General features: G+C 55.5%; 39 protein-coding genes, 2 tRNA genes and 1 pseudogene. 14 read left to right on the forward strand and 28 right to left on the reverse strand.

What is annotated here, in order from left to right; all coding sequences use genetic code 11:
• Window positions 1–70: 70 nt before the first annotated feature.
• The 7 genes from PHT20_RS10915 to PHT20_RS10945 form a co-directional block, all read right to left on the reverse strand.
• A complete protein-coding gene (locus PHT20_RS10915; protein ID WP_300082138.1) occupies window positions 71–784 on the reverse strand; it encodes a response regulator in 714 nt (237 codons plus the stop codon).
• A gap of 37 nt (window positions 785–821) precedes the next feature.
• Window positions 822–2,723 carry a type IV pili methyl-accepting chemotaxis transducer N-terminal domain-containing protein gene (locus PHT20_RS10920; RefSeq protein ID WP_301020534.1) on the reverse strand — a complete coding sequence of 634 codons (1,902 nt, stop codon included), beginning with the start codon at window positions 2,721–2,723 and terminating at the stop codon, window positions 822–824.
• Between the two features lie 35 nt (window positions 2,724–2,758).
• Window positions 2,759–3,946 carry a beta-ketothiolase BktB gene (gene bktB, locus PHT20_RS10925; protein WP_300082144.1) on the reverse strand — a complete coding sequence of 396 codons (1,188 nt, stop codon included), beginning with the start codon at window positions 3,944–3,946 and terminating at the stop codon, window positions 2,759–2,761.
• A 105-nt stretch (window positions 3,947–4,051) separates the two neighbouring features.
• Window positions 4,052–4,822, reverse strand: a complete 771-nt coding sequence (locus tag PHT20_RS10930; protein WP_301020535.1) for an SDR family NAD(P)-dependent oxidoreductase — start codon at window positions 4,820–4,822, stop codon at window positions 4,052–4,054.
• Window positions 4,823–4,843: 21 nt separating this feature from the next.
• On the reverse strand, window positions 4,844–5,485 hold the full coding sequence (locus PHT20_RS10935) for an RluA family pseudouridine synthase (protein WP_301020536.1): 642 nt from the start codon (window positions 5,483–5,485) through the stop codon (window positions 4,844–4,846).
• Window positions 5,482–7,623, reverse strand: a complete 2,142-nt coding sequence (locus PHT20_RS10940) for a PAS domain-containing sensor histidine kinase (RefSeq protein WP_301020537.1) — start codon at window positions 7,621–7,623, stop codon at window positions 5,482–5,484. The genes PHT20_RS10935 and PHT20_RS10940 overlap by 4 nt, the downstream gene beginning before the upstream one ends.
• Before the next feature lie 216 nt (window positions 7,624–7,839).
• Window positions 7,840–9,741, reverse strand: coding sequence for a c-type cytochrome (locus PHT20_RS10945; RefSeq protein ID WP_301020538.1), 1,902 nt, complete (start codon window positions 9,739–9,741; stop codon window positions 7,840–7,842).
• A 147-nt stretch (window positions 9,742–9,888) separates the two neighbouring features.
• Between PHT20_RS10945 and PHT20_RS10950 the strand changes: the two genes are divergently transcribed.
• The 3 genes from PHT20_RS10950 to PHT20_RS10960 all read left to right on the forward strand — a co-directional run bounded on the left by PHT20_RS10950 (window position 9,889) and on the right by PHT20_RS10960 (window position 14,667).
• Entirely contained in the window at window positions 9,889–11,763 is a 1,875-nt protein-coding gene (locus PHT20_RS10950) for a TonB-dependent receptor (protein WP_300087957.1), read from the forward strand.
• Between the two features lie 64 nt (window positions 11,764–11,827).
• Complete coding sequence (locus PHT20_RS10955) at window positions 11,828–12,715, forward strand: ABC transporter substrate binding protein (RefSeq protein ID WP_300087959.1); 888 nt, start codon at window positions 11,828–11,830, stop codon at window positions 12,713–12,715.
• Entirely contained in the window at window positions 12,712–14,667 is a 1,956-nt protein-coding gene (locus PHT20_RS10960; protein ID WP_300087961.1) for an ATP-binding protein, read from the forward strand. Before PHT20_RS10955 ends, PHT20_RS10960 begins: the two co-directional genes overlap by 4 nt.
• On the opposite strand, the gene PHT20_RS10965 is transcribed toward PHT20_RS10960, so the two are convergent.
• Window positions 14,640–15,284, reverse strand: coding sequence for a response regulator transcription factor (locus PHT20_RS10965; RefSeq protein WP_300087963.1), 645 nt, complete (start codon window positions 15,282–15,284; stop codon window positions 14,640–14,642). The two genes, PHT20_RS10960 and PHT20_RS10965, sit on opposite strands and share 28 nt — an antisense overlap.
• A 67-nt stretch (window positions 15,285–15,351) precedes the next feature.
• Here PHT20_RS10965 and dnaE point away from each other — a divergent pair, with 67 nt between their 5' ends.
• Window positions 15,352–18,915 (forward strand): DNA polymerase III subunit alpha, encoded by a 3,564-nt coding sequence (gene dnaE, locus PHT20_RS10970; protein WP_301020539.1) that lies wholly within the window; start codon window positions 15,352–15,354, stop codon window positions 18,913–18,915.
• 61 nt (window positions 18,916–18,976) lie between these two features.
• Here the strand turns inward: dnaE and tolA are convergent, their stop codons facing one another.
• The 11 genes from tolA to PHT20_RS11025 form a co-directional block, all read right to left on the reverse strand.
• Entirely contained in the window at window positions 18,977–19,843 is an 867-nt protein-coding gene (gene tolA / locus PHT20_RS10975; RefSeq protein ID WP_300087987.1) for a cell envelope integrity protein TolA, read from the reverse strand.
• Between the two features lie 9 nt (window positions 19,844–19,852).
• The gene (locus tag PHT20_RS10980) at window positions 19,853–20,272 is read right to left on the reverse strand and encodes a biopolymer transporter ExbD (RefSeq protein ID WP_301020540.1); all 420 of its coding nucleotides are present in this window, start codon (window positions 20,270–20,272) and stop codon (window positions 19,853–19,855) included.
• A 17-nt stretch (window positions 20,273–20,289) separates the two neighbouring features.
• Window positions 20,290–20,982, reverse strand: coding sequence for a protein TolQ (gene tolQ, locus PHT20_RS10985; protein ID WP_300087991.1), 693 nt, complete (start codon window positions 20,980–20,982; stop codon window positions 20,290–20,292).
• A 28-nt stretch (window positions 20,983–21,010) separates the two neighbouring features.
• Complete coding sequence (ybgC, locus tag PHT20_RS10990; RefSeq protein WP_301020541.1) at window positions 21,011–21,439, reverse strand: tol-pal system-associated acyl-CoA thioesterase; 429 nt, start codon at window positions 21,437–21,439, stop codon at window positions 21,011–21,013.
• A complete protein-coding gene (locus tag PHT20_RS10995) occupies window positions 21,436–22,620 on the reverse strand; it encodes a pyridoxal phosphate-dependent aminotransferase (protein WP_300087994.1) in 1,185 nt (394 codons plus the stop codon). The genes ybgC and PHT20_RS10995 overlap by 4 nt, the downstream gene beginning before the upstream one ends.
• 6 nt (window positions 22,621–22,626) lie before the next feature.
• Window positions 22,627–23,157, reverse strand: coding sequence for a transcription antitermination factor NusB (gene nusB, locus PHT20_RS11000; RefSeq protein WP_300087996.1), 531 nt, complete (start codon window positions 23,155–23,157; stop codon window positions 22,627–22,629).
• Window positions 23,157–23,630: a 6,7-dimethyl-8-ribityllumazine synthase gene (gene ribH, locus PHT20_RS11005; RefSeq protein ID WP_300087998.1), complete on the reverse strand. Its 474-nt coding sequence runs from the start codon at window positions 23,628–23,630 to the stop codon at window positions 23,157–23,159. Before ribH ends, nusB begins: the two co-directional genes overlap by 1 nt.
• A 32-nt stretch (window positions 23,631–23,662) precedes the next feature.
• The gene (gene ribBA, locus PHT20_RS11010; protein ID WP_301020542.1) at window positions 23,663–24,778 is read right to left on the reverse strand and encodes a bifunctional 3,4-dihydroxy-2-butanone-4-phosphate synthase/GTP cyclohydrolase II; all 1,116 of its coding nucleotides are present in this window, start codon (window positions 24,776–24,778) and stop codon (window positions 23,663–23,665) included.
• A gap of 17 nt (window positions 24,779–24,795) precedes the next feature.
• Window positions 24,796–25,431, reverse strand: coding sequence for a riboflavin synthase (locus tag PHT20_RS11015; protein WP_300087924.1), 636 nt, complete (start codon window positions 25,429–25,431; stop codon window positions 24,796–24,798).
• Window positions 25,432–25,448: 17 nt separating this feature from the next.
• Entirely contained in the window at window positions 25,449–25,820 is a 372-nt protein-coding gene (locus PHT20_RS11020; protein ID WP_300087922.1) for a VanZ family protein, read from the reverse strand.
• A gap of 108 nt (window positions 25,821–25,928) precedes the next feature.
• A tRNA-Asn gene (locus PHT20_RS11025) sits at window positions 25,929–26,004 on the reverse strand.
• Between the two features lie 134 nt (window positions 26,005–26,138).
• Between PHT20_RS11025 and PHT20_RS11030 the strand changes: the two genes are divergently transcribed.
• Window positions 26,139–26,213, forward strand: a tRNA-Val gene (locus tag PHT20_RS11030).
• 126 nt (window positions 26,214–26,339) lie between these two features.
• On the opposite strand, the gene PHT20_RS11035 is transcribed toward PHT20_RS11030, so the two are convergent.
• A complete protein-coding gene (locus tag PHT20_RS11035) occupies window positions 26,340–27,440 on the reverse strand; it encodes a quinone-dependent dihydroorotate dehydrogenase (protein ID WP_300087920.1) in 1,101 nt (366 codons plus the stop codon).
• Window positions 27,441–27,505: 65 nt separating this feature from the next.
• Between PHT20_RS11035 and rpiA the strand changes: the two genes are divergently transcribed.
• Entirely contained in the window at window positions 27,506–28,186 is a 681-nt protein-coding gene (gene rpiA / locus PHT20_RS11040; protein ID WP_301020543.1) for a ribose-5-phosphate isomerase RpiA, read from the forward strand.
• A 90-nt stretch (window positions 28,187–28,276) separates the two neighbouring features.
• Window positions 28,277–29,647, forward strand: a complete 1,371-nt coding sequence (locus PHT20_RS11045) for a TrpB-like pyridoxal phosphate-dependent enzyme (RefSeq protein WP_301020544.1) — start codon at window positions 28,277–28,279, stop codon at window positions 29,645–29,647.
• A gap of 19 nt (window positions 29,648–29,666) precedes the next feature.
• On the opposite strand, the gene PHT20_RS11050 is transcribed toward PHT20_RS11045, so the two are convergent.
• Window positions 29,667–31,451, reverse strand: coding sequence for an FAD-dependent oxidoreductase (locus tag PHT20_RS11050; RefSeq protein WP_301020545.1), 1,785 nt, complete (start codon window positions 31,449–31,451; stop codon window positions 29,667–29,669).
• A complete protein-coding gene (locus PHT20_RS11055) occupies window positions 31,448–31,720 on the reverse strand; it encodes an oxidative damage protection protein (RefSeq protein WP_300088230.1) in 273 nt (90 codons plus the stop codon). Before PHT20_RS11055 ends, PHT20_RS11050 begins: the two co-directional genes overlap by 4 nt.
• An 83-nt stretch (window positions 31,721–31,803) precedes the next feature.
• Here PHT20_RS11055 and PHT20_RS11060 point away from each other — a divergent pair, with 83 nt between their 5' ends.
• Both PHT20_RS11060 and PHT20_RS11065 read left to right on the forward strand, forming a co-directional pair.
• Window positions 31,804–32,034, forward strand: a complete 231-nt coding sequence (locus tag PHT20_RS11060; protein WP_223903793.1) for a hypothetical protein — start codon at window positions 31,804–31,806, stop codon at window positions 32,032–32,034.
• Window positions 32,035–32,038: 4 nt separating this feature from the next.
• Window positions 32,039–32,554, forward strand: coding sequence for a disulfide bond formation protein B (locus PHT20_RS11065; protein ID WP_301020546.1), 516 nt, complete (start codon window positions 32,039–32,041; stop codon window positions 32,552–32,554).
• Window positions 32,555–32,618: 64 nt separating this feature from the next.
• Here the strand turns inward: PHT20_RS11065 and PHT20_RS11070 are convergent, their stop codons facing one another.
• From PHT20_RS11070 to PHT20_RS11080, 3 genes are all read right to left on the reverse strand, one after another.
• Window positions 32,619–33,323, reverse strand: coding sequence for a mobilization protein (locus tag PHT20_RS11070; protein WP_301020547.1), 705 nt, complete (start codon window positions 33,321–33,323; stop codon window positions 32,619–32,621).
• Between the two features lie 94 nt (window positions 33,324–33,417).
• On the reverse strand, window positions 33,418–34,767 hold the full coding sequence (argA, locus tag PHT20_RS11075) for an amino-acid N-acetyltransferase (RefSeq protein ID WP_301020548.1): 1,350 nt from the start codon (window positions 34,765–34,767) through the stop codon (window positions 33,418–33,420).
• A gap of 19 nt (window positions 34,768–34,786) precedes the next feature.
• Window positions 34,787–34,984: a hypothetical protein gene (locus PHT20_RS11080; protein WP_301020549.1), complete on the reverse strand. Its 198-nt coding sequence runs from the start codon at window positions 34,982–34,984 to the stop codon at window positions 34,787–34,789.
• Between the two features lie 261 nt (window positions 34,985–35,245).
• Between PHT20_RS11080 and PHT20_RS11085 the strand changes: the two genes are divergently transcribed.
• The 5 genes from PHT20_RS11085 to PHT20_RS11105 are packed head-to-tail and all read left to right on the forward strand — an operon-like array spanning window position 35,246 to window position 38,751.
• Window positions 35,246–36,172 carry an amidohydrolase family protein gene (locus tag PHT20_RS11085; protein WP_301020550.1) on the forward strand — a complete coding sequence of 309 codons (927 nt, stop codon included), beginning with the start codon at window positions 35,246–35,248 and terminating at the stop codon, window positions 36,170–36,172.
• Window positions 36,173–36,175: 3 nt separating this feature from the next.
• Window positions 36,176–36,616 carry a protocatechuate 4,5-dioxygenase subunit alpha gene (gene ligA, locus PHT20_RS11090; RefSeq protein ID WP_301020551.1) on the forward strand — a complete coding sequence of 147 codons (441 nt, stop codon included), beginning with the start codon at window positions 36,176–36,178 and terminating at the stop codon, window positions 36,614–36,616.
• A gap of 2 nt (window positions 36,617–36,618) precedes the next feature.
• Entirely contained in the window at window positions 36,619–37,476 is an 858-nt protein-coding gene (locus PHT20_RS11095; RefSeq protein ID WP_301020552.1) for a class III extradiol dioxygenase subunit beta, read from the forward strand.
• Between the two features lies 1 nt (window position 37,477).
• Window positions 37,478–38,434: a Gfo/Idh/MocA family oxidoreductase gene (locus tag PHT20_RS11100; protein WP_301020553.1), complete on the forward strand. Its 957-nt coding sequence runs from the start codon at window positions 37,478–37,480 to the stop codon at window positions 38,432–38,434.
• A 44-nt stretch (window positions 38,435–38,478) separates the two neighbouring features.
• A complete protein-coding gene (locus PHT20_RS11105) occupies window positions 38,479–38,751 on the forward strand; it encodes a hypothetical protein (protein WP_301020554.1) in 273 nt (90 codons plus the stop codon).
• A 34-nt stretch (window positions 38,752–38,785) separates the two neighbouring features.
• On the opposite strand, the gene PHT20_RS11110 is transcribed toward PHT20_RS11105, so the two are convergent.
• The 3 genes and pseudogenes from PHT20_RS11110 to PHT20_RS11120 all read right to left on the reverse strand — a co-directional run.
• Window positions 38,786–39,259: a MarR family transcriptional regulator gene (locus PHT20_RS11110; protein WP_301020555.1), complete on the reverse strand. Its 474-nt coding sequence runs from the start codon at window positions 39,257–39,259 to the stop codon at window positions 38,786–38,788.
• 43 nt (window positions 39,260–39,302) lie between these two features.
• Window positions 39,303–41,051, reverse strand: a complete 1,749-nt coding sequence (locus PHT20_RS11115) for an acyl-CoA dehydrogenase family protein (RefSeq protein ID WP_301020556.1) — start codon at window positions 41,049–41,051, stop codon at window positions 39,303–39,305.
• 197 nt (window positions 41,052–41,248) lie between these two features.
• Window positions 41,249–41,809, reverse strand: a pseudogene (locus PHT20_RS11120) (ABC transporter ATP-binding protein); the annotation flags it as partial.
• Window positions 41,810–41,930 lie beyond the last annotated feature (121 nt).

Here is a 41,930-nt window from a genome sequence, read left to right on the forward strand (position 1 = left end):
TGGCCAGCAGCACCGACATGTCAAACATGCAGCGAATGCCAATGATCCCCGGTATCCCCTTTTTTGAAAACTAAAGCAGTCCTTGCTCTGAGGCAATCACGGCGGCGTGAACCCGTGAACTGACCCCAAGTTTGCGCAAAATGTGTTGCACATGAATTTTGACGGTGGTTTCCACAATGCCATGTTCGCGCGCAATTTCCTTGTTGCTGGCACCGCGGGTGATGCCGCGCAGGATGTCGAGTTCGCGTGGGGACAAACTGGCGACGGCTTGCTCTGCTGGCGTGACGGGTTTGGTTGATGACGGGACTGGCTCAGCGTTCTTGCTGGGAGCTGGCTTCAATGCAGCGCTTCGGTAGGTCGCCAACAGCTTCCCCATCATTTCTGGTGCAATGATGCTGTCGCCTTGAAAGGCGCGATGGACTGCGGCGGTCAGGTCGTCGCCCTCCATGGTTTTGAGTAGATAGCCACTGGCGCCGCCATGCAAGGCTGCGGCCAAGTCGTGTTCGTCTTCACTCACGGTTAGCATCAAGATGCAAGCTTGGGGCGCAGCCTCTATCAATGCGGGCAGTGCATCGACACCGTTGACACCTGGCAAGTGGTTGTCCAGCAAAATGACATCTGGCTGCAGTTCCTGGGCTTTTCGCAGCGCCTGGCCCGCATCTGCCACATCGCCGACCACAACCAAACCTTCGTCGCGCGTCAGCAGTGCCATCAAGCCGCGGCGAAACAGGGTGTGGTCGTCTACTACCAAAATGCGAACGGGTTTGTTTTCTGGTGAAGTCATGAGCGTGGGGTAAGGGAGGAACGGGGCATGCCGCGTGTCAATCAACGATGCGCGCCGCGTTGCTTGTGCTGGGGTGTGAGGGTGTAGGTAGCGTGAGTATCACAGAGCTGCCACGTGACGGGGTTGAGAAAACCTCAAGGGTGGCATCAATGCGCTGGGCACGCTCTGTCATGATGCGCATCCCGACATGAGTTTCGTCGAATTGGTCGGTTTCTGGACGAAAACCAATGCCATCGTCGCGCACTGCGAATCGCCATGTCGGTTGTTGCTCAACATCCAGCCAGGCTTGCGACGCACGGGCGTGTTTGCGCACGTTGGACAAAGCCTCCTGGAGGATGTGCAGTACCTGAATTTGCACGTCGGGCGCCAGTGGCAAGCCTTGTCCCTGAATGGACAAGGTCGTTTTGACGCCACTTTGGTGTTCAAACTTTTGCAATGTAGTGGCCAGCGCTGGCTCAATGTCTTCGGTGTTGGTGCGGGTTCTGAAGTGCAGCAGCAGTTCGCGCACGTCGCCGTAGCTCTCTTTGACACCCAGGTCAATTTCTTCCAGGATTTTGGCAACTTCAGGCTCATCGCAGGTTTTGATGGCATCCCGCATCAGCTGCACCTGAATTTTCAAAAAAGCCAGCGACTGGGCTATGGAGTCATGCAATTCACGCGCCAGCAAGTGGCGCTCTTGCGACACGGCAGCCTCTTTTTCAAGCGAGTTCAGTCGCAGGTTTTCCATGCCACTGGCCAGGTGGCTGCTCAAGGCCTCCAGCAAAGACCGCTCAGCTGGGCCAGGGTTGACGCGGGCATGAAAAAACAGGTCAACTTCACCCATCAGCACGTCGTGCAAACGTACCGGGATGGTCACCACGGTTTCAAACCCTGCCCGGGCGCAGTGCGCCAGGGGCGCGGGCGTAGCACTTTGGATCGGGATGACGTTCAGTGTGCTGCCCACGGCTGAGCCGCAATGGCAATCACCGGCATAAAGGCATTGTTCGGCATCCACTAGTGCGGCAGGCAAACCATGCGCGGCCAACATCAGGTGGCGCTGGCCGCCCTGGCTTGACCAGCGCAATGCGACACCGTCCGCATGAGAAATCTTGGCGATGTTTTTGGTGAAGTCTTGCGCCAGGGCGTCCAGCGAGGTGGCTTTGGCCACCAGGTTGGTTACTGCGTAAAGACTTTCAAGTCGCTCTGATTTTTCTTGCAATAAATTGGTTTTTTCGGCGACTTTGCCTTCGAGGTTTTTGTACATGGACTGCAAGTGCTCGGCCATGCCGTTAAAACCATCTGCCAGGGTGCCGAATTCATCACTAGAAACGCGTTCGACCCGTGCATTGAAGTCGCCGCGCTGAATTTTTTCGATGGCTTGTTTGAGCTGCCCAACAGGTTCCAGAACGAACAAGTAGCCGGTGTACAACAGTACAGTTGCACCCACCACAACCGATGCCAGCATGCTCATTTGCAGTAAGTGGAGCAGTGCAGTCCAATGCGCAATGTGCACCTCTATGCTGTTCACAAAGGCGTCAATGTGCGACGCGAACGCCACAGTGTCAGCACGCAGCGACTCAAAAACCGTGGGCTTGGCTGCAATCCACTGGGCTCGGTAACGCGCCCAGTCGGACTCAACCACTGCAAATCGTGCTGTGGTGTCATCATCCCAAGGAACAAACAGGGGGCGATCCGGGTCGCCGTTTTTCAGGGTGACCAAGCTGCGCTCGAATTCAGCGCTCTGGTCTGGCAACTGGCTGGTTTCACCCGTGCCCACCGACAATGACATGCGGTAAGACTGCATGCGCATGCGGCCCGCCTCATTGACGGCTGCCGCGCCGCCGTCAAGCTGCCACGACACCCACAAAGTGGCCACCGTGGCAATAAATATCAGAAGTAAAAATGGCGCCCCGACCATCAGGAGTTTGGCGCCCAAACTCCAGTGTCGGGTGCTTGTCATGGCTGTGGGGCTACTGCGGGTAATTGGTAACGCGCTTAAGCCACGCGTTCAAAAATAGCGGCAATCCCTTGACCGCCACCAATGCACATGGTCACCAGGGCGTAGCGCCCGCCAATGCGTTCCAGCTCATACAGTGCTTTGACTGTGATCAATGCTCCGGTGGCACCAATCGGGTGGCCGAGCGAAATGCCTGAGCCATTGGGGTTGACCTTGGCTGGGTCAAAACCGAGGTCGCGGCTGACGGCGCAGGCTTGTGCGGCAAAGGCTTCGTTGGCTTCTATCACGTCGAGGTCGTTGACAGTCAATCCAGCTTTTTTCAAGGCCAGTTGACTGGCGGGAACCGGGCCGATGCCCATGTACATGGGGTCAACACCGGCGTGGGCGTAGGCCACCAGGCGTGCCAAGGGTTTCAGGCCGCGGGCTTTGGCGGTGGCGGCTTCCATCAGCACCACGGCAGCGGCCGCATCGTTGATGCCAGAGGCGTTGCCGGCGGTGACTGTGCCGTTTTCTTTTTGGAACGCTGGTTTGAGCTTGGCCAGGTCAGCCAGGGTGCAGTTGGGGCGGAAATGCTCATCGGTGTCAAACACCACGTCGCCTTTGCGGCTTTTGAGTGTGACCGGCATGATTTGGCTCTTGAAGTAACCGGCTTCAATGGCGCGTTGGGCACGGTTGTGGCTTTCTACCGCCAATGCGTCTTGGTCGGCGCGGGTGATGCCCCATTTGGCGGCAATGGCCTCAGCGGTCACGCCCATGTGGACGGTGTGAAAGGGGTCATTCAGGGCACCCACCACCATGTCAACCATTTTGGTGTCACCCATGCGGGCACCCCAGCGCATGTTCAGGCTGGCGTAGGGGGCGCGGCTCATGGCCTCGGCACCGCCGCCGATGGCAATGTCGCAGTCGCCCAGCAAAATGCTTTGGCTGGCGCACACAATGGCTTGCAGGCCGGAGCCGCACAGACGGTTGACATTGAAAGCGGGCACACCTTGCGCACAGCCGCCGTTGATGGCCGCCACGCGCGACAAATACATGTCTTTGGGCTCGGTGTTGACCACATGGCCAAACACCACATGGCCTACTTCGTCGCCCTTGACTTGGGCACGGGTTAACACTTCTCGCACGATTTGGCCAGCCAATTCGGTCGGGGCAATGTCTTTCAGACTGCCGCCGTAGGTACCAATGGCCGAGCGGGCACCGCTCACAATCACAACTTCACGGGTCATCTCAAGTCTCCTTTAAGGGTTGTTAATAAATAATTACGGTTTCATCTTACCGTGCAATGCTGACACTTGTCGTACGCCATTTGAAGCTACTTCAGCGCACAGGGTTTAGCCCGCGTCTCGCACATCAGCCACCACTTGCTGGCCAAAATCTGGCCGTTGCAGCCAGGCCAGCACGCGCTGGGCGGCCTGGGCAGGCGTGGCAAGCGCACCGGTTTGCTTGAGGTGGGCAAAGTTGGCTTGGTCTGGAAAGTCGGCAGCGGGGGCGGTGCGCAGTTGCGTTTGCATGTCGGTGTCAATCACACCAGGTGCCAGTGAGCACACTTTGGCACCATGGGGGTGGCGCGCCTCATCCAGCGCCAGGCAGCGGGAAAAATGATCCATTCCCGCTTTGGCGGCACAGTAAGCGGCTTGTGATGCCATGGCACGCCGACCCAAACCTGAAGAAATGTTGAGCACTTTTCTGCTCAAACCCGGGTTATTGCCGGTGGCGCTCAAAAATGCCGCGGTCAACAGCATGGGTGCTTCAAGCCCCACCCGCAGCGCTTGGGTCATGTCATCAGCGGGGCACTGTGCCAGTGGTGACAGGGTTGGAATGACCCCGGCGTTGTTGATCAAGGTGGCGCTTTGCAAGGTGTGCAGGGGTTGCGCTTTGAGCCAATTTGTCAGCCGTTGCGCGGCGGCAGCGGCTTGGCCTAAATCCAAAACCCATTGTTCAAGTGCGCAGGCTGCGGCAAGGGCTTGCTTGGCTAAAGTTGGCGGGGTGTGGCGTGAAATGCACAGCAGTTGATGGGTGGGTGCAAGCAATTGCTCGGCCATGGCCAAGCCCATGCCGCGCGAGGCGCCCGTCAATATGTACAAGTGGGCTGGAGGGTTCAAGGTGGCTCCTTGGGTGGGGCTTTAAAAAGGCACAGGGCTTTCAAACCGAAGTGTTTGCCCGTGCAGGGGGTGGACAAATTCAAGGCTGTGGGCGTGTAGCAGCAGCCGCTCAGAGGCAAAGGCGACTACCTCAGGTGCGTAGAGGCGGTCTCCCACAATGGCATGCCCAATGGCCAGCAAGTGCACCCGCAGTTGGTGTGAACGACCCGTGATGGGCTCCAGCAGCAATCGGGTTTGTTGGCGGGTGGTGTCTGTGTGGAGCACTTGCCAGCGCGTTTGGCTGGGTTTGCCGGTTTCAAGGTTGATGACGCGCCTGGGGCGGTTAGGCCAGTCTAGGGCTATCGGCAAATCAATGCATTGCCAATGGCCAGTGTGGGCGCTTAGGCACCCGTTGACCACGGCCACATAGCGTTTGTGGATGGTGCGTGCGGCAAACGCTTGGTTCAAAACCTGCTGCACGGTCGGTGTTCTGGCCATCAACATCAAGCCCGAGGTGGCCATGTCGAGCCGGTGTACCACCAAGGCTTCAGGGTAAAGCTGCTGCACTTGGCGGCTTAAGCAGTCTTGTTTGTCTGGCCCTTTGCCAGGTACGCTCAAGAGCCCAGCTGGCTTGTGCACCACCAGCAGGGCGCTGTCTGCGTAAATGATTTCAGGCGGCGTCAATGGCCTGCTTCCATGAGGAGTTTTTGCACTGTGGCGCACAGTTCATCCACATCATTGGGTTTATGGATGAGTGCGCGTGCGCCCGCAGCAAGTGCTGCTTGCTCGATGTCTGGGGTGACATACCCAGAGGCCAGCGCCACCGGCAACTGTGGACGAACCCGTTGCACATCGCGCAATAAATCTATCCCGCTGTAGCCGGGCATGTTGTAGTCGGTGACCAGCAAATCACAAATCAACTCAGGGTCACGCAATTGCGCCAGCCCTTGCAAGGGGTCGGTGAACGTCAATACCCGATAGCCTTGGCGGGTCAGCAGGCGCTTGAGCAAAAAAACCAGCGCCTCGTCGTCATCGACCACCATCACGGTTTGGCCTGCGCCTTTGAATGCTGTGTTTTCAGTCGGTGTGGCTGTAGGTGGCTCGGCTTGAACGTCGGTGACAGGAAAAAACAGCTCAAAAGTACTGCCTTGCCCTGGCAAACTTTGAACTTTGACATTGCCCATGTGTGCCCGCATGATGCCGTGCACCACCGACAAGCCCAAACCTGTGCCTTGTCCGACAGGTTTGGTGGTGAAAAAGGGTTCAAAAATACGCTCCAGGGTGTCGGGCAACATACCACAGCCGGTGTCGCAGACTGAGAGTTTGACGTGTTGACCACGCAGGCCACTGCGGCGCTCAGGCATGTCTTCTGCGCCGCGAGCGCTGCAGGAGAGTTCCACCCGCAATTCACCCTGCTGGCTCCCAATGGCATGCACGGCGTTGTTGCACAAGTTCAGCAAGGCTTGCTCAATTTGTGTGGCGTCGGCCAACACCAGTGGGGTGTGGGGGGTAACGTGGGTTTTGAGGTGCACATTGGGGGGCAGGGTGACTTTGACCAGTCGCAAGGTTTCGTGGGTTACGTCAGCGAGTTGAATCGGGCTGCGCTTGGGTGGGTCGTTGCGGCTGAAGGTCAAAATTTGCTTGACCAAATCGCGTGCGCGTTTGCCGGCTTTGTCAATTTCATCCAAGCAAGTGGCTGCCGCGCTAAGCGCTGAGGTGTCCATTTTTGCCAGAGTGACATTACCCAAAATGGCGCTGATGATGTTGTTGAAGTCGTGCGCAATGCCCCCTGCCATGGTGCCAATGGCCTGCATTTTTTGCGACTCGCGCAATTGCGATTCAAGCGCTGCACGGTGCGCTTCCATTTTTTTACGTGCGGTGAGGTCGTGCGCAAACAATGTGATCACATCACCCTCTGGGTGATGCTCAAAAGACAGACTCACTTCGAGCGCGATTTTTTGCCCCAGGCTGGTGAGCCCCGTCATCTCTCCCAGCTGGGCGTGGCTGGTGATGTCGCTGTAACTTAAGGCTTGTGCTGCTGCTGGTAAAAAGTCTGTCAACGGACGCCCCAGGGCTTGGTCTGCTGCGCACTGAAACATGCTGGCTGCTGCTGGGTTGAACACCATGATGTGGTGATTTTTGTCCACACACACTATCGCATCGAGTGATGAGTTGATGATGCCAGCCAAGCGGCTTTTGCTCTCAACCAGCTGGTTGTTGCGCTCTTGCAAGGCTTGGGCACTGGTTTGCAGGGCCTGGCGCTGTGCTAGCAAAGGGCCTTGGTCAATGATGGCGCAAATGAATCGTTCGCCTTCATCTGCGCTGTGTTCGATTCGAGCCACATGAATGTCACCCGTGAAAAAGCCATTGGAGCTGCCACTGAACTCAACTTCATCTATTTCGTAGGCGCCCTGCTCTTTGGCCAGGAAAAAACACAGCCGAACCCGATCAAGCCCTGTACCCTTGACCAAGGGAAACAAAAAAGTCAGGGGTGGATCAGTCTCAAGTGGGCGAAACAAATCCAGCGCCCGACCATTGGTTTCCAAGATCAAGCCAGACTCTTCCACCACCATCAATGCCAATGGCACATGCGAAAAAAGCGTTACAAACCGCTCAGAGGCACCTTCAGCCTGCGCTTGGCTAAAGCGCAGGGCTTTGTTTTGAATCTCCAGTTCGGCTTGGTATTGCCGCAGGTGATCGACCAGTTTGGCGTTGGAAAATTTGTCTGGCAAGCCTGGGGGCGTGCGTTGCGGTCCACCCAACCGTTTGGGTGGGTTGTAAAACGCTTTTTTGGAAATGGGGTGGTTAAAGCGCTTACTCAACGCGCTGCGTTTTTTAATTTGCCACGCACGGGCACCACTGTTACCACAGTGGGGCGCACAGCGTCAGCAGACACGGGTTTAGGGGGGGATGTGTCTTTTTTAGGTTTTTTAACCATTTTGTTGTTTTGTTGACCTTTTGCCATACAAGCTCCTGTGAATGAGTAAAGATTTCATTATCTGCCTGACAAAGCGAACTTTGATGGGGCTCACATATTTTCAGTGCGCGCGTTGATCCCGTAAGCGGCTGACTTCTTGTGCAGTGACGGCATCCGCCTGATTGCCCCACGCACTGCGGACATGGCTCAAAACTTGGGCAATCTCGTGGTCGGTCAGGGTCAGTACAAAGGGTGGCATGCCAAAGGGTTGGGGATGACCGGAAGTTACGGGGGAAAAACCACCATGCAGCACGGTTTGGATCAGGTTGGTGTGGTCTGCCATCAGTACCGCACGGTTGGCCATCAAGGCTGGGTAATCGCCCGGCTGACCTTGACCTTGGTTGCCATGGCAGGTGGCGCAGTGCATTTTGTAAATGGCAAGGCCTTCAGTGGAGGGGGGAAGGCTAACCGGCTGCTTGGGTGAAGGCGCTGTGGACACTGCCGCTGCTTGCGCAGGTTGGCTTAAGGTCTGTAAATAAACCAGCATGGCGTGCAGGTCTGCGTCATTCCAGTGTTGTGTGCTGCCTTGCACTACCAGTGCCATGGGGCCGCTGACGGTGGCTTGGGTTGATTGACCAGTTTTGAACAAGGTCAGCAGCTGAGAGGTTTGAGCTGAGTCTGTGCCCGCCTCGTTGGTATGTAGCAAAGAGGAGGCATACCAGTTTTGCACCGCCACCATGCCACCACTCAACGACTTGCTGTTTTGGCTGGCACCCAATGCATTGCGTGGTGTGTGGCAGCTGGCGCAATGCCCCAAACTGTGCACCAGGTAAGCACCACGGTTCCAGGCGGCCGATTGGGTGGGCTCGGGCTTGAAAGTTTCAGGTTGAAAAAACAAGGTGCGCCATGCCCACAGCGCAGCTTGAGTACCCAAAGGCCAGCGCATTTCATGCGGGCGATTGGCAACTGCTTGGGCTGGCACGGTTTGAAAGTACGCAAACAGGGCATCAGCGTCGGCACGCGTGACGCGCGTGAACTCGGTGTAGGGGAAGGCGGGGCTCAATAAACGCCCGTCTTTTGATTTGCCGTGGTGCATGGCCTGCCAAAAGTCCTCGGCTTGCCAGGTGCCAAGTCCATAGGTAGGATCAGACGTCAAGTTGCTGCTGAAAGCCGTGCCAAAGGGTGTCTCAATGGCGCGCCCACCTGCATAAGGTTGGCCACCAGGGGCGGTATGGCAAGTTTGACAATTGCCAATTTGGGTCAGGTATTCGCCTTGTCTGGCTAAGCCTGTCAATGCCTTGGGTGCGGGGAGGGGGGCTGCGGAGGTGAAACTGCCGCAGTCCATTCTGATGATTCCGCTCGCCAGGGCAGGTAGAGCGGTCAAAGGTTCGCTGTTATTGGGCAAGGGTTGAGCCGCCAACCAGGCGGTGACTGCATTGATGTCTTGCGGGTTCAAGCGGCTGGCAATCAAGCTCATGCAGTCGGGCGCTTGGGCGTGCCGCTGGCCAGTGCGCCAGCCGCCAAGTTGTGCGTTCAGATAGTCACGGGGTAAGCCCAGCAAGCCAGGCACAAAAGGTGCCGCGCCAGTCAACGAGTTGCCGTGACATTGTTGACATGGGGGGATGTTTCGGCTGGCATCGCCTTGCGTTACCAGGGCATGGCCACGCGCCAGTTCGTTGCCGCTGGCCAGCGGCGCAATGGGTGCAACATAGGGCAGGTGCAGGTTTGAAAAATAGCTGGCCAAGTCCATCAAATACGCATCGGTGAGAGGTTCGAGCAAGGTGGCCATGGGGCTGTAGTGGCGTTTGCCATCTCGAATGTTGCGTAATTGGTTGTACAGGTAACCGACAGGCTTGCCGGCCAGGCGCGGGTAATAGCCATCTGGCCCGGCACGCCCCTGTGCACCGTGGCAATGGGTGCAAGCCTTGGTGCGCTTAGCCCAACGGTCGTCCAAAGCGGCATCAGCCGCCGCAGAAAAGTTGTGTCCGAGCACAATCCACAACAGCAAAATACGAATCAACATGGGGCAGACTTTGTGAAGAAAATGATCAGACTACTTTACTTCTCTTTGCTCTGTGTCATTGACAAACGGCATTTGTCAAAACGCCCATGTGGTTGGGTTAGCCAACAGGCAAAATAGACCATCATTTAATGATTAAAGGTGTTTCAGATGCGTTGTTGGGTTCTGTGTTTGTCTGGACTTTTGTGTCACACCCTGGCTGGGGCGCAGTCGGCGCAGGCTTTGTCTGAAAGCGACTACTTCCAAGATATGCCGATTGTGCTGTCTGTGTCACGTTTGCCACAGCGCTTGGATGAAACACCTGGCGCGGTCACCGTGCTGGATCGAGACTTTATTTTGCAAACGGGTGCGCGCGATGTGACGGATGTGCTGCGCTGGGTGCCAGGCTTTCAGGTCAGCAGTACTTTTGAGACAGTGGCTCCATTGGCCAGTTACCACGGGGGGTTTGATGGGTATTCCAACCGGATGCAGATTCTGGTGGATGGCCGTTCGGTTTACTCGCCCTTTTTCATTGGCAGTGGGGGTGCCGGGTTGCAAACTGTGGCGCTGCAAGACATTGACCGCATTGAGGTGCTGCGCGGCTCTAACTCCGCCAGCTATGGTGCACGCGCCCTGTTGGGTGTGGTCAACATTGTCACCCGGCACTCGCAAGACACCTTGGGGCCGAAGTTCAACCTGACCCAGGGGGAGAACGGTGTCAAAGACACCCAAGCAAGCTTTGGCTGGACATTTGCCACTGGCACAGTTCGTTTAGGACTTGACCAGCGTGCGGATGACGGTCTACTGGGTGCCAACGGGAAAAATCAGATTGATCGGTTTAATCTGCGGGCAGATTTCTCAACCGATGCGCACACTGAATGGCAGTTCAGGCTGGGACAAACTTCGCTGGCTTCAGGCAAGGGGCAGCTGGGTTCGATTGAAGAGCGTCCCACGCAATTGGATACGCAATATGTGCAGCTGGATTGGCGCAGAAATTTGAATGTTGACAGTGACCTCGCGGTCAGTATTTCTCATACACAAGAGGCTTATGTAGACAATATCATTGGCTACAAGCTCAACTACGATGGTATTTCAGTGAACAACAACCTGGCTGTAACGCACACGATAAGGCTCAGTGCCAATCATCGGGTGGTATGGGGTGGAGAGTTTCGTAGCGAAGCCATTGAGTCTGCGTCTTTTTACAGCCAAGCTAACCCGCTTGTCACGGAGTATTCACGCCTGTTTGGCAATCTGGAATGGCGTTTGGGGCCAAACTGGCTGCTTAACGCGGGTGCACTGGCCGAACACAGCAGCGTGACGGGTGACTCTGTGGCGCCACGTGTCATGCTCAACTGGCACGCAGCACCTGGCCATACCTTTCGTTTTGGGGTGTCCAATGCCTATCGCCCCCCGAGCACGTTTGAAAAATCTGCCAATTTGTATGTGCTTGGCATGCCCTACATTCAATCCAGTGGTCAGGTGGTACCAGAGAGCTTGAATGCCACTGAGCTGGGTTATTTGATGGATGTGCCAAAACTTGGCTTGAGCGGCGACTTGCGGGTGTTTCGTGAGCAATTGGGTGGTTTTATTCGCCAGCTCAATGGTGGCCCTGTGCGTGACTACGTCAACGATGAAAACTTTGCCATTGAAGGCTGGGAATATCAGCTGAAATGGCACCCCTGGGCTGGCACGCAGTTGATGTGGAGCCAAACGTACACTGACATTGGTTCTGTAAGTGTCGGGGGGACGCCCTATGCGGCTCCCAAACTGGCAAGCACTTTGGTTTTGCGGCAAAGGTTTGCCAGTGGTCTTGATGTGAGTTTGATGCATTTGGACAGCGGAACCGCAAAACTGCATGGCTCAGGTAACGGCAACTTGATGGCCATGACGCGCACTGACCTGCGCTTTGGCTGGCCACTGCGATGGGGCAAACATGCAGGTGAATTGGCGTTGACTCTTCAAAATTTGGGTCTGCCCTACGCAGATTACGACCCCGGATTTTTTTTCCGTAAGCGTGCGTTGCTGACATTGCGGCTGGATCATTGAGTTGAGCTTTCTGCGCATTTCCAGGCGCTATGCGCTCAGCTTAGTGCTTGGTCAGCTGAGTACCTTGACGCTGTCTGGCACCCTGCTGGTCAAGAAGCTGGTGATTGTCAGCAGTGACAGCACCGCGGCGTTCAAGGAAACAGAGCAAAAGTTGATTTCCGAACTGAAGGCGGGAGGGGTGTCGGCGCAAGACATTGGAATGTCCTCAGTAGCGTCGTTTTCACCAATATCTGTGGCCGTGGAAAGTACAACTTTGTACATCACGCTTGGTGTCAAAGCGACAGAGGCCTTGGCTAAAACCAATGCCAATGTTTTGTCTGTGCTGATTCCCCGCAGCAGCTTTGAGCGCATCTTGAGTCGCACTGAGCGAAAACCTTCAAGAAGCTTTTCTGCTATTTATTTAGATCAAAGTTTGAGTCGGCAATTGGCTTTGATTCGATTGGCCTTGCCCCAGGCCAAGCGCATTGGCGTCCTTTGGGGGGCTGACTCATGGGCAAAAGCACCAGCGTTGCGCACTGCGGCTGCAGCGCAAGGGTTTATGCTAGCCGAGGCGGGCTTGTCTGACCCGCAGAACATGTTTGCTGAATTGCAACAAGTACTGAACGATTGCGATGTTTTCTTGGCGGTGGCAGACCCCAATGTGTTTAACAGCAACACCATTCAAAATTTGCTTTTAACCACCTTTCGTGCCCGGGTACCGGTGGTGGCGTTTTCACCTGCTTATGTGCAAGCCGGGGCTTTGTTGGCTTTGCATGCGTCGCCACAACACATTGGCGCCCAAGCCGCGGCTGTTGCGTTGCAAGCTTTGTCGGGCAAAGGCATGCCAGAGCACCCCTTGGAATCGAACGATTTTGAGGTCAGTATCAATGCGCATGTGGCACGTTCATTAAACCTTAGTTTGGATGCAAAAGCTTTGCGCGCAGAGGTGCGGCGTTGGGAGGGCTTGCCATGAAGCCGCTTGACATTCGCCAACGCATGTTGGTGGCCGCCTTGTTGCCGGTGATGCTGGTCAGTGTGTTGCTGAGTGTGGTGTTTTTGGTGGCGAGGTTTGATGACATGCAAGAGTCTTACCTTCAGCGCACTCGGTCAATCACCCGACAGTTGGCACTGGCCAGTGAGTATGGGTTGTTTTCAGCCAACCAAACCCAGCTTCAATCGGTGATGCAAGGCGCCATGCGTGAGCAAGATGTGCGTTGGGCAGCTGTGTTGGACAAGGATGGCCGCATTTTGGCCAGTGCTGGAGATCAAGCTGACATTTCTTTCACGTCCGTGAGTGCCGTTGAAACCGAAAAATACGATGCCCAGCGGCAGCTTGATGTGTTGGCGCAACCCGTGTTCGCCAGTGGCCTCAAGCTTGATGATTTGTACAACGACGCAGCCCTGCCGCCCGATGGCTTACCGGTGCAACTGGGGCAAGTGGTGGTGAAGTTCTCGCGCCAAACGGTCAGTGAGCGCAAACAGCACATGCTGCTGTTGGGTGGTTTGATCAGTTTTGCTGGTCTGGTGTTTGGCTTGTTGTTGGCAGCGCGCTTGAGTCAGGGTGTCATTCGCCCCATTTTGCGTGTCACACAGCTGATTGAGCGCATTGGACGTGGAGATTTCTCTGCTGCCTCTGACTTGAATCAAGTGGCTGTCTCGGCCTCAGACCCGTTGCGAGATTTGCAAGAAAACTTGCGTCAAATGGCCGAGCGGTTGAGTTTTGCCCGTGAAGACCTGGAGCACCAAGTGGCTGTCGCTACGCATGCATTGCGTGAGAAAAAAGAGGAGGCAGAGCTTGCCACGCAAGCCAAATCTCGGTTTTTGGCTGCAGCCAGTCACGATCTGCGTCAGCCAACGCATGCCTTGGGTATGTTTGTATCGCGCCTGGCTCAATTGCCGCATGACACCCAAACGCGTGAATTGATTGGCAGTCTAGATGCGTCGGTGCGAGCCATGCAAAACCTGCTGGATGGTTTGTTGGATATTTCGCGCTTGGAAGCCCAGGCGGTGCAGGTCAAACTGGCACCCTTGCCTTTGGCTGGTTTGTTAAACCAACTGCAACATGATTTGCAGCAGTCGGCCATTCAAAAGAGCTTGCGTTTGCGTATTCGCACCAGTCCGGTCTGGGTGTTGAGTGACGCCGTACTGCTCTACCGCATTTTGTTGAATTTGGTGAGTAATGCACTGCGTTACACCGATCAGGGCGGGGTGTTGGTGGCTTGCCGATGGCTGCCAGGCGGCGAAACGGTGCAGCTTCAAGTGTGGGACAGCGGCGTAGGGATTGCGCCAGAGCATCAAACAGAGGTGTTCAAAGAATTTTTTCAAGTGGCCAACTCCGCACGTGAACGCCACAAAGGCTTGGGCCTGGGGTTGAGCATTGTCAAGCGCACGGCGGATTTGTTAGGCGTGCCAGTGACTTTGACTTCCCGGTTGGGCATGGGCACGCGTTTTACTTTGACGCTGCCGGTGGTCAACCCCAACATGCTGGCTGAGACTATTGAGCCGGCAGAGCTTGCCGTGCCCAATGTGCCAGAGTCTGGTGAAATTTTGGTGATTGAAGACGACGTGCTGGTCCGTGCCGCCTTGTCTGGTTTGCTTTCAGGCTGGGGTTTTACGGTGCATCAAGCGCAAAGCCTGAAAGACGCACAGATGCTGCTTCAAGAGCATCTCAAACCGGCTCTCATTTTGAGTGATTACCGCTTGTTGGATGGCGAAAACGGCATCGAGGTGGTGCAAGCCCTGCGCGCCCAACTGGGCAACCAAGTGCCTGCTTGTTTGATGAGTGGCGACACAGATGCCGGGCTGATGTTGGCGGCCAAGGCGGCAGGACTGACATTGCTGCACAAACCAGTGCGTCCGGCCAAGTTGCGTTCCCTCTTGCGGCGACTGTTGAGCCATCAACCCATTGAAGAAGACTTGCGATAACCCCACCGGGTGGCCTCTGTGGCAGCCTGGGTGCGTGTTTTGGCGTTGAAGGCACGCATGATGGTGGTGACATGGGTTTTGACGGTTTCCTCACCCACAAACAGTTTGTTCGCTATTTCGCGGTTGGTAAAGCCATCGAGCAACAGTTGCAACACTTCCAACTGTCTGGGGCTGAAGACGGGTGTTTGCCTGGGTTTGGGGGCGCCAGATAGCCCCATGTCATCATGAAACGCCGAAAAACAACTGGGCTCATAAATCTCGCCGTTCAAGACTTGTCGCAGTGCGCAAAGCAACTCCTCGCTGCGACCAGACTTGGTCACGAAGCCAGACGCACCCATTGCCAAGGCTTGTTGCATGATGCTGGGATTGGCCGAACCAGAGAGGATGACGATGGGGAGTTCAGGGTGTTTTTTACCCAGCACAGCCAAGGCTGCCAACCCGGTCATATCTGGCAGTTGGTAATCAAGCAGCACCAAATCCAAATCTGGATGGGTGTTGACCATGGCAAAAGCCGATGCGCAATTGGCAGCTTGCAGCACCTCCGTGGGCTCATCTGGGGTGAGTCCCTTGAGCACTTGGCACAAGCCTTCTCGTACCAGTGCGTGATCGTCTACCATCAGGATTTTCAAAATATCAGCCCTAAGGTCTTCTTACAATTCATCCTCAACATATTACTAGAAGCCCATGTTTGTTCACTTACGCCTGCACACTGAATTTTCCGTCATCGACGGCACCACCCGAATCGATGAAGTGGTGAAAGCTGCGGCGGCAGATGGACAGGTGGCTTTGGCCATCACTGACCTTAGCAACATGTTTGGCGCGGTCAAGTTTTACAAAGAAGGTCGCAAGCGCGGGGTCAAGCCTTTGTTGGGCACGGAGGTTTGGCTGGAAGGCTTGGGCAAGGATGCCGATCAACTCTCCCGCGTGCTGTTGTTAGTGCAAAACCGTCAGGGGTACCTCAATTTGGCAGAGCTGTTGGCGCGTGCCTGGACGCAAAACGCCAACAAAACGCAGGCCAGTGTGACTTTGGCCTGGCTTAAAGAGCTGCAAACGGGCTTGATATGCCTCTCGGGCGCGCAGGCTGGCCCGGTGGGGCAAGCCTTGTTGCAAGGCGATGAGCCGCGCGCCATGGATGCAGCTTTGCAATTGGCAGGTGTGTTCACCCACCGTTTTTACCTTGAGCTGCAGCGTGCGGGGCGCATGGAAGATGAGGCACAGGTGGCAGGCGCTGTGCAATTGGCGCAGCGCCTGCAATTGCCGGTGGTGGCCACGCACCCGATTCAGTTCCAAGCGCCAGACGACTTTGAAGCGCATGAGGCCAGGGTCTGCATTGCCGAAGGCGAAATGTTGGCCAACCCGCGCCGGGTGCGCCGTTTTACCCGCGACCAGCACTTCAAAACCAGTGCCGAGATGCAGGCCCTGTTTGCCGATGTGCCCTCGGCCTTGGCTAACAGTGTGGAGATTGCCAAGCGCTGCAACTTGAGCCAGGTGTTGAACAAGCCGCAGTTGCCAAACTTTCCCATTCCGCCCGTGGAGGGGGTGGTGATGCAGGCCAACGATTACTTCAGGTATGCCTCGCACGAGGGTCTGAAAGAGCGCATGGCACACCTCTACCCCGACCCAGTGCAGCGTGAAGCCGAGATGCCGCGCTATCTGGAGCGGCTTGAGTTTGAGCTGGTGACGATTTTGGGCATGGGTTTTCCAGGCTACTTTTTGATTGTGGGCGACTTCATCAACTGGGCCAAAAACAACGGTTGCCCGGTGGGGCCTGGGCGCGGCTCTGGTGCAGGCAGCCTGGTGGCTTACGCCTTGAAAATCACTGACCTGGATCCGCTGCGCTACAACCTGCTGTTTGAGCGGTTTTTGAACCCCGAGCGGGTTTCCATGCCTGACTTTGACATTGACTTTTGCCAAGGCAACCGCGACCGTGTGATTGACTACGTGAAAGAAAAATACGGCAAAGACGCGGTCAGCCAGATCGCCACCTTTGGCACCATGGCTGCGCGCGCCGCCATTCGTGATGTGGGTCGGGTGCTGGACATGAGCTACACCTTTTGCGACGGCATCAGCAAGCTCATTCCTAACAAGCCGGGTGTGGCCGTGACGTTGCAATTGCCCCCACCAGGGCATAAAAAAGACGACAAACTGGTTTATGCCACCGAGGCCGAGCCTATTTTGGCGGAGCGTGAAGCCAAAGAAGAAGATGTGCATACGCTGCTGGAGCTGGCACGCAAGTTGGAGGGCATGACGCGCAACATTGGCATGCATGCTGGTGGGGTGCTGATTGCGCCCGGCAAGTTGACCGACTTTTGCCCTTTGTACCAGCAGCCGGGCAGTACATCGGCAGTCAGTCAGTATGACAAAAGCGATGTGGAAGCTGTCGGCTTGGTCAAGTTCGACTTTTTGGGTTTGGCCACATTGACCATTTTGGAGATTGCCCGCGAATTCATCATCAAGCGCCACCCTGGCCAAGCGCAGTTTGCGTTTGAGAACTTGCCGTTGGACGACATGGCGGTGTACAAGTTGTTTCAAGAAGGCAAGACCGAGGCTGTGTTTCAGTTTGAATCGCGCGGCATGCAAGGCATGTTGCGTGATGCCAAGCCGACCCGACTGGAAGACTTGATTGCCCTGAACGCCTTGTACCGCCCCGGCCCTATGGACTTGATTCCGAGCTTTGTGGCGCGCAAACATGGCCGCGAGGTGGTGGAGTACCCGCACCCGCTGGTGGCCGACATGCTCAGTGAAACCTACGGCATCATGGTTTACCAAGAGCAGGTGATGCAAACCGCGCAAATTTTGGGCGGCTACAGCTTGGGCGGTGCCGACATGCTGCGCCGTGCCATGGGTAAAAAAGACGCCGACGAGATGGCGCGGCATCGGCAGATTTTTCGCGACGGTGCAGCCAAAAATGACATTCCACAAGACAAAGCCGACGAAATCTTTGACTTGATGGAGAAATTTGCCGGCTATGGGTTTAACAAATCCCATGCCGCCGCTTATTCTCTGCTGGCTTACCACACCGCTTGGCTCAAGGTGCATTACTGCGCCGAGTTTTTTTGCGCCAACATGACGGTGGAAATGGACGACACCGACAAGCTCAAGGTCTTGATGGAAGACGCCCTGAAGATGGGCTTGACCTTTGAGCCGCCAGATGTCAACCGCGGCGTGGGGCGGTTTGAGCCGGTCTCTGACAAGGTGATTCGCTATGGGTTGAGCGCTGTTAAAGGCAGTGGTCAGCAGGCCATTGAAGCCATTGTGGCGGCGCGTGAGGGCAGGGGCGTGGGGCCGCAGGGCGATGTGCAAGGCCCGTTTAAAAGTTTGTTTGATTTTTGTGCCCGGGTTGATCGCGCGCGCATCAACAAGCGCACGGTCGAGGCGCTGATCAAAGCCGGTGCCTTTGATGCCATTGAGCTCAACCGTGCCAGCTTGTTGGCCAGCGTGGACTTGGCGTTTGAGTTTGGCGCGGCGGTGGTGGCCAATGCCAACCAATGCAGCTTGTTTGATATGGGGGGCGATGATGTCCATGGCTCCAGCAGCCAGGCGCCTGACTTGGTACAAGCCACCCCTTGGGGGGTGAAAGAGCGGTTGACGTTCGAAAAAACGGCGGTCGGCTTTTATTTGTCTGGTCATCTATTTGACGAGGTGCGCACCGAGGTGCGCCGTTTTGCCAAGCGAGCCATTTCAGATCTGATCGACACCCGCGAACCGCAGTTGCTGGCGGGCATCGTGACCGATATGCGCGTCATCAACGGCCAGCGCGGCAAGCTGGCGCTGTTCAAGCTGGATGATGCCTCGGGCGTGATTGAGGCGCGTGCCGACGAGGCGCTGATCAACGCCCACAAAGACCTGCTCAAAGACGACGAATTGGTGATTGTGATGGGCAAGCAGCAGCCAGACCGCTTTTCGGGTGGCATGCAGCTGACCGTGACGCAGCTCTGGAGCCTGGCGCAAGCCCGCTGTCGTTTTGGCAAATACCTGCGGGTCAGCGGCGAAACCGGCGCTCAGGGCTTAAAACTCGACCTGGCGCGGCTGTTGCGCGACTTTCCCGCTCAAAAAGAGAGCACAGAGCAGGGGGATGTGATGCGTGGTTTGGGTGTGCGCATGCAGTTGACCTGTGTCAGCGCAGAGGGCACAGCCCGTGCCGAGGTTCAGCTGGGTGAGCGTGCCAAGTTCTTCCCCAGTGATGCCGCACTGGCCAGTTGGTGGGCACAAGTCAGGCCTGGGCAGGCCGAAATTGTTTACGAATAATATATAAGAAATTGGCCTCTAGCGCTTATAAATAAAGCGCTAATAGCTATTTAAATAATAGCTAATCTTTGGGGCGAAAGCTGATGATCAGCTCGGGGGGGACGCGGCCATCGGTGTCTCGGGGCAGCACTTCTGTTTTGTCAATGGCTTTGAGTACGGCATCGTCCCAAGCCTTGTCGCCACTGGATTTGAGCAATTTGCGCGAGATGATGCTGCCCTCTGGGGCGGTGCGCACCTCTACCTCGGCACTGGGGTTACCAGCAATGTCTTCAGTGAATACGATGTTGGGCTTGATGCGTGCCCTGATGCGGCCCGCATAGCTGGCAGAAGGTCCCGCAGATTTGAGGGCAGTGCCCGTGGCGGCTGGGCCGCCGCTGGCGCCTGCCAAGCCTGCCATGCGTTGCAGATTTTTTTGCCGCTGTGCTTCAAGCTGCTTGGCCTGCAACTGCTCTTGTTTTTTGTCTTTCTCACGTTGCGCCTTGTCCAACTGCGCTTGTTTGAGCTGTTCAGCTTTGAGTTTGTCTTTTTCAGCTTGGCGTTTTTCTTGTAGCAACTTGACTGCTTTGCGCTTTTCTTGTTCTGCAAGTTGTTCTTTGAGCTTGCGCTTGCGCAACTTTTCTTGTTCGAGCGCAATGTCAACTTTGGGGGTTTCTACCTCAGGTGGCGGTGCCGGTCGGGGCGCTTGTTGAGGGATATCTTGCACGGGTTCTGGTGGCGGGGGCGGTTGCAGCGCGGGTGCTGCGGCCACAGGCACACTGGCCCAGAGTTCAGCTTCTGCGCTGAGGTTTTGAGCGTCTCGCCTCCAGTGCACGCCCCAAGTCAAGGCGGCCATGAGCAAACCATGTGCCAACAACGCCAAAACCAGCGCACGCAGCAACCCTGGGGTGGGTGGCGGGGCAAATTGAAGGCGGTCGGTGGTGGCTTGCATGGGCAAAAATCAGGGGGTCATTTGAACCGACAAACCCACCCGCGCCACACCCGCGCGCTGCAGGGTGTCCATGACCTTGACCACGGCTTCGTATTTGACCGATTTGTCGGCGCTGATCACCACTGCTGTGTTAGGCACCTCGGTTTGGACTTGCTTGACCTGCTGAGCAAGGGCTTTGAGAACAACGCTGTTGGTTTGGTCTTTGATTTTCAGTTGCAAGGCTTCGTCTTTGCCAATGATGATTTGCACCACTTGATCCGGCTGTTTGCTTGCTTTGCCCACGCTGGGCAGGTCAATCACACTGGGGGTGATGAGCGGTGCGGTGACCATGAAGATGATCAGCAGCACCAGCATCACGTCAATGAAAGGCACCATGTTGATCTCATTGATGGTGCGTCTGCCGCGTCCGCGGTGGGCGATGGCTGCCATGGTTGACTCCTGAGGGCTCAGTGACCAGAAGGTGTTTGCGCACCCACATTGCGCTGCAAAATGTTAGAAAACTCTTCAATGAAGGTTTCCAGGCGAATGGCTGTTCGGTCAATGTCACGGGCAAAACGGTTGTAGGCCACCACCGCTGGGATGGCTGCAAACAGGCCAATGGCGGTGGCCACCAAGGCCTCTGCAATGCCGGGCGCCACGCTGGCCAACGTGACCTGGGTCAAGGCTGCCAATCCGGTGAACGCATGCATGATGCCCCACACCGTGCCGAACAACCCGACATAGGGTGAGACCGAGCCCACGGAGGCCAAAAAGCTCAAATGGGTTTCCACCACATCCATCTCGCGCTGGAAACTGGCGCGCATGGCACGGCGAGCGCCATCCATCAGTGTGCTGGCGTCGGTGATGCGCCGTTCACGCAGTTTTTGGTATTCGCGCATGCCACTGGCAAAAATGCGCTCCATGGGGCCGGCCGTGCGGGCGTTTTGGGTGGCTGCAGCAAACAAGTCGTTCAAGTTGCTGCCTGACCAAAATTCGCGCTCGAAATTGTCGTTGAGCTGCTTGACCTTGCCCAATGAAAACAGTTTACGAAAAATAGCCGCCCAACTGGCAATTGAGACGGTGATGAGCAGCAGCATGACCGCTTGCACCACCACACTGGCGTGCAACACAAGTTGGATGATCGAGAGGTCTTGGTTCATGGTGGTTTGTCAAAAAGTCTAAAGGGGGTCAGGTCAATGCGTCAAGAATTTGTGCGGGAATTCGCTCAGGCTTCAATGATTCAGCATTGACCCAACCCGCCCGAATGGTGGCCTCGCACAGCAACACACGCTGGGCAGGAGATTGTAAAAACGCCTGCTGAAAGATGGTCATGGAGGCGCGCCCGGCATGGGTCAAAGTGGTGGTGATGCAGAGTTCATCATCAAGTTTGGCGCTTTTCAGGTAGTGCACATCCGCATGTCCCACCACAAACATGCCGCCAGTGCGCTCGCGCAGCGCCTGCTGGTGAATGTCTTTGGTACGCAACCATTCGGTGCGCGAGCGTTCAAAAAACTTCAGGTAATTGGCGTAAAACACAATGCCGCCAGCGTCGGTGTCTTCCCAGTACACCCGCACTGGCCAGTTGAAGGTTTCGACGATGGGCGCCAACTGACTCATGCCAGCAAAGCCTTCAGCCGGTCAATGGCCGTATGCAGTTGTGGCATGGCGTTGGCCGTAGAAAAGCGAATGAAGTGTTGGGTGTCTGCCTGGCCAAAATCGCGCCCAGGAGTGACCGCCACATGGGCGCGGTGCATCAGCTCAAAAGCCAAATCCCAACTGCCGCTGAGACCCAGTTTTTGGCAGGCGGCAGTGCAGTCAGCCCAGGCATAGAACGCGCCGTCTGGCATCACGGGCACAGTCAAGCCCAACGCATTGAGTGCGGGAATGAAATCGTCGCGCCGGGCTTTGAATTCAGCTCGGCGGCGTTCGTACTCGGCCAGGCTCTCGGCCTCAAAACAGGCCAGCGCAGCGTATTGAGAAATTGTGCTGGGGCAGATGAACAGGTTTTGTGCCAAACGCTCGATCACGGGCACGAGTTTTTCAGGCACCACCAGCCAGCCAAGTCGCCACCCCGTCATGTTGAAGTATTTGGAAAAACTGTTGATGCTGATGATCTGGTCATCAAGCGTCAATGCGGTTTGACCAAATTGGGCGTCATGGCTGAGACCAAGGTAAATTTCATCCACCATTGAAATGCCATCTTGCGCTTGTACTACCTCATGTATAAGCTTCATTTCTGATAGCAAAATAGAGGTGCCAGTGGGGTTGGATGGCGAGGCCAACAACACACCTTTGGTGTGCTGCGTCCAAGCGGCTTTGACTTTGTCGGCACTGAGTTGAAAGCGCTCAGCCGCGGTGGTGGGAATCAAAACGGCCCGACCTTCTGCAGCAGACACAAAGTGCCGGTTGCATGGGTAGCTGGGATCAGGCATGAGGATTTCATCGCCAGCCTCGATCAGTGCCAGGCAAGCCAGTTGCAATGCGGCCGAGGCGCCTGCGGTCACCACAATTCGGCTGGCGGGCACATCTGCCGCAAAGTGGCAGGCATACCAGGCGCTGATGCGTTCGCGCAGTTCGGGCAAACCAGTGGCTGGGGTGTAGTGGGTCAGCCCGTCACGGATGGCTTTGACAGCAGCCTCTTGCACCAGCTCTGGTGCCGTGAAATCGGGCTCGCCAATGTTCAAAAACACCATGGGGCGGTCGGTGTGAGCGATTTGAGAGGCGATGTTGCTGGCGGCTTTGGCCATTTCCATCACGTAAAAGGGGTCAATGCGCTGGGCGCGCTGGGTAACACGCATCAAGGGTCAACGGGTGGCGTGTTGATCAGCCGCAACTTCAACTTCGCGCAGTTGGCGTGCCAATGCGTTGAGCACGCCGTTGACGTATTTGTGGCCATCGGTTCCGCCAAATTCCTTGGCCAACTCCACAGATTCATTGAGTACCACACGCCACGGAATGTCCAGGCAGTGTTTGAGTTCATACGCACCAATCCACATGGCAGCATGCTCTACCGGTGAAATTTCGGCCATGGGTCGATCCAGCAACGGCAAGATCAAGGCATCCAAAGCTTGCGCCTGCTCAGCGCACCCATGCAGCAGGGCATCAAAATGGGCTGAATCTGCTTTGGTAAACCCTTGCAAATCGCGGGTAAAGGCATCAATGAGTTCAGTTTCATTTTTGCCCACCAGCACTTGGTACAGGGCTTGCAGCGCAAATTCACGGGAACGCGAGCGGTCAGATTTGCTGGCTGCCTTGCGTACACCGGTACTGGTCAAGCCTTTGCGTGGCTGCCGTGGCGGGCGTTTGGAAGGGGTGGGGTGGCTTGAGACGCTCATTAAATACTCTCTAGTAGGTTGGCCATTTCAACAGCCACACGTGCTGCATCACGGCCCTTGTCAGTTTGTCGCTCGATGGCTTGCGCAAGGGTTTCAGTTGTCAAAATGGCATTCGCGATGGGCAATTGGTAGTCAAGCGCAACCCGGCTGACACCTGCCCCCGACTCATTGGCAACCAATTCAAAGTGGTAGGTTTCACCCCGGATGATGCAGCCCAAAGCAATCAAGGCGTCGTATTCAAGCTTTTCGGCCATGGCCATGAGTGCGACTGGAATTTCAAGCGCACCGGGCACTTGTACCAGCGTGATGTGTTTTTCAGGCACACCCAGTGCCAAGAGTTCTGCGGTGCACGCGTCAGCCAAGGCGTTGGTGATGCTGGAATTGAAGCGCGCTTGGACAATCCCAATGGTGAGTTTTTTCCCATCTAGGCGTGTGTCGTGGGTATTCAAATGACCCTGGTCTGCGTTCAACATATGCGTTATCCCAAAAATGAAGAGTTGATGAGTCAGGCAGGCACGTAGCCCACAATTTCAAGGCCATAGCCATGCATGCTGGGCATCCGGCGTGGGTTGCCCAAAAGTCTCATTTTGTGTACACCACATTCGCGCAGTATTTGGGCACCAATGCCATAGGTGCGTAAGTCCATGCGGCCACGCTCGGGGCCGTGGCTGGCTTTGGCAGTGCCATCAAACTGGGCTAAGAGTTGTTTGCCGGTTTCGCCGCAATTTAAAAAGACCACAACACCTCTGCCTTCTTCTGCGACCTTCTGCAGGCTGGCATCCAGGCTCCATGAGTGCATGGTGCGACCGATTTCAAGCGCGTCAAGCACCGACAAGGGTTCGTGCACGCGCGCCAAAACTGCATCGTCCGGCGACCATGTGCCTTTGACCAGTGCCAAATGCACGCCGTGCGCTGTTTTGTCTTTGAAAGCGTGTGCGGAAAATTCCCCAAATGCTGTTTTGAGCGGACGGGTGCCGAGCGAGACCACCAATGATTCGGTGCGACTGCGGTGGGCAATCAGGTCGGCAATCGTGCCAATTTTCAAACCATGCTCGGCTGCAAAGAGTTGCAAATCGGGCAAACGCGCCATGGTGCCGTCGTCTTTCATGATTTCGCAAATCATGGCTGCTGGTGTACAACCCGCCAAGCCAGCAAGATCACAACCAGCTTCGGTGTGACCCGCTCGCATCAGCACACCACCGTCTACCGCCTGCAGTGGAAACACATGGCCAGGTTGCACCAAATCAAGCGGTTTGGCATTTTGGGACACAGTGACTTGGATGGTTCGGGCACGATCAGCGGCTGAAATGCCGGTGGTGACACCTTCTGCCGCTTCAATGGAAACCGTAAAAGCAGTTCCTTTTTTGTCACCATTGCGTACGGTCATGGGTGGCAACTGCAGGTGTTCACAGCGCTCGCGCGTGAGTGTGAGGCAGATCAAACCACGGCCAAAACGCGCCATAAAGTTCACCGCTTCAGCGCTGACATGATCCGCTGCCATGATCAAGTCACCTTCGTTTTCACGGTCTTCTTCGTCAACCAAAATGACCATGCGCCCAGCACGCATGTCTGCCACGATGTCTTCAATGGGTGAAATAGCTGCAGGTGATAGTTTTGTCATGAAAAGAGCAGTAAAAATTAAGGTGTTGGCGTAAGTGAAGAGGTCGACAGCATGCGCTCTACATACCGTGCAATCAAATCAATCTCGAGATTGACCAGGCTGCTCTCGTGCAGCACATGCAACGCGGTGTTTTGAACGGTATGGGGTATTAAATTGATGCTGATGTCGCAGCCATCAGCCATGTCGACAACTTGATTGACCGTCAAGCTCACGCCGTTGACGGTGATAGAGCCCTTGCAAGCCAAATATTTTGCCAAGCTCAGAGGCGCCAAGATGCGCAATTCCCAGCTTTCGCCGGTTGCCTGAAAACGACTCACTTTACCCACTCCATCGACGTGACCTGAGACCATGTGCCCGCCTAAAAAGTCATTGGCGCGTAGAGCTTTTTCCAGATTAATGATCCCGAGGCTTGCCAAGCCCGCTGTCTTGCTGAGTGATTCGACGGAGATGTCTACCGTGAATTGTTGATTGGCCACATCAAGCGAGGTGACCGTCATGCAAGCGCCATTCAACGCAATGCTGTCGCCCAGCGCCGTGTCATCAAGGTATGAAGGTGGGCAAGTGATGGTGAGTCGTTTGCCATGTGTTGACGATTCACCTAAAGGAGAAACGGTTGTGATTCGGCCGATGCCGGTGATGATTCCTGTGAACATGTCATTATTTTCGCAGTTTAAGTTTGAGCGCTTTGTGTGAATGACAACTTCATTTTGACGATCAAAAAGTACCAACTTGCATAGGCTACAGCTAACCCCAAGCAGTCTGCCAGCCAATCTTGCCAGTCTCCAAACCGCCACCCAGTAAGCCACTGAGCCAATTCGATGAAGCAGCCAAACAGCACCAATCCTGAAAGAACTGATTGAGTTCGGCCTGGATAGGCCAACAGACCCACAAAGCCGAGAGCGATAAACCCCAGGGAGTGTTGAGCTTTGTCCCAAAAATGGAGTTGGGATGGAATTTGATTCGCTGGCATGAGCGACAAGCAAAGGGTCAGCACCCATAGAAACCAAAATGATCGCTTCCAAAAAATAAGGTGCATCTTCATGGGCAATCTGATGTGTGCTTTTAAAAGAGGTTGGGGATTTGAGTGAATGCCCTTAAAAACAAAAAGCCCTGAAGATTTCTCGTCAGGGCTTTTTGTTTTTAGGTAATTTGGCTCCTCAACCTGGGCTCGAACCAGGGACCTACGGATTAACAGTCCGGCGCTCTACCAACTGAGCTATTGAGGAACAGAACCAAAATTATAGACACATTTTTTTTGATTTATCAACACCTAGCTAAATTAAAGTTAAAAAAACTTCAGGGTTGTCAGAGGGTTTGGTGATTAACAGATGGCATAATATGCGTTTTCCAAATACGGAAAGGGCGGTTAGCTCAGGGGTAGAGCACAGCATTCACACTGCTGGGGTCGCAAGTTCGAAACTTGCACCGCCCACCAAATTTTTAAAGGACTTCGCTTTTGCCAAGTCCTTTTTTTATTTCTGGTTCGTATCAGTGAAACCAGACATGCGACCAAGGGCGCATGTGATTTAAATTTTTGAACCCCGCACTAAATCTTCAAATCTCAGGTGTGTGAAGCGTTTTTTATCATTAACGCTGCTTCTGATACCAAGTCGGGGCCTTGGTAGATCAAGCCGGTGTAAATTTGAACCACATCAGCACCTGCACGAATTTTGCTCATGGCATCTGCTGCACTCATGATGCCACCCACACCAATGATCGGAAACGCTTTACCTAAGCTGGCACGAAGTTGCGCAATGACGCGGTTGCTCATGGCTAATACGGGTGCGCCCGAAAGGCCGCCAGCTTCATCTGCATGTGGCATGCCTTTGACAGCGTCGCGGCTGAGAGTGGTGTTGGTGGCAATCACGCCCCATGCATTGTTGACTTCTCCTTGATCGTTCAAACCATAACGGCGCAATGTTTTTGCAATCACTGTGATTTGAGTTTCATCCAGGTCAGGTGCAATTTTTAAAAAAATGGGTGTCAGTTTGTTGTGTTCTTTAGCCAAAAGTTCACGCTGTGCCGAAATTGCACCCAGCAATGCATCTAACGCATCATCGTTTTGCAGCGTACGTAGATTTTTGGTGTTGGGGCTGGAGATATTGACCGTGACGTAATCTGCATGAGGGTAAACGGCATTCAGGCATGTCAAATAATCATCTGTAGCACGCTCAATAGGTGTGGAGGCGTTTTTGCCGATGTTGAGTCCCAGCAGCATGGGGGGGGCAAGTTCTGGGTGATCGCGTCGATATTGATACAGCTTGGAATTTCTGACATTGTTCAAAAAGGCATCTACCCCATCGTTGTTGAAGCCGAGCCGGTTGATCAAGCCTTGCGCTTGAGGCAAGCGAAACATGCGCGGCTTGGGGTTACCGCTTTGTGGCAAAGGTGTCACCGTACCCACTTCCACAAAGCCAAAACCCATGGCTGCAAACCCGTCGATGCAGCGTGCATTTTTGTCCAGTCCAGCCGCCAAGCCCACTCGGTTCGGAAACTTGAGCCCGGCCAGCTCAATGGGATCACTGACAAAACTGTTGCGATAGACCCGACTCAACACCGAGTGTTGAGAGCGAGCCAGAGTGTTCAAGGTCAATTCGTGAGCGACTTCAGGGTCTAACCCAAATAAAACCGCACGCGTTAAAGCATAGGGAACAAACGACATTAGATAATTCTTCAGTTATTAGATATTTTTGATTTTCACCGATTCACTCCTGAAAGGCCGTCGTCATGAGCACAATTTCCCAAGATGAACTTAAAACATTGGTCGGCATTGCCGCTTTAAAGTATGTCGTACTAGGAGAAATTGTGGGCGTTGGCACCGGGTCGACGGTGAATAAATTCATTGATGCGTTGGCCAGTATCAAGCATCAAATCAAAGGTGCTGTATCCAGCTCGAATGCCAGCACCGAAAGACTCTTGGCATTGGGCATTCAAGTCTTCGACTCCAATGAAGTTCAAGAACTTTCTGTTTACATTGATGGTGCTGATGAAATTGACCATCAAGGCTACATGATCAAAGGTGGTGGTGCTGCACTCACGCGCGAGAAAATCATTGCGGCACAGTCCAAGCAGTTTGTATGCATTGCAGACGAATCCAAACTGGTTGCCACGCTTGGGCGTTTTCCCTTGCCTGTTGAAGTGATTCCCATGGCCGAGCAGCGCATCATCCGCCAGTTTCAAGCCATGGGCGCGCAGGCTCAGATTCGCATGTGCGATGGCCATGCCTTGATCACCGACAACGGTCAGCACATTGTGGATGTGACCCACTTGCATATCACTTCACCCGTGCAGTTTGAAACTCAAGTGAGTCAGTGGCCGGGCGTGGTCACGGTGGGTGTGTTTGCTTTGCAAAAAGCAAATGTTTGCTTGTTAGGGACACCTGATGGGGTTAAAACGCTCACGTTTTAAGGGTAAACCCACCTAATTCGGCTCTGCCCGGCGTAGCCTGGAGCGGCATACTTGAAACACTGTTCATTGCCTACTTTTGAAAGGTCAATCATGAGTCAACAAACCAAATTTTTGCTTGAAGAAAGCCAGATGCCCAAGTTTTGGTACAACTTGCAAGCTGATTTACCCAAACCTTTGCCGGTGGTGCTCCATCCTGGCACCATGCAACCGGTGGGTCCCGCTGATTTGGCGCCTTTATTTCCCATGGAACTCATTCTGCAAGAGGTCAGTACCGAACGTGAGATTGAAATCCCGGAGCCCGTGCGCGAGGTGTATCAGCTTTGGCGTCCAGCACCGTTGTACCGTGCCCACCGGCTTGAAAAGGCGCTGGGTACGCCCGCCAAAATTTATTACAAATACGAAGGTGTGAGCCCAGCGGGTAGCCACAAACCCAATACCGCTGTGCCACAAGCGTTTTTTAACAAACAAGCGGGTACCAAGCGATTGGTCACTGAAACAGGTGCCGGTCAATGGGGCACATCATTGTCTTTTGCTGGTTCGTTGTACGACATGCAAGTTGAGGTGTTTCAGGTGCGGGTGTCTTACGACCAAAAACCTTATCGACGTGCGGTCATGGAAACCTATGGCGCACGCTGTGTGGCCTCACCCTCAAACGAAACCGTATACGGGCGCTCGGTGTTGGCCAAAAATCCAGATCACCCGGGCAGTTTGGGTATTGCCATTTCTGAAGCTGTTGAGCTGGCGGTGCAGCGCGACGACACCAAATATGCGTTGGGTTCAGTGCTCAACCATGTGTTGATGCATCAAACTATCATTGGTCTGGAAGCCATGAAGCAGATGGAGATGGCCAACGCCTGGCCAGATGTAGTGGTGGGTTGCACCGGTGGCGGTTCCAACTTTGCAGGCATAGCTTTTCCGTTCATTGGGCATGGTCTGCGGGGCGGTGCCAAACCCCGCATGGTGGCGGTTGAGCCTGCGGCTTGTCCGTCGCTCACACGCGGAAAATATGCCTATGACTTTGGTGACACAGGGCACATGACGCCGCTGACCAAGATGCACACCTTGGGCAGCCAATTCACACCACCCGGGTTCCATGCGGGCGGCCTGCGCTACCACGGCATGGCGCCGATGGTGTCGCATTGCAAAGAATTGGGTTTGATTGAAGCGGTGGCTTACAACCAAGTGGAGTGTTTTGAGGCGGGCGTGTTGTTTGCCCGGTGTGAAGGCATTGTGCCGGCGCCAGAGGCCAATCACGCCGTCAAAGGCGCCATTGTTGAAGCCATGCGTTGCAAGGCTGAGGGCAAAGCAGAGACTATTTTGTTCAACTTGTGTGGCCATGGTCACTTTGACATGGTGGCTTACCAAAAATATTTTGCCGGCGAGTTGACTGATGAAAAATATGCTGAAAGTGAGCTGGCCATGGCACTGGCGGGTTTGCCCAGCGTGCCTGAACCGTTGTAATTGATGGGGGGCGCTGCCACTAACTGCGCAGCGCTTGCAGTGAGCGCGCCAACCTGGCCTCTACTGGCCAGGGCTCACCCCCCATTTGTGCTGCCAGCAACTCGGCGCACAGCACCGAAAAACTCAAACCCCGCGAGCCCATGCCCGCGCAAATCCATAAGCTGGGCTGTTCTGAGGTGTCCAACGCACCCACCACAGGAAGCCTGTCACGGGTGATGCAACGTGTGCCTTTCCATGTCTGCACAGCGCCCGTGTTGAAACATTCAGCCACATCGCGCGACAAAGGTTCAAGCAGTTGGGAAAGATGCAACCAATTTTGTCTGTGGTTGTCCATGTCATGGCGCTCTGGTTGCGAGTCTGGTTGATAGGTTGAACCCATGAACCAGGCCAGCCCCTGATCTACTGGAATAAACGGAATCATGCTGCCAGAGCCATTGACGGGAAAAGGCGGGAAGCGGTGTGATGGCTCGGTGCTGTGCCACTGCCAACTCAATAAACCACGCATCCCCATCTTTGATGGCAAACAAGGCTCTATCCCTTGATTTAAAAGCGCTGAATGCTTCATTTTTTCAAGCAACTCGAAAGCTCCGCAGGCGTTGGCAAAAACCACTCGTTCTGCCTCACAAACCAACTCACCAAGTGGGTTGACCAACTGCCAAACGCCATTGACACAGTTCATCCCATCGATTTGGGTATTTTCTTGAAAAGTGATACCTGGCTGCGACAGCCAGGCACGAACCAAAGCCGCAGGTTTGACCCAGGCACCTATGCCATGCCACAGGCCTGCCCCCAAATTTTCATGCCCTTGTGGGTATCCTTGGGTAGACCATGCTTGCGATTGAGTTGCCCAAGTGGTGGGGCATTTGGGAGTGCCTCCAATTTGACGTTCAAACACGCCACTGGGTGCCCAGTCCTGGTTGATTTGCAGGTGTTGGGCTACCTGTTGCAACATCAGCCGAACACCTGCGCGCGACAAGCGTGACAGGGCACAGTCATCTGCCGAGACGTGTGGTGCCAGTAAGCCCACAGGTAGCCCTGATGCTCCCATGGCTGCTGCTCGGGCTTGATCAAGCACCGTCACCTGCCAGCCACGGCGCGCCAATGCGTCAGCTACGCTGGCACCCGCCAGCCCAGCGCCAATGACGGCACACCGCTGCACGGGCAAGGGGGCTGAACCTGAAACAGAGCGCGATTTTTTCAACTGCCATGGAGGATGAAAAACACCGCCACAAGTTAACCCTGTGGCCACTTCGTTTGAAGCGATGGATTCCATCTGAAACCCCAACGAACCCAGGCCAGTCCTTACTTGCATGCGCTGCATAGGGGTTAACGCATGAAGTGTCAAACGTGCGCCGCGACGGCAGCACTGAGCGATGGCTTTTAAAAACCAATGCTCATCCGTGGGCATGCTTTCTGGCATGCACAATTCAATGTGGTCGGCTTGCAGTCTTTGCGCCCTCAGCAGTGCCAAGGGCTCGCCCACACACAGCGTCAAGATCACCTGCCCCTGCGCCAGCAAAAACCTGTGAAAACCGGGTAACAACCCATGCCAATGACGACTGAGTTCTTGCGTCAGCGCTGCCAAGGCTGGTTTAGCTACCGCCTGTTGATTCAGTTGCTCGGCGCTGGGCGGCACAGTGCACAGCGCGACATAGTGCAGTACCCTGGGGCGGTGATCAGCTAGAAGCCAGTTGTGCCAGGTCTCTAAAAATCTGCCGCCTGCACCAAATGCGGTGTCCAGCACACACCAAGGGGCGGCATCCTGCTGTGGCAATGTGCCAAGCGCTGTTTCAAAGTTGCTCACACCTTGGGTGGAACATACCCTTGTGCTGCATCTGCACCCCCTCCAAAAAAATGGTTTTCCATTTGCCGAGCCAAATATTGGCGAGCGCGGGCATCTGCCAAGTTCAGGCGGTTTTCATTCACCAACATGGTTTGATGTTTGAGCCAGTCTGCCCAAGCTTGTTTGCTCACGCTCTGCCACAGGCGTTTGCCAAGTTCGCCGGGGTAGGGAGGAAAGTCCAGTCCCTCAGCTTCATGTCCAAGTTTGATGCAGTTCACCATGCGTGCCATATTGACCTCTTGCGTTAACGTTCAAAAGGTTGACTTTAGCAAGCTTTCTCAGGCTTGGGCTGACTGGCGTAAAATCACCACCTATGGCAAAAGCAGATACCAAAACAAAAATCGTGGCCGACGGCCTTCGTTACAAATCCAAAGTGTCGGGTTCTCCGTTCACTGCGGCCACCTCTTTTGGTGCCGCCACCATGTCGTGTTTTTTGTGTGGCAAACACCGCGCAAGGTCGCAAATGGTGTCCAAAAAAATCTTGGGTAAATCTCAAGCGGTGTGTTCTCCGTCTTGCAAGGCGTTGGACGAAGCCTCCAAATAATGCCATGTGGCGGTTCGCGTTAGGCGCGCTTCAAACGCACGCCCGGCAGGCATTGGCTCTGCTGAGTGCTGTTTGTTTGGGCATGCTCGGCTATGGCTTGTATTTGCAACACAGCCTCGGCCTTAACCCATGTCCGATGTGCATTGTGCAGCGGTACGCTCTTTTTTCAATAGCTTCCACCGCAGCTTTGACGGCGCTTACAGTCTCAAAACCTTTAAGAATATCGGGCACATTGCTGATCCTTCTTGAAACTGTCTTCGGTGCATTTGTGGCTGCGCGACAGAGCTGGTTGCAATGGTATCCGCCCGAGGTAGCTACATGCGGGCGAGATTTCTACGGCATGATCGAAGACTTTCCCATTGGCCGTGCCATCCCCATGATTTTCAAAGGCAGTGGCGATTGTTCTGCCGTTGACTGGACTTTTTTAGGCGGAAGCATCGCCAATTGGTCTTTTGTCAGCTTTTGCTTGATTGGCCTATTTGCAATTTTGTTAATCAAACAAAATTTGCGAAGTCGTTAAGTCGTTAAGCCGTTAAGCAACGGCCAGCCCATCAGCCCCTGCATGCTCTGATGGGGCTTTGTTTTCAAAGTGAAAGCGTGTCCAGAGCTTCGTAGCTTTTCTTCAACCAATTTTTCACGCGTTGGCGCTCTAACATGCCCAAGGCATCAGGTTCAGAGCGCTGGTGAATGGCAGCCCAAAATGAGGCATTTTGGCGGTCAATTTTCCGCATGCTGGCTTCATGTAATTGAGCCAAGTCGATCACTTTTGCTCCAAGCGACACAGCTTTGGCCATGGCCGATGAGGCATCGAGTTGAGAAAAATCGCTGCCACGGCCGTGATTCTTGACAATGATGTAGTTGGCCGATGAACCATAGGTTTCAATCAGACGCCCCAGTAAATCTACCGAATCTTTGCCGGCATCGGCTACATGCCAGAAATTCACCCGCACACCCATGTCTTGCAGCAACGCGAGCAAGTCTGAGTCTTGAATCCAGCGAGCCAACGGTGTGGCAGTTTGTGCCGCCATGTCCACAATCACGCGTGGTATGTCGCCAGATTCTGGTGCTGATTCAAAAATGCCCACCACACGATCCAGCCCCTCATAGCTGTCCACCAGCACCGGTGCCGCGTAGTCTGCATAAAAGCGCGTGAATGAGGTGTGTGAGCGATCTGTGTCAAACCCCATAAAGGCTTGATCATGGTCAATAAAGTACTGTGCCAGTACCCGTGCCACTACGGATTTACCCACACCACCTTTTTCGCCACCAATGAAATTAAGAGAGCTCATGAAATGTTCCTGTGAAATCAATTGAAGAAAAGCTGGATTGCCTCGGTGATGATCTATGCAAGATACATGCTCAAAAAATACAACGACGCGGTGTCTAAGTGATTTTTTTAACCAGTACCTGGCTTTTGCGATCCCAGTTGTACTTGCGTTTGCGTGCCTCTGGCAACCAATCGGGGTCTACCTGCACAAAGCCACGCTTGATGAACCAATGCATGGTGCGCGTGGTCAGCACAAAAATACTGTCTAGGCCAGCCAGTTTGGCACGTTGTTCGATGCGTTTGAGCACCCGCTCGCCATCTCCTTGGCCTTGCACATCGGGTGACACGGTCAGTGCGGCCATCTCGGCAGTGCGCGCTTCGGGGTAGGCATAGAGCGCGGCGCAGGCAAAGATCACACCATCGTGCTCGATCACGGTGTACAGACCCACATCACGCTCTATTTCGGTGCGGCTGCGCTTGACCAGTGTGCCGTCTTTCTCGAACGGTTCGATCAGTTGCAAGATGCCGCCGACATCATCCACCGTGGCCTCACGCAGACTCTCCAGTTTTTCATCCACCACCATGGTGCCAATGCCGTCGTGCACATACACCTCCAGCAAGATCGAGCCATCGACTGCAAACGGAATGATGTGGCTGCGTTCCACGCCGCCTTTGCATGCTTTCACACAGTGCTGCAAATAAAACGCCGTGTCTAAGGGTTTGTCGGCAGCTGGCAGGTCGCGCAGCAGTTTTTCGGCCGCATCCAAAGGCAGCTCGGTGTCAATCGGGTTGTTGTCACTCACCGCTTGGGTAATGTCGGTAGGAATGCCAGCCACTTCGGTAACAAAAATCAATTTGTCGGCCTGCAGAGCGGTGGCCACAGACGTGGCGACTTCTTCCATCGTCAGGTTGAACGCTTCTCCAGTAGGGGAAAAGCCAAAAGGCGACATCAGCACCAGCGCTCCCATGTCGAGTGAACGCATGATGCCTGCTGTGTCAATTTTGCGCACCACACCAGAGTGCTGAAAGTCCACACCATCCACAATACCCACCGGTCGTGCCGTTAAAAAATTGCCTGAAATAACCCGCACCGTGGCACCCGCCATGGGCGTGTTGGGCAGCCCTTGGCTGAAAGCGGCTTCAATTTCATAGCGCAATTGCCCGGCAGCCTCTTGCGCACAGTCCAGCGCCACTTCATCGGTGACGCGAATGCCCTTGAAATAACGTGGTGTGTGCCCCTTGGCTAAAAGTTGCTCGTTGACTTGTGGCCGAAAACCATGCACCAGCACAATCTTGACCCCCATGCTTTGAATCAGGGCCAAGTCTTGTGCCAAGTTAGGCAGCTTGCCCGCTGCAATGGCCTCGCCACACACGCCCACCACAAAAGTCTGGTGACGGAATTTGTGGATGTAGGGCGCCACCGAGCGGAACCAGGGGACGAAGGTGAAGTTAAAGACAGAACTCATGGCGTGGGCGGCAACAGTTTCAGACTGCTAGCGGGTAAAAAGTGAACAAAATCATGATCGAAAGTGGCCGTGTCATGGCCACTGTGGTAGTCGTACCAAACACATACTGCGTCAAAAAATCACGTACTTGGGCACTGACTGTCTTTCTTTGTTCGGTGGCTCTGATGCGCGCTTGCCGGATCAGCTCGTTGCCCACAGAGATGGTTAAGTTGGACATGTTTGTGCTCTAAAAAACAGTTAAAAAAGTGTAGCACGGGTACATCTGTAGCTGGGTTTCTTAATGCCGTGCTGTTGCTCACCGCATGCCTGGAACCATCGAACCCCAGCTGGCGCGCTTTTGCGAAGCCAGGGGTGCATGATTTCGTGGCTCCGTTGGTTATTTCATCCTGGCATAGCAGTTAGTAGCTTATGCGCGTTGCAACGGTAGAGACGGTTGTTGACAATGCAGAACACGCCACTTTCACCCTCTTACAAACGCATGAGTAACCTCACCCCCAGCGCAACATTCACCAAAACCCCCGGCTGGCTGGACTGGTACAGCGGCCCGAGCAAACCGCGTTTCCAGTTGCCCGCAGGTGCTGTGGATGCGCATTGCCACGTGTTTGGCCCGGGCGCTGAATTTCCCTATGCGCCAGAGCGCAAGTACACGCCCTGTGATGCATCCAAAGCCCAGCTGTTTGCGCTGCGCGACCACCTGGGGTTTGAGAAAAACGTCATCGTGCAGGCCACCTGCCACGGGGCGGACAACCGGGCGCTGGTGGATGCGCTCAAAAGCAGCAACGGCAAGGCGCGGGGTGTGGCCACCGTGAAGCGCAGCGTGACTGACGCGGAAATCCAGGCCATGCATGACGCCGGTGTGCGCGGTGTGCGCTTCAACTTTGTCAAACGCCTGGTGGACTTCACACCCAAGGACGAGCTGATGGAGATTGCCGCCCGCATCAAGGCCTGGGGCTGGCATGTGGTGATCTACTTTGAGGCGGTAGACCTGCCCGAGCTGTGGGACTTTTTCACCGCGCTGCCGACCACCGTGGTGGTCGACCACATGGGCCGCCCGGACGTGTCGCTGCCGGTGGACGGGCCGCAGTTTGCGCTGTTCCGCCAATTCATGCGCCAACACCCCAATGTGTGGAGCAAGGTGAGCTGCCCCGAACGCCTGAGCGTGACCGGCCCCAAGGCCCTGAACGGTGAGCAAAACGCCTACCGTGATGTGATTCCGTTTGCCAAAGCGATTGTTGAAGAGTTCCCCGATCGCGTGTTGTGGGGCACCGACTGGCCGCACCCGAACCTGAAGGACCACATGCCAGACGACGGCCTGCTGGTGGACTTCATACCGCACATTGCGCCCACGGCTGAATTGCAGCGCAAGCTGCTGGTCGATAACCCGAATCGTTTGTACTGGAGCTGATTCATGGCACTCGACAAACCCTACAAAGACATCCCCGGCACCATTATTTTTGATGCTGAACAAAGCCGCAAAGGCTACCACCTCAACCAGTTTTGCATGTCGCTGATGAAGGCCGAAAACCGCGAGCGCTTCAAGCTGGATCAGCGCGCTTACCTGGACGAGTGGCCGATGAGTGAAGAGCAGAAACAGGCCGTGCTCGACATGGACCTGAACCGCGCCATGCAGCTTGGCGGCAACATCTACTTTCTGGCCAAGATTGGCGCCACCCACGGCCTGAGCTTTCAGCAGATGGCTGGCAGCATGACCGGCATGAGCGAGGAAGAGTACCGCGCCATGATGCTCGCCGGTGGCCGTTCCATCGAAGGCAACCGCTATCCAGGCGAAGACGGCAGCGCCCAGCCGCAACATCAACCGCAAGGCCAGGCTGGCCGGAAAGTTTCCTGATCATGGCACGCATCACCGCCTCCGTTTACACCTCCCACGTGCCCGCCATCGGCGCGGCCATTGACCTGGGCAAGACGCAAGAGCCGTACTGGCAGCCGCTGTTCAAGGGCTACGAGTTTTCCAAACAGTGGATGAAGGACAACAAGCCCGACGTGATTTTTCTGGTCTGCAACGACCACGCCACCGCCTTCAGCTTGGACATGATCCCCACCTTTGCCATCGGCACGGCGGCGGAATTCATTCCGGCAGACGAAGGTTTTGGCCCGCGCCCGGTGCCCAAAGTCATTGGCCACCCGGACCTGGCCAGCCACATTGCCCACTCGGTGATCCAGCAAGATTTCGATTTGACCATCGTCAACAAGATGGAGGTCGACCATGGCCTGACCGTGCCGCTGTCTTTGATGTGTGGTGAACCGGATGCGTGGCCCTGCCCGGTGATTCCGTTTGCCGTCAACGTGGTGCAATACCCGGTGCCCAGCGGCCAGCGCTGCTTCAACCTGGGCCAGGCGATTCGCAAAGCAGTGGAGAGTTACGACGAAGACCTGAATGTGCACATCTGGGGCACTGGCGGCATGAGCCACCAGTTACAAGGCGCACGCGCCGGTCTGATCAACCGCGAGTGGGACAACGCCTGGCTGGACAAGATGATTGCCGACCCCGCCGCCTGCGCCGCTACACCACACATTGACTACGTGCGTGAGGCGGGTAGCGAAGGCGTGGAACTGGTGATGTGGTTGATCGCCCGGGGTGCTATGCAAGATGTAGCTGACAGCGCACGTTCTGTCAGCGTTAGACACCGTTTTTATCATGTGCCGGCAAGCAACACTGCAGTCGGACACCTTATCCTGGAGAATTCCTGAAATGAGCAAACCCATCAAAGTGGCGCTGGCCGGTGCTGGCGCTTTCGGCATCAAACACCTGGACGGCATCAAGAACATCGACGGCGTTGAAGTCGTCTCGCTCATCAGCCGCGACCTGGATAAAACCCGTGAAGTGGCCGCCAAATACGGCATTGGCCACGTCACCACCGATCTGACTGATAGCCTGGCCTTGAAGGAAGTCGACGCGGTCATTTTGTGCACCCCGACTCAAATGCACGCCAGCCAAACCCTGGCTTGCCTGAAGGCGGGCAAACACGTGCAGGTGGAAATTCCCCTGTGCGACGTGCTCACCGACGGTGAAGAAGTGGCCCAGGTGGCAGCCAAGAGCGGCCTGGTGGCGATGTGCGGCCACACCCGCCGCTTCAACCCCAGCCACCAATACGTGCACAAGAAAATCCAGGCGGGTGAATTCAACATCCAGCAGATGGATGTGCAAACCTACTTTTTCCGCCGCACCAACATGAACGCGCTGGGCCAAGCCCGCAGTTGGACCGATCACCTGCTGTGGCACCACGCCGCGCACACGGTCGACCTGTTCGCCTACCAGTGCGGCAGCCCCATCGTCAAAGCCAACGCCATCCAAGGCCCGATCCACCCCACGCTGGGCATTGCCATGGACATGAGCATCCAGCTCAAGGCTGCCAATGGGGCGATCTGCACGCTGAGTTTGAGCTTCAACAACGACGGCCCGCTGGGCACCTTCTTTCGCTACATCGGCGACAGCGCGACCTACATTGCGCGGTATGACGACTTGTTCAACGGCAAAGAAGAAAAGATTGATGTCTCTGGCGTAGCGGTCAGCATGAATGGCATCGAACTGCAAGACCGCGAGTTTTTTGCTGCCATCAATGAGGGCAGGGAACCCAACAGTTCAGTGGCTAGCGTGTTGCCTTGCTACCGGGTGCTGCATGGGCTGGAGTTGCAATTCAACGGGTAGGGCGCCCCATTGCATCAACCCCTCTGAGTGACGAGGTGGCTCGGATGCTGATTGCACGCTATGGTTCTGCAGCCAACCCAGACGATATGGTGACTTTGTGTTGCGATGAAACCTTGAGCATTGTGGAGCTTGCCCGCCAAAGCAATACGATTGTGCTGACTGTCAGCGCAGTTGCCGTCGACCTGGTGGGCTTAAATGTTGTCCCACCACTGAATGCAACGGGTCTGTTTGGTCTGATCACACTCCATCAGCATCAAGAGGCACCTGCTTTGCGCATCGCACGCGAGCAGTTGGCACTGTGGACGCAAACACCGTAATTTCATCAAACGACATCAGGCATCGACAGCGGAGTCATTCAACCGGCTTGTAGATTTTTTTTAACAGTCCCAGCAAGGTTTTGCGTTCGGTGGCGGTCAGGCGTGAAGTGGCTTTTTGCTCCAGCTTGGTCGCAGTTTTCTCGGCTTGGCGCATGAGTTGCTCACCGGTTTCAGTCAGGTGTAGCCCCATGGCGCGACGGTCGCTGGGGTGGGGCAGGCGCTTGATCAATTCACGCTTTTCCAGCGCGGTGATCATGCTGACCAGGTTGGGCGCTTGAATGCCCAAGGTGTTGCACAGCTGGCGTGAGGTGATGCCTGGGTTGTGAGTGATCAAGGACAGCACCGAAAAGTCCACCGTGCGCAGGTCGTACACCGCCATCTGGGCCATGAATTCGCCAATGATGACCAACGCGGCACGCCGGGCGTTGTAGCCCATCAGCGTTTCCAGGTAACGGGTGTTGACTTTGTCAACCGAAGGCGAGGGTGGTGGGGAAGATGGGGTGTCCATGAGGCCGGATGGGCAGTTTGACCAAATGGTCAAATATACCGGCTTAAACCAGGCGTGCCTTGATGATGCACAAGCGCATGGCAAATTCTGGCAACACCCAGTGTCGCAGAGCTGCGGCGGGGGCATGCCAGCGGGCTTGTTGTGCGTCGGGTAGTGCGGCGCTTGCATGATCCAGACGTGTCCACGCCCAGGTCAGCAAGGTCAAGGCCACGGCACGCAAAAAATCATCGGCCACCCAGTAAGCCAGCTCGGGGTCTTGGGCGCAGGCGCTGGCCAATGGCGGCAACAAGGCGCTCAAATCTGCCACTTGGGTTTGCAGTTGGCTTTCAAGTTGCATTTGCGTTGGGGCGATGGCGGGCATCGTCAAGCCATCTGCAGGGGTGTCAGGGGCGGTTGGGCAGAGTTGTTGCAGCAGGTCGGCCAAGGCAATGCCACCATCAGGCAGCACCTTGCGCACCAGCAAGTCAATGGCCTGAATCTCGTTGGTGCCCTCGTAGATCATGGCCACCCGTGCGTCGCGCACGATCTGCTCAATGCCCCATTCGCGCACGTAACCATGGCCGCCAAACACTTGCAGGCAATCGCTGGCACCGTTGAAGGCCTGCGCCGTCCAGGCGGATTTCAGCACCGGGGTGACCAGCGCGCACCAGCGTTCGGCTTGCTGGCGGCGCGGCGCATCGACATGGTGTTTGGCCATGTCCAGCTCCAGCGCGGTGGTGTAGGCCAGCACGCGCCCGCCATCAATCCAGGCGCGCTGGGTGTCCAGAATGCGGCGCATGGCTGGGTGTTCAATGATCAGGCTGGGCTCAAGGCTGGATTTGGCGCGACCCGGTGCGCGCATCTGGCGGCGCTCCTGGGCATAGGCATGGGCTTTTTGCCAGGCTGCATCCAGCAGGCCAATGCCTTGCAGCGCCACATGCAGGCGGGCGGCGTTCATCATGACAAACATGGCGTTCAGGCCGCGGCCGGGCTCACCCACCATCCAGCTGGTGGCATCGTCAAAACGCAGCACGCAGGTGGCGCTGCCGTGCAAGCCCATTTTTTCTTCAATGCGCTCGCACACCACGGCACTGCGGCTGCCGTCAGGGTAGAACTTGGGGCACAAAAATAGCGACAAACCTTTTGGGCCGGGCGGCGCGTCGGGCAGACGCGCCAGCACCAGGTGCACGATGTTGTCGCTCAAGTCATGTTCGCCACCGGAGATGAAGATTTTGGTGCCACTCAAGCGGTAGCTGCCGTCGGCTTGCGGGGTGGCTTTGGTGCGTGCCAGCCCCAAGTCGCTGCCAGCGTGGGGCTCGGTCAGGCACATGGTGGCCAGCCATTCGCCGGTGGCGATTTTTTCCAGATACTGGGCTTTGAGTTCCTCAGTGGCGTGGTGCTTTAAACACTCATAAGCACCGTGTAACAAACCGGGGGCCATGGTCCAGCCGTGGTTGGCCGCGCTCAAGAGTTCGTACAAAACCGCCTCCAGCACCCCCGGTAGACCCTGGCCGCCATCTTCAGGCGCACAAGCCAGAGCCGGCCAACCGGCCTGCCAAAAGGCTTGGTAGGCATCGCGAAAACCCGGCGGCGTGGTGACTTGACCTTGGTCGAACCGACAGCCCACTTCGTCGCCACTACGGTGCAAGGGCGCCACCACGTCGTCTACAAATTTGCCCGCCTCGGTCAGCACCTGGCGCAGCAGGTCGTCGTCAGCTTCGGCAAGGGCTGGCAAGGCCTGCAACTGTTGGGGCGCGCCCAGCACCTGCCAGAGGATGAAATTGATGTCGTCGATGGGGGTTTGGTAGGTCATCATTGCTATGAATGTAATAGTTATTGACGCTTGATGGATAGGCGTCAGAGCCTGCTTTTATTGATTGTTTTTCGGGTGTGTGAATAAGATGGTTTGAGCGGACATCGTTGCGTTGCAGCGTTCCCAATAGCTATAAAATAAAGAGCTAGTCACGATTATATCGTATGGCCTAGAGCTATATTTTGTATATAAAACGCTTACGCCGCCTTTTTGCTGCGCGCTGCGCCCAGATAGGTCTCGATCACACGCGGGTCAGTGGCCAGGTCACGGGCTGGGCCGCTCAAGGCCACGTCGCCCATTTCCAGCACGTAGCCGAAGTCTGCTGCCTCCAGCGCGGCACGGGCGTTTTGCTCCACCAGCAAAGTGGTCACGCCGGTTTGGCGCAGTGCGTCGATGGTGCGAAAAATTTCTTTCACCACCAGCGGTGCCAGCCCCAGGCTGGGCTCGTCGAGCATCAACAGGGTGGGGCGCGACATCAGGGCACGCCCCACTGCCAGCATCTGGCGCTCCCCGCCGGACAAGGTGCCGGCGGCTTGCGTACGGCGCTCTTTCAGCCGAGGAAACAGGTCAAACACCACGTCGATCTGGGCGCGCCAGTTGGGGTTGCGCAGGCGCACCTGGCGGAACGCCCCCAGCACCAAGTTGTCTGACACGCTCATGCTGCCAAACAGTTCGCGCTTTTCGGGCACCAGCGCCATGCCCAGCATGACGCGTTCTTCAAGGCTTAGCACGCTGATGGGCTGGCCTTCAAATTCAACCCAGATAGTCCATTAGGATTTTCAAAAGAAAAGTGGTGCAAACCTCCCAGTGCAGATTTCTAATGGATACCATTAGAAATTCCGTTTGAAATCATACGGTTATCCAACAGTCTGGAGGTGA

Origin of the sequence: Rhodoferax sp., assembly GCF_028715765.1 — a bacterium.
Classification (GTDB): Bacteria; Pseudomonadota; Gammaproteobacteria; order Burkholderiales; family Burkholderiaceae_C; genus Rhodoferax.

What these genes read in the sequence shown, in the direction of transcription:
- PHT20_RS10915 (WP_300082138.1), bottom strand. Translation starts at nt 784, where the DNA reads ATGACTTCACCAGAAAACAAACCCGTTCGCATTTTGGTAGTAGACGAC.
- PHT20_RS10920 (WP_301020534.1), bottom strand. Translation starts at nt 2,723, where the DNA reads ATGACAAGCACCCGACACTGGAGTTTGGGCGCCAAACTCCTGATGGTC.
- bktB (WP_300082144.1), bottom strand. Translation starts at nt 3,946, where the DNA reads ATGACCCGTGAAGTTGTGATTGTGAGCGGTGCCCGCTCGGCCATTGGT.
- PHT20_RS10945 (WP_301020538.1), bottom strand. Translation starts at nt 9,741, where the DNA reads ATGTTGATTCGTATTTTGCTGTTGTGGATTGTGCTCGGACACAACTTT.
- PHT20_RS10950 (WP_300087957.1), top strand. Translation starts at nt 9,889, where the DNA reads ATGCGTTGTTGGGTTCTGTGTTTGTCTGGACTTTTGTGTCACACCCTG.
- PHT20_RS10960 (WP_300087961.1), top strand. Translation starts at nt 12,712, where the DNA reads ATGAAGCCGCTTGACATTCGCCAACGCATGTTGGTGGCCGCCTTGTTG.
- PHT20_RS10965 (WP_300087963.1), bottom strand. Translation starts at nt 15,284, where the DNA reads ATGGTAGACGATCACGCACTGGTACGAGAAGGCTTGTGCCAAGTGCTC.
- dnaE (WP_301020539.1), top strand. Translation starts at nt 15,352, where the DNA reads ATGTTTGTTCACTTACGCCTGCACACTGAATTTTCCGTCATCGACGGC.
- tolA (WP_300087987.1), bottom strand. Translation starts at nt 19,843, where the DNA reads ATGCAAGCCACCACCGACCGCCTTCAATTTGCCCCGCCACCCACCCCA.
- PHT20_RS10980 (WP_301020540.1), bottom strand. Translation starts at nt 20,272, where the DNA reads ATGGCAGCCATCGCCCACCGCGGACGCGGCAGACGCACCATCAATGAG.
- tolQ (WP_300087991.1), bottom strand. Translation starts at nt 20,982, where the DNA reads ATGAACCAAGACCTCTCGATCATCCAACTTGTGTTGCACGCCAGTGTG.
- ybgC (WP_301020541.1), bottom strand. Translation starts at nt 21,439, where the DNA reads ATGAGTCAGTTGGCGCCCATCGTCGAAACCTTCAACTGGCCAGTGCGG.
- PHT20_RS10995 (WP_300087994.1), bottom strand. Translation starts at nt 22,620, where the DNA reads ATGCGTGTTACCCAGCGCGCCCAGCGCATTGACCCCTTTTACGTGATG.
- nusB (WP_300087996.1), bottom strand. Translation starts at nt 23,157, where the DNA reads ATGAGCGTCTCAAGCCACCCCACCCCTTCCAAACGCCCGCCACGGCAG.
- ribH (WP_300087998.1), bottom strand. Translation starts at nt 23,630, where the DNA reads ATGTTGAACGCAGACCAGGGTCATTTGAATACCCACGACACACGCCTA.
- ribBA (WP_301020542.1), bottom strand. Translation starts at nt 24,778, where the DNA reads ATGACAAAACTATCACCTGCAGCTATTTCACCCATTGAAGACATCGTG.
- PHT20_RS11015 (WP_300087924.1), bottom strand. Translation starts at nt 25,431, where the DNA reads ATGTTCACAGGAATCATCACCGGCATCGGCCGAATCACAACCGTTTCT.
- PHT20_RS11020 (WP_300087922.1), bottom strand. Translation starts at nt 25,820, where the DNA reads ATGAAGATGCACCTTATTTTTTGGAAGCGATCATTTTGGTTTCTATGG.
- PHT20_RS11035 (WP_300087920.1), bottom strand. Translation starts at nt 27,440, where the DNA reads ATGTCGTTTGTTCCCTATGCTTTAACGCGTGCGGTTTTATTTGGGTTA.
- rpiA (WP_301020543.1), top strand. Translation starts at nt 27,506, where the DNA reads ATGAGCACAATTTCCCAAGATGAACTTAAAACATTGGTCGGCATTGCC.
- PHT20_RS11045 (WP_301020544.1), top strand. Translation starts at nt 28,277, where the DNA reads ATGAGTCAACAAACCAAATTTTTGCTTGAAGAAAGCCAGATGCCCAAG.
- PHT20_RS11055 (WP_300088230.1), bottom strand. Translation starts at nt 31,720, where the DNA reads ATGGCACGCATGGTGAACTGCATCAAACTTGGACATGAAGCTGAGGGA.
- PHT20_RS11060 (WP_223903793.1), top strand. Translation starts at nt 31,804, where the DNA reads ATGGCAAAAGCAGATACCAAAACAAAAATCGTGGCCGACGGCCTTCGT.
- PHT20_RS11065 (WP_301020546.1), top strand. Translation starts at nt 32,039, where the DNA reads ATGTGGCGGTTCGCGTTAGGCGCGCTTCAAACGCACGCCCGGCAGGCA.
- PHT20_RS11070 (WP_301020547.1), bottom strand. Translation starts at nt 33,323, where the DNA reads ATGAGCTCTCTTAATTTCATTGGTGGCGAAAAAGGTGGTGTGGGTAAA.
- argA (WP_301020548.1), bottom strand. Translation starts at nt 34,767, where the DNA reads ATGAGTTCTGTCTTTAACTTCACCTTCGTCCCCTGGTTCCGCTCGGTG.
- PHT20_RS11080 (WP_301020549.1), bottom strand. Translation starts at nt 34,984, where the DNA reads ATGTCCAACTTAACCATCTCTGTGGGCAACGAGCTGATCCGGCAAGCG.
- PHT20_RS11085 (WP_301020550.1), top strand. Translation starts at nt 35,246, where the DNA reads ATGAGTAACCTCACCCCCAGCGCAACATTCACCAAAACCCCCGGCTGG.
- ligA (WP_301020551.1), top strand. Translation starts at nt 36,176, where the DNA reads ATGGCACTCGACAAACCCTACAAAGACATCCCCGGCACCATTATTTTT.
- PHT20_RS11095 (WP_301020552.1), top strand. Translation starts at nt 36,619, where the DNA reads ATGGCACGCATCACCGCCTCCGTTTACACCTCCCACGTGCCCGCCATC.
- PHT20_RS11100 (WP_301020553.1), top strand. Translation starts at nt 37,478, where the DNA reads ATGAGCAAACCCATCAAAGTGGCGCTGGCCGGTGCTGGCGCTTTCGGC.
- PHT20_RS11105 (WP_301020554.1), top strand. Translation starts at nt 38,479, where the DNA reads ATGCTGATTGCACGCTATGGTTCTGCAGCCAACCCAGACGATATGGTG.
- PHT20_RS11110 (WP_301020555.1), bottom strand. Translation starts at nt 39,259, where the DNA reads ATGGACACCCCATCTTCCCCACCACCCTCGCCTTCGGTTGACAAAGTC.
- PHT20_RS11115 (WP_301020556.1), bottom strand. Translation starts at nt 41,051, where the DNA reads ATGACCTACCAAACCCCCATCGACGACATCAATTTCATCCTCTGGCAG.